31 protein-coding genes are annotated in these 42,016 nt (G+C 55.5%); 8 read left to right on the forward strand and 23 right to left on the reverse strand.

Annotated elements, in window-relative coordinates; translation table 11 throughout:
- Window positions 1–260 precede the first annotated feature (260 nt).
- Window positions 261–1,235, reverse strand: coding sequence for a LysR substrate-binding domain-containing protein (locus ACR0EL_RS20230; protein WP_480501821.1), 975 nt, complete (start codon window positions 1,233–1,235; stop codon window positions 261–263).
- Between the two features lie 198 nt (window positions 1,236–1,433).
- On the opposite strand from ACR0EL_RS20230, the gene ACR0EL_RS20235 reads away from it, so the two are divergent.
- The 6 genes from ACR0EL_RS20235 to ACR0EL_RS20260 all read left to right on the forward strand — a co-directional run bounded on the left by ACR0EL_RS20235 (window position 1,434) and on the right by ACR0EL_RS20260 (window position 8,773).
- Window positions 1,434–2,384, forward strand: a complete 951-nt coding sequence (locus ACR0EL_RS20235; protein WP_353009280.1) for an ABC transporter substrate-binding protein — start codon at window positions 1,434–1,436, stop codon at window positions 2,382–2,384.
- Between the two features lie 85 nt (window positions 2,385–2,469).
- Entirely contained in the window at window positions 2,470–3,498 is a 1,029-nt protein-coding gene (locus ACR0EL_RS20240) for a quaternary amine ABC transporter ATP-binding protein (protein ID WP_480501823.1), read from the forward strand.
- Window positions 3,498–5,480: an ABC transporter permease gene (locus ACR0EL_RS20245; protein WP_480501825.1), complete on the forward strand. Its 1,983-nt coding sequence runs from the start codon at window positions 3,498–3,500 to the stop codon at window positions 5,478–5,480. The genes ACR0EL_RS20240 and ACR0EL_RS20245 overlap by 1 nt, the downstream gene beginning before the upstream one ends.
- Window position 5,481: 1 nt before the next feature.
- Window positions 5,482–5,853, forward strand: a complete 372-nt coding sequence (locus ACR0EL_RS20250; protein ID WP_480501827.1) for a cupin domain-containing protein — start codon at window positions 5,482–5,484, stop codon at window positions 5,851–5,853.
- Window positions 5,850–8,249 carry a trimethylamine N-oxide demethylase gene (locus ACR0EL_RS20255; protein WP_480501828.1) on the forward strand — a complete coding sequence of 800 codons (2,400 nt, stop codon included), beginning with the start codon at window positions 5,850–5,852 and terminating at the stop codon, window positions 8,247–8,249. The genes ACR0EL_RS20250 and ACR0EL_RS20255 overlap by 4 nt, the downstream gene beginning before the upstream one ends.
- Before the next feature lie 32 nt (window positions 8,250–8,281).
- On the forward strand, window positions 8,282–8,773 hold the full coding sequence (locus ACR0EL_RS20260) for a hypothetical protein (protein WP_480501829.1): 492 nt from the start codon (window positions 8,282–8,284) through the stop codon (window positions 8,771–8,773).
- 411 nt (window positions 8,774–9,184) lie between these two features.
- Here the strand turns inward: ACR0EL_RS20260 and ACR0EL_RS20265 are convergent, their stop codons facing one another.
- The 8 genes from ACR0EL_RS20265 to ACR0EL_RS20300 are packed head-to-tail and all read right to left on the reverse strand — an operon-like array spanning window position 9,185 to window position 19,263.
- Window positions 9,185–10,489, reverse strand: a complete 1,305-nt coding sequence (locus tag ACR0EL_RS20265) for an aminotransferase (RefSeq protein ID WP_480501862.1) — start codon at window positions 10,487–10,489, stop codon at window positions 9,185–9,187.
- A 52-nt stretch (window positions 10,490–10,541) separates the two neighbouring features.
- Complete coding sequence (locus ACR0EL_RS20270) at window positions 10,542–12,104, reverse strand: trimethylamine methyltransferase family protein (protein WP_480501831.1); 1,563 nt, start codon at window positions 12,102–12,104, stop codon at window positions 10,542–10,544.
- Entirely contained in the window at window positions 12,097–13,329 is a 1,233-nt protein-coding gene (locus ACR0EL_RS20275; RefSeq protein WP_480501832.1) for an aromatic ring-hydroxylating oxygenase subunit alpha, read from the reverse strand. The genes ACR0EL_RS20270 and ACR0EL_RS20275 overlap by 8 nt, the downstream gene beginning before the upstream one ends.
- A complete protein-coding gene (locus ACR0EL_RS20280) occupies window positions 13,326–15,389 on the reverse strand; it encodes an FAD-dependent oxidoreductase (protein ID WP_480501834.1) in 2,064 nt (687 codons plus the stop codon). Before ACR0EL_RS20280 ends, ACR0EL_RS20275 begins: the two co-directional genes overlap by 4 nt.
- 60 nt (window positions 15,390–15,449) lie before the next feature.
- Window positions 15,450–16,511, reverse strand: a complete 1,062-nt coding sequence (locus ACR0EL_RS20285) for an ABC transporter substrate-binding protein (RefSeq protein WP_353009300.1) — start codon at window positions 16,509–16,511, stop codon at window positions 15,450–15,452.
- 15 nt (window positions 16,512–16,526) lie between these two features.
- Complete coding sequence (locus ACR0EL_RS20290; RefSeq protein WP_480501836.1) at window positions 16,527–17,624, reverse strand: ABC transporter ATP-binding protein; 1,098 nt, start codon at window positions 17,622–17,624, stop codon at window positions 16,527–16,529.
- The gene (locus ACR0EL_RS20295; RefSeq protein WP_353009306.1) at window positions 17,621–18,409 is read right to left on the reverse strand and encodes an ABC transporter permease; all 789 of its coding nucleotides are present in this window, start codon (window positions 18,407–18,409) and stop codon (window positions 17,621–17,623) included. The genes ACR0EL_RS20290 and ACR0EL_RS20295 overlap by 4 nt, the downstream gene beginning before the upstream one ends.
- A complete protein-coding gene (locus tag ACR0EL_RS20300; protein ID WP_480501838.1) occupies window positions 18,406–19,263 on the reverse strand; it encodes an ABC transporter permease in 858 nt (285 codons plus the stop codon). The genes ACR0EL_RS20295 and ACR0EL_RS20300 overlap by 4 nt, the downstream gene beginning before the upstream one ends.
- A gap of 121 nt (window positions 19,264–19,384) precedes the next feature.
- Here ACR0EL_RS20300 and ACR0EL_RS20305 point away from each other — a divergent pair, with 121 nt between their 5' ends.
- Entirely contained in the window at window positions 19,385–20,038 is a 654-nt protein-coding gene (locus tag ACR0EL_RS20305) for a TetR family transcriptional regulator C-terminal domain-containing protein (RefSeq protein ID WP_480501840.1), read from the forward strand.
- A gap of 377 nt (window positions 20,039–20,415) precedes the next feature.
- Here the strand turns inward: ACR0EL_RS20305 and ACR0EL_RS20310 are convergent, their stop codons facing one another.
- The 3 genes from ACR0EL_RS20310 to ACR0EL_RS20320 form a co-directional block, all read right to left on the reverse strand.
- The gene (locus ACR0EL_RS20310; protein ID WP_480501841.1) at window positions 20,416–21,618 is read right to left on the reverse strand and encodes a helix-turn-helix transcriptional regulator; all 1,203 of its coding nucleotides are present in this window, start codon (window positions 21,616–21,618) and stop codon (window positions 20,416–20,418) included.
- A gap of 78 nt (window positions 21,619–21,696) precedes the next feature.
- Window positions 21,697–23,568 carry a serine hydrolase gene (locus ACR0EL_RS20315; protein WP_480501842.1) on the reverse strand — a complete coding sequence of 624 codons (1,872 nt, stop codon included), beginning with the start codon at window positions 23,566–23,568 and terminating at the stop codon, window positions 21,697–21,699.
- Window positions 23,569–24,123: 555 nt separating this feature from the next.
- On the reverse strand, window positions 24,124–25,110 hold the full coding sequence (locus ACR0EL_RS20320; protein ID WP_480501844.1) for an aldo/keto reductase: 987 nt from the start codon (window positions 25,108–25,110) through the stop codon (window positions 24,124–24,126).
- A gap of 81 nt (window positions 25,111–25,191) precedes the next feature.
- Here ACR0EL_RS20320 and ACR0EL_RS20325 point away from each other — a divergent pair, with 81 nt between their 5' ends.
- Entirely contained in the window at window positions 25,192–26,019 is an 828-nt protein-coding gene (locus tag ACR0EL_RS20325; protein WP_480501846.1) for a LysR family transcriptional regulator, read from the forward strand.
- A 20-nt stretch (window positions 26,020–26,039) separates the two neighbouring features.
- Here the strand turns inward: ACR0EL_RS20325 and ACR0EL_RS20330 are convergent, their stop codons facing one another.
- From ACR0EL_RS20330 to ACR0EL_RS20380, 11 genes are all read right to left on the reverse strand, one after another.
- Entirely contained in the window at window positions 26,040–27,407 is a 1,368-nt protein-coding gene (locus tag ACR0EL_RS20330; RefSeq protein ID WP_480501847.1) for a dipeptidase, read from the reverse strand.
- 108 nt (window positions 27,408–27,515) lie between these two features.
- Window positions 27,516–28,538: a glutathione S-transferase C-terminal domain-containing protein gene (locus ACR0EL_RS20335; protein ID WP_480501848.1), complete on the reverse strand. Its 1,023-nt coding sequence runs from the start codon at window positions 28,536–28,538 to the stop codon at window positions 27,516–27,518.
- Between the two features lie 10 nt (window positions 28,539–28,548).
- Complete coding sequence (locus ACR0EL_RS20340) at window positions 28,549–29,115, reverse strand: hemerythrin domain-containing protein (protein WP_480501849.1); 567 nt, start codon at window positions 29,113–29,115, stop codon at window positions 28,549–28,551.
- 911 nt (window positions 29,116–30,026) lie between these two features.
- Complete coding sequence (locus ACR0EL_RS20345) at window positions 30,027–32,687, reverse strand: molybdopterin-dependent oxidoreductase (protein WP_480501851.1); 2,661 nt, start codon at window positions 32,685–32,687, stop codon at window positions 30,027–30,029.
- Window positions 32,687–33,019: a nitrite reductase small subunit NirD gene (gene nirD / locus ACR0EL_RS20350; protein ID WP_480501852.1), complete on the reverse strand. Its 333-nt coding sequence runs from the start codon at window positions 33,017–33,019 to the stop codon at window positions 32,687–32,689. Before nirD ends, ACR0EL_RS20345 begins: the two co-directional genes overlap by 1 nt.
- Window positions 33,016–35,451 carry a nitrite reductase large subunit NirB gene (nirB, locus tag ACR0EL_RS20355; protein ID WP_480501854.1) on the reverse strand — a complete coding sequence of 812 codons (2,436 nt, stop codon included), beginning with the start codon at window positions 35,449–35,451 and terminating at the stop codon, window positions 33,016–33,018. Before nirB ends, nirD begins: the two co-directional genes overlap by 4 nt.
- 4 nt (window positions 35,452–35,455) lie before the next feature.
- Entirely contained in the window at window positions 35,456–37,135 is a 1,680-nt protein-coding gene (locus ACR0EL_RS20360; protein WP_480501855.1) for an ABC transporter ATP-binding protein, read from the reverse strand.
- A 5-nt stretch (window positions 37,136–37,140) separates the two neighbouring features.
- A complete protein-coding gene (locus ACR0EL_RS20365; protein ID WP_480501856.1) occupies window positions 37,141–38,223 on the reverse strand; it encodes an ABC transporter permease in 1,083 nt (360 codons plus the stop codon).
- 74 nt (window positions 38,224–38,297) lie between these two features.
- Entirely contained in the window at window positions 38,298–39,662 is a 1,365-nt protein-coding gene (locus ACR0EL_RS20370) for a CmpA/NrtA family ABC transporter substrate-binding protein (RefSeq protein WP_480501857.1), read from the reverse strand.
- A 271-nt stretch (window positions 39,663–39,933) separates the two neighbouring features.
- Window positions 39,934–41,103 carry an ABC transporter substrate-binding protein gene (locus tag ACR0EL_RS20375; protein WP_480501859.1) on the reverse strand — a complete coding sequence of 390 codons (1,170 nt, stop codon included), beginning with the start codon at window positions 41,101–41,103 and terminating at the stop codon, window positions 39,934–39,936.
- Window positions 41,100–41,684: an ANTAR domain-containing response regulator gene (locus tag ACR0EL_RS20380; protein ID WP_480501861.1), complete on the reverse strand. Its 585-nt coding sequence runs from the start codon at window positions 41,682–41,684 to the stop codon at window positions 41,100–41,102. Before ACR0EL_RS20380 ends, ACR0EL_RS20375 begins: the two co-directional genes overlap by 4 nt.
- Window positions 41,685–42,016 lie beyond the last annotated feature (332 nt).

The following is a 42,016-nucleotide window of genomic DNA, read 5'->3' on the forward strand; positions in this document are numbered from 1 at the left end:
GCTGGAAATGCCCAGCTTCGCACCAATTTCCTGAATCGGCTTCTTCCTCGCCTCGCGGGCAATCTCAATGTCGGATTTGTAACTCATTGGGTTTTAGACTCCCTGCAAAAGTAGGCCGAACGAATTCAGACCGGTCCACTTGTACGACCGGGACGGAATCGGTTACTTTCTTTAGGGTAAATAAATATTCCCTTTGGTCAACCTCTGAGTTACAGAGACCTTGACAGAACGATCATCTATCGCGCGATGGCACCTGCGGATCACGCGTAGCGCTTGCGCCCTGCGCTGAGCCCTAACAACCAATCCTCGACGATGCGGCGTTCCGGGAATGCTTTTTGCGATGGGCTCTTCAGAAGGTAATATCCCGACTGCGTTCGCACCGATACGTCGTGGATTGGCCTGACCAACGCACCACTTTCGAGCAGCGGGTCAACAAGATGAGCCCAACCCAAAGCGACCCCCAACCCATCGACCGCTGCTTGTATCGAGAGAGGATAGGTGTTGAAGGCCACAGCGCGTTCCATCAAGGAAGTGGAGATTCCATTGCCGGTAAGCCAGGTATGCCATGTCATCCATTCCGCATGGCTGCTGGTCACTTCAATCAGATCCAACTCCGGCAGCGCGGACAGGACTGCCGCCTTCGGATTACTTTTGAGATATTCAGGGCTACACACCGGGAAAACGGTTTCTCCGAACAAAAGCTGAGCATCATATCCCGGCCAATCTCCATCTCCACGCAATATCGTCAGATCCATCGAATCAGACAAGCACTCTGCGTCGCTGTCCGAAGACACCAGCGAAATACGGATGCGCCCATTGGATTTGTTGAATTTACGTAGCTGCGGCATCAACCAGAGCGACGCGACAGAGTTGGTCGCAGAGATCGAAACCGTGTTGGCCTGATGTTTGGCCAACATATCACGGCTTACGTCTCGTATCAGATCCAGCGACTTTTCAACGGTCGCCAACAATATGGCACCTTGCTGCGTCAACGAGACCGACCGATGGCCTCTAACAAACAACGGCACATCATAGTGTTGTTCCAACAGACGCACCTTGCGGCTGATTGCCGTTTCCGAAATGTTGAGCACCTTACTGGCCTGCGCAAAGCTCTGGGCCTTGGCAGCCGCTTCAAAAGCCAAAAGGTAGTCGAGCGGCGGAAGGACTTTCCCGGAAACTGGTGCTTTCTTTGGCATCTGGCGGCGGATTCCCGATCTAAAGCTGATTGCAATCAAAGACCATTTGCTTTCGTCGGCTGAAAACGATCAGGCAACTGACTGTTAAGATAATGAAAACCGGGATTAGCCTCAAGATTTTATGGGCAACGCCTCTCAAATTTCTGTTCTGCATCTCGCGCAAATTTAGGCAGAATACGCAAATTCGGGGCCGGAAGAGCCCTCAATCCAAAATTGAACGTCACTCAGGGAGCAAACATGAAACTTTCAAACCTACTTTCTGCTGCAACCTTGGCAGCGGTAGCGGGCACCGGTGCGATCGCAGAAGACAGCAGCGATCCGATCGTCATCCCAATTCACAACTGGTCCAGCCAGATCGTGATGTCTTACGTGGTCGGCCAGTTGTTCGAAGAGATCGGCGATAATGTCGAATACGTCACGACCGACAGTCAGGCGGTCTACGAGTCGGTGCGTCTGGGCGACGTCACGCTTGAGATGGAAGTCTGGGAAGGCGCATTTGGTGCATCCTTCCGCGCGGCTCTGGAAAAGGGCGGTCTGCATGATGCCGGCGATCATGATGCCGTCACCCGCGAGGACTGGTGGTATCCGATGTGGACCAAAGAGTCCTGCCCCGGCCTGCCGGACTGGAAAGCCTTGAACGATTGTGCGCATCTGTTCGCGACAGCGGAAACCGGCGATAAAGGCCGATATCTGGACGGTCCGGTTGACTGGTTGAAGCATGGTAAAGAACGTGCCGAAGCACTTGATCTTAACTTCACCGTAATCAACGCAGGTTCGGCTGCAGCACTATGGGCCGAGATCGGCGCCGCAGAAGCGGACAAGAAGCCGGTTCTGGTATTCAACTGGACACCCAACTTTGCCGAAGCTGTCTGGCCCGGTGAGTTTGTCGAGTTTCCAGCCTGGGAAGATGGATGCGATAAGGACCCATCCAAAGGTCCGAACCCCGATGCGCTGTATGATTGTGGTAACCCAGCAACCGGTTATCTGAAAAAGGCCGCATGGGATGGTATGAAAGACAAATGGCCTGCTGCCTATTGCGTATTGACTGAAATTTCCTTCACCAATCCGCAGATCGCTGAGATGGCCAAGCTGGTCGATACAGACGAGCTGGAACCGGAAGAGGCTGCCACCGAATGGCTGGATGCTAACCGCGCTGTTGTTGACCCCTGGATCGGCGCCTGCAGCTGATACTCCGGTCATACGCAACGAAACCGGCGCGGCCTTGCTGATCTCAGTGAAGCAAGGCCGCGCTTAACAAGAAAGAAAGGCAGCCATGTCCGCCACAGCGCCTGTAATCTCAGCCAAAAATGTTTGGAAACTATTTGGGCCTTCGCCCGAGAGCTATCTAAAGTCCATGTCGGCTGGCCGTAGCTTCGACGAGATTCGTGCGGACGGCTACATCGCTGGGGTCAAAGACGTCTCGATCGAGGTTGGCCGGGGCGAAATGCTGGTCATCATGGGACTGTCCGGGTCAGGCAAATCAACTCTTGTGCGATGCTTTTCGCGTCTGCACGACATAACTGGCGGCACGATCAAGGTTGACGGTCAGGATATCATGGGCCTGAGCGAGCGTGACCTGATCGAATTGCGACGCAACAAGATGGGCATGGTATTCCAGTCCTTTGGCCTGCTGCCGCACCGTACGGTCTTAGATAACGTGGCCTTCCCGCTGGAAATGCGTGGTCAGGATCGCCATGACCGACGCGAGCGGGCTTTGGAAGTTATCAAGCTGGTCGGCCTTGAGGGTCGTGAAGAATATTTCCCGCGCGAACTCAGCGGCGGGCAACAGCAACGGGTCGGCATCGCACGGTCCTTGGCGATTGAGCCGGACATTTGGTTTCTGGATGAACCGTTCTCGGCCCTTGATCCATTAATCCGGCGCGAAATGCAGGATGAATTCCTTCGACTGCAAGAGATGCTGGGTAAGACTATTGTCTTTATCACTCACGATTTCGACGAAGCGCTGCGCCTCGCAGATCGGATTGCAATCATGCGCAATGGCGCGGTTGAACAATGTGATACACCCGATCAGATCGTCATGAACCCCGCCACCGAATACGTGGCGAAATTTACCGAAGACATCGACAAGGCCCGTGTCGTGCACGCAAAAGGGCTGGCAAAACCCATTAATGGACATGCTTTGGAAGGCACACCTGTCAATGGCGGCTCGACCATCCACGAATTGGCGCGGGTTCTGGTCAACGACAACCGCATCCTTCTGCCGGTTGCCGATGAAAAGGGTGTTGTCACTGGTGTTCTAGAACGCGACGCCGCGTTGAATGTCCTGCTTGGAACCGAATGATGGCGACGCTGTCCACTGATCTTCTCGAAACCTCGGATAAGCCGTCGGGGCGGACCCGCGTGCTTACGGCATTGCTGGTCGTGGCCTTTGCGCTGATCCTCGCCAAGGCCGCCGGTGTTTTGCCCGAATGGCTGAACCGCATACCCGAAGCGGCCATCCCACCCACCGCGCAGGTTCTGGATGCGATCTTCAACTTCATCCAGAACGACCTTGGCCTGATCTATGTGACTCGCTTCATTGCCGAAGGCCCGCTGGAATTTTTGTTGGACACATCTGCCAACCTTTTGGAAGGCAAGCGTCGCTGGCCCAACCTGGGACCGATCCCATGGTCTGCGATTGCCGCGGTTGCCGCTGTCGTCGGTTATGCCGTCGGGGGATGGAAATTGGCAGCCCTTGGTGCGGGTACCTTTGTCTGGACGGCGGCGATCGGACAGTGGAAAATCGCCATGCAAACCATGTCCGTGATTGTAGTCGCGGCACCCTTGGCGTTCCTGTTGGGTCTGGTTCTGGGTATCGCCGCGTGGAAATATGGCTGGTTCGAGCGGATGCTGAAACCCATCTTGTCCATATTGCAGACCCTGCCCTTCTTTACCTATCTGTTGCCAGCCGTGATCTTCTTCAAGGTCGGGCCAACAGCCGGGGCTGTAGCAACGATTACGTTCGCCATCCCGCCGATGATCCTAATGACAACACTGGGACTTAAAAAGGTCAGTCCCGAAGTGATCGAAGCGGGTCAGATGTCTGGCTGCACCCGCTGGCAGATGCTGCGCCACGTCTATGTTCCGGCGGCACGCACCGAGATTCTGGTCGGCGTCAATCAGGTGATCATGCTGTGTCTGGCAATGGTGGTTCTGACAGCGTTCATCGGTATGCCCGGACTTGGCGCCAAGCTGTTGGCAATGATGGGCAGCTTCAAACTGGGCCGTTCCTTCGAGATCGGAGTTACCATCGTTCTTCTGGCCGTAACGCTGGACCGAATGTCCAAGGCTTGGGTGGTCAAGCAACCGGTTCACTTTGAACGCGGCACCCCCTGGTGGAAGCGGCACCAGATCTCGCTGGTCGCACTGGGTTTATTCATCGGGTTTATCCTGCTCTCGCAGGTCTTCCCGATCCTTGCCGAAGTTGGCCGCAAGCAGCACCTGAGCCAAGGCAAGGAAATTGACGTGGTAATCAAGTCGTTTCTGGCGATTGATGCCATCAAGGGAACGACTGAATGGTTGCGCTGGTTCCTGAACGTCAAGGTTCTGATCCCGTTCCGGGACACGTTGCTGGCGATCCCCACCCCCGCCTTCATCCTGCTGGTCGTAGCCTTTGCCTATTGGGTCGGCGGACGCCGCCCGGGTATCTATGCTGCGGTGTTCTTTACCATCATCGCATTCTCGGGCTGGTGGGACCGGTCAGTGATCACTCTGTATACAGTGATGTCGGCCGTTGCACTCGCAACCTTGATCGGCATACCACTTGGCGTGATTGCCGCCCGATCCACCCGCTGGTCCAAGAGCATCCTTCTGGCTTGCGACACCGCGCAGACCTTCCCAAGCTTCATCTACCTGATCCCTGCGATCATGTTGTTCGGCGTCAATGATGTGGCTGTCGTGTTCTCAATTCTGATCTTCGCCGCAGTGCCATTGATCCGATACACCATTATTGGCCTCAGCAGCGTCCCTCCGGAAATGACAGAAGCAGCAGATATGTCCGGGTCCACGCGGCGTCAAAAGCTGATGTCGGTTCAATTCCCGCTGGCGCTGCCAACAATGGCTGTCGGATTCAATCAGGCGATTATGTTTGCGTTCTTCATGGTCATTATCGCGGCCTTCATCGGCACACAGGACCTTGGACAGGAATTGCAACGCACGTTGGCAGGGACCGAATTGGGCAAGAACTTTGTTCTTGGCCTGAATGTGTCGCTGATGGCGCTGACCTTTGACATGGCTATTAGCAGCTGGGCGGAACAACGCAAAAAGCGGTTGGGGCTCGATTGAGATGGAACCGCTTCAGAACAGACGTAGTGTTGCCCGTTTCGACGATACAGGATTTATCCGGATGCGGATGGACGGCCTGCCAGACGAGCAGGTTTGGTGGAAGAACGTCAGCTTTGATGAGGAAACCGGGCAAGGCAGCTATCTTATGAAGATGGCGCCGGGCACACGCTCGAACCCCCACATCCATCACGGACCAGAAGAGTTCTTTGTCCTCGAGGGCGATCTGACCGATCACGATGGGTTTTGCTATCGCAGCGGGGATTTCGTCAGCCTTGCCGCAGGATCCAGCCATTGCTCGCACACTGAAACGGGCTGTCTTTTGGTGGTGACGCACCGCGGTGCGACGGAATCCATTCAGGAAGGTGCATTATGAATGTGAAGCCGGTTTTCGAAGTCCCATTCGAACGCAGCGGGGTTCTGGCCCCTGGCCTTCCGATCCTGCCCCACGGGACAGAGCGCCACCCGGTTCCCGGCATGGGGTCGCGCGCAGTTCCGGTGTCCAAAGGCGATACCATCACGTTGCTGGATCGCGATGGCATGCAACCGGTCGAAATGGTCTTTTTTGCCCCTGATCGGAGTTCCGACGCAGCCATGCTGGGCGCGCAGGGGCATGGGCGGCCCCAAGGGTTGATTGCAACGCTGGCAAATGGCTCCGCTTCAGGGAAAAAGGTACTGCGAGCTCTGGAAATCGCCGGATTCGATGTCGGAAAAGGTGACGCAATTCGCGCTTTCACAGATGGGTCTCGCCCCGGCGACATGGCGCATTTCGTGGCGGAAAACGATGGCCTTTTGATCGTCGCCGCACCCGGCAAGGCGATGCGCCCTGAGGACAACAATCCGCCCACGGATATCATCTTGTATATCCAACGCTCTGCACCCGGATTGGAAAAGCCCGATGTAGGCCCGCCTGATCCGCTGGCTGATCCTTTGAAGGACATCAACATTCAGCCCGGCAATGCCAAGTCCTATGAGGTCAAAGCAGGAGAATTCATACAGATCGTGGATATCCGCGGGCGCGAGTGTTCTGATTTCCAGGCCTTCAGCCGCCGTGCACTGGATCAAGGGATCGAGCGCGAGATCGACCCGACCACAACCCGCAGTCTGATGGGCAGCTTATATCCTCAACCGGGGATATTCTCGAAATACTGGTCGGTCGATCAAGAACCTTTGGTCGAAATCGTACAGGACACCTGCGGACGGCATGACACGTTCGGCCTCGCCTGTACCGCGCGGTATTACGAAGACCTTGGCTATCCCGGTCACGTGAATTGTTCGGACAATATCAACAAGGATCTGGATCAGTATGGCATCAAGCCTCGTGGTGGCTGGCCGGCGATTAATTTCTTTTTTAACACAATGCTGGACGAGACCAACGCCATCGGTATGGACGATCCGTGGTCACGGCCTGGCGATTTTGTCCTGTTGCGTGCACTGACCGATCTGGTCTGCGTCAGCACTGGATGTCCCTGCGACATCGATCCGGCGAATGGCTGGAACCCAACCGATATTCAGGTGCGAACCTACAAGGCGACCGAGGATTTCAAGCGATCCTACGGCTACAGAAAATCTGCGGAGGCGGATGTGGAAGAAACCAAAAAAACCGCGTTTCACGACTGCTTTGCACGGCACACGCGTGATTTCATCGAATACAACGGTTATTGGCTACCCAATACAATGACCAATCACGGTGCGATTGCTGAATACTGGGCCTGTCGGGACAAGGTCGCAGTCATGGACCTGAGCCCCCTGCGGAAATACGAGGTTGTCGGACCTGACGCCGAAGAACTGTTGCAGCTTTGTGTGACTCGCAACATGAAAAAGCTGAGCGTTGGTCAGGTCGTCTACACAGCCATGTGCTATGAACACGGCGGGATGATCGACGACGGCACCGTCTATCGTTTGGGCGAAACAAACTTCCGCTGGATTGGCGGGAATGACACCAGCGGATTGTGGCTGCAGGAACAGGCACTCAAACGCAATATGAATGTCTGGGTGCGCAATTCGACAGACCAATTACACAACATCGCGGTACAGGGGCGGCACAGCCGCGACATTCTTTCCAAGATATTCTGGACGCCGCCTCAGCAACCGACAATCGAAGAACTGCCATGGTTCCGGCTTACCGTCGCACGTGTGGGCGATGTGCAGGGGACGTCAGTGGTTATTTCCCGGACGGGTTATTCCGGCGAACTTGGATACGAAATCTTCTGCCACCCCAAAGATGCCGTCGAAGTCTTTGATCGCGTCTGGGAAGTCGGTCAGGAACACGGCATCGCACCGCTCGGGCTTGCGGCGCTCGACATGTTGCGGATCGAAGGTGGATTGATCTTTGCCGGGTCGGAATTCGATGATCAGACGGACCCGTTTGAAGCAGGCATCGGCTTTACGGTGCCACTGAAGTCAAAAACCGACGATTTCATCGGACGGGCGGCAATCGAAGAGCGCAAAGCACACCCGCACCGTAAATTGGTCGGTTTCGAAGTCGAAGGGGGCACGGTCCCCTCGCCCGGCGATTGCGTGCGCGTTGGAAAGGCGCAGGTTGGCGAGATTACAAGCGCAATGAAATCACCCGTTCTTGGCAAGGTCATCGCATTGGGCCGGGTTTCAGTTACCCACGCCACCATTGGGGCAGACATTGAAATCGGACAGTTGGACGGGCAGCAAAAGCGATTGAAAGCTAGGATCGTTCCATTCCCGCATTTTGATCCGGCAAAAGATCGCGTGAAAGGGATATACGCAGAAGCGTTGGTTCCGGACGCTGCAGAGTAGCCACAAGTAAGGTGACGATATTCGAATTCATCATGTACAATCGTCGCCAAGCCTCAAGAATGCACTCGTCGTTCGGCTATGGAATTGTGCCCAAAACGGGCATTTTCAGACCGCTGCTCCGTCAAATCAACTTGTTCGCATTACTGGCGTTGTATTCGATACCCGTTTTGGCGGACGAATGTGATCGGATTACTATGCTGGAAAGCTACGAAACGTCTGCAGTCGCACCCGATGGCGCAATCTGCGAAACCTTTGTGGGCTTGGCCGGCGCCAAGGGCATTTCATGCTTTTGGTCATTTTCGTATCGAAGCGACAGCGCTGAGCTATTTTTTCGCGACGCTTGGCAGGAAGTTTTACGCTGTCGCGAAGGTATCAGCCCATCAAATTCCGACACTGTGAATCACCCTGACAGCTACTACTTGCGGGAACTGATCACAGAGCGAGGTACATACCGCGTGTCAAAGAAGGACAAGAGCCAGAAAAACCAAACTTTAGTTATAATGGGTTTTGTAAACCACGAATAAGAAGCCCTTGCGTCTCGCCACCGTCGCGATGGCGAACAAATCAGCTAGGATCATCTGGGCTATTCTGACAAACAAAAGGAGTACCGGCAGACAGTCGCTTGATCCTGTCCAGAGATGCAAGACGCTTGACGTGAAGATGCAAAACGAAATCACCCAAGAGTGAGGGCACTCGGACCAAGATCGTGGCTCTCAGAGGTCGTTTAGCCGATAGGAGCCATACTTGCGGAACTCATCAGGGTTATCGGCAACAGCTTCACAAACAGGCCGGACACACGACTGTGCTAACAGACCAGCGCAATCATAGAAATCTCTTGCAACGCAAGAGCCATCCACACACGACCTTGGGTAGAGTCTTCGTTTGCTGCCGTGGCATCCCGATCTACAGAGATTCACAACAGTTTTGCGTCCTCTTCACTGTTCACTGCTTCCGCCAAGCCACGTTCTTGTCGCTTCAAGCCCTTCGCGCAAAACAGAAAACATCTTCTTAATTTCACTTTCGCTAATGATAAGGGGCGGTGAAAGAACACACATATTGATAACAGGCCGAACTAATAACCCACGTTTTTGGCATTCTATATCGATCTGGCCACCAATCTCGTAATCGCGCCCCAGCTCGCTCTGAGGATCACCATCGACTGAGCACTGAATGCAACCCATTAAACCCATCCCACGCACGTCGGCAACGATGTCGATTTGCCGCAACTGCTGCAGCTGATCCTGAAAAGTCGGAGCGACCTTTCGAACGTGTTCGAGAAGTTTTTCCCGCTCAATAATCTCAAGGCTCTTCAAACCCGCAGCCGCGCTAACCGGGTGACCAGAATAGGTATAGCCATTTGAAAAGGTAGCATCTTTTCCTGCAACGTCTGCGATCAATCGGTCCGAGATAATCGCGGCACCCATTGGCGCGTACCCAGATGTCATTCCTTTGGCACAGGTGATTATGTCTGGTTGAATGCCGAAAACAGCCTCTGACGAAAACCAATGCCCCAATCGCCCGAAAGCTGTGACCACTTCGTCGGAAATGTACAGAACATCATACTTCTTGCAGATGTTCAGGCAGCTTTCGTGATACCCTATGGGCGGCACGATCACGCCGCCAGAGGCAAGAACCGGTTCGGCAATAAAAGCAGCAACATTTTCTGGACCAAGCGCCAAAATGGCGTTTTCAAGATCGGAAACTTTCTCTTTCAGAAAGCTCTCATCGCTTTGACCGGTCGCACGATAAAGCGGATTCACGTCTGGCAAGAAATGTGCGAGGTCATCGGCCTTGTCGAGCCAAAGCCTGTCACGTTCTTTTCCGCTGACGCTGGCCGCCAGATAGGTGCTGCCATGATAGGCTTTTTGCCTTGAAATAATCCTCTTTTTCTCGGGCCGACCCAAGAGGTTGTTTCGAAAATGGACAAATCGGATTGCCGTATCCACCGCAGTGGAACCGCCGGTGGTAAAAAAGACATTGTTCAAATCGCCCGGCGCACGTTTGGCGATTTCGCGTGCGAACCGCGCAGCAGTCGAGTTGGCGTTGTTGAAGGGCGAGAAATAGGCAAGGTTCCGCGCTTGCTCGGCCATGGCCTCGGCCATCTCCTCTCGTCCATACCCGATCTGGGTGCACCACATGCCTCCCGGTCCGTCGATCAAGCGTTCGCCTTTTTCATTCACCACATGGATGCCGCTGGCACCTTCGATAAATGTCCGGTCGTTTTCGCGCAAAGTTGCCATCCCTTCCCACGGGTGCAGGAAGTGATCATTGTCCCATTGCTTGGCGTTAGAATTATCCACGGCGGGCCATGCTTTCTGCGCTCATCACAATTGGGAATTCTTCGCGCACCTGAGCGTCCGAGGCGCCAAAGTAGTTGGGGAAATGGGTGTCGAGAATGGAATTAGCCTTGTCACGGGCACGGTCCATCAGATCAGTTTTTCCTTCGTTTTCCCATGTATCTGTACGCTCACGATCCATAAGCCGCGGGTAGACAAATTCAGTGTTCATATAGTTCAGCGTGTGTGGGTTTCCGAGGAAGTGACCAGGATCAATGGCGCATTGGTGGATCACATCCACCGCCATAGTTTCATCTGTGACCTCTATCCCGCGCAACGATCGCAGGATCATACCGCCCGCTTCGTCATCGATAACCATGCTTTCAAAACTGCATCCCATCAGGCTGCCAATCATGCCCCCGAATTCGCAAAGGCGATTGGCACCGGCATGAGCGGCTAGCGCGAAGGTCAGCGCCTTTTCCAACCCGTATTGCGCGTCGGGTATTTTGGCATCGGTCATGCCTGCGCCAACAGATGTGGGAAGGCCATAGAAATTACCCATCTGAATAGCTGCCGCCCCGATCAGGGCCTGCTCTCCGCTGCCGCCGGTGAACGATCCGCTGCGCAAATCAGTGATGAAGGGCCAAGCGGCAAAGCAGACCGGACAGCCCGGCGTGATGAGGTTTACAATGGCAACACAAGCCAACGTTTCGGCCACGGTTTGCACCAGTGTTCCCGCAAGCGTCGCGGGAGCTGTGGCCCCGGCTTGAGGAGGCACAGCCAAATCGACAGTCAGGCCAAGTTTGGCGGTGTCAATCAGGATTTCCATATTTTCCTTGCCGATCCGCAGGGGCGAAACCATGGGACAGCCGCCAAAAATGACGCTTGGTTTTTTCATGAAAGCCCCTTCACCCCCGTGGGCCAAATCAAACATGCGGATGGCATGCGGGATATGACTGCGGTCGCGAAAAGTAAGGCAAGCAGGTTTTTGGCTACCGGCGAGCATTGCATATATTGTGTTCATATCGTGGGCGAAATCATCGGTCACATCGGTAGCCAAAACTGTGTCGCCCAGCATATGGATGTTGTCCAAACGGTCCACCAGACGGGTGAAATCATAAACATCGCGCAGGACCGAAGGGCGATAGGACTTGGTCTCGGAATCGAAGGTTGTGACCGCGGTTCCAGAGTTGGCGAAGTAAACGCTCTCTGCCGAACAATGCATGTCGTCTTTGCCTTCACGCTCTCCGCGGGCATAGACGTAAAATTCCTTGGCAGCACCAGCCAGGATGTCGTCCATCAGGGCGCGCGGGAAGCATAGCCGATTGAGGTCATTCATCACCGCGCCCTTGGGCAGCACCAGATCAAGCAGTTCCGGGAAATGGTCGGTGACGCCGGTGTTTTCCAGAACGGTCAGGGCCGCTTGATGGATGTTCTCCATATCTGATTGGGTCAACGGCTTATAGCGTCCGCCACTTAGGCCCCCACGTACGGCCTCATTGCCCGTGGTCGCCTGTTGAACCTTTATGCGTGCGGCGCGTCCACCGCCACCGCGACGGCGTGATTTTGCCTCAGCCATGACCGGCCATCCTTTGTTCTGGTTCCGGGCTGATCATGGTGAAATAGAAGTCATAAAAATCCTGGATCGATGTTTCCATTTCACCCAAAGGACCGGGTTGGAAGTATTGAGAGTTTACGCCCGACTGGTTGTGCCGAATGATACGTTCGTCATCCAAAGATGTGACATGCCAAAGCCAGGTCAGGTCTTCTTTGTTGTAGTCCTGGCCTTCTTCGGCGTCAGCGCGAACCAGCCAGACCACCTGAATGTCAGTTTCCTGCAGGCCACGTGGAATGAAGCGGTAGCCGACCATGTGATCCGAATAAATCAGGAACCAATTTAGTGGACCAATATCAAAGTCAGTTGCGCCACCGTCGAAGCCTTTCAACGTTCCAAGCAATGGCGCAAGCGCCTCGCCCGATTTGCTGCCGGTTTTGTAGCCTGGATAAAGCGGATAGCGCCGATAGTACGCGCTGGTAAATGGGGTCGGCGCAGCGTCGCCGACAAGCGCCAATTCATCAGGTGACAGCCCAATTTCCACAGCCCTTGCCTTTAGCGGTTCGATCAAGCCAACCATGTCTTGCGGCGATTTCAGACTATGGGAACGAGAATACTCTTTGTGCGCTGGCCCGCAGTGGTAGCACTCAAGATAGTTTTCCACCGCTAGTTTCCAATTCGCTGGAACGGGAAATGACGCCGTATGCGCTACTTTCAGATCGTCAAAGCCATAGGGCTCGACGAGTGGCAAAAGTTGGTTAAGGACAGGATCAAGCGATGGCGTGTTTGCATCGGCACAGACAAAAATCAGACCCTTGAAGACACTCACCTGAACAGGAAAGAGCCCGAATTTGGACGGGTCAAAGTGTTCCCCCATGTTGTGACCTGCACGAAGTTTTCCCGATAGCTCATATGTCCAGGCGTGGTAGGGGCAAACAAGAACACGGGCGTTGCCGGACTGTTCGGTGCAAACGCGAGATCCCCGATGGCGACAGACGTTCAAATGAGCGCGAACTTCGCCTTCGCGGTCGCGAACAACGATAATGCTCTCCGGGCCATAGTCGAACAGGAAGTAGTCACCGGGGTTTGGGATTTGGCTGACATGCCCTGCCCAAAGCCAGTTGCGGTTCCAGACCTGGACGATGTCATAATTATAGATGTCTTGCGAGGTATAGAAACCGCGCGGTAAGGCGTGGCCGTACTGGTGCGAGGCTATCAACGCATCCAACTCAAACGGTCGGCTGTTCATCTCGTTTCCTCCAAATCGATTATCTCGCGGCGAAACCAATCCTTGTCCACTTCTGCCTTGGGGCGTTCAAAATCGCGAGCGGCGCGGTGGCCCGCGAAGACCGCGTCAACGATCAATCCCGGAGACGCGGCATCGCCAATAAGTTCGAGGGTTTTGAATCCAATCCCGCGCAGGCTGTCATACAGCGCCGTCTCACGCTGGCGCTCGGTAACCAGAACGGTCGAGGCACACGGAATATCCGTTTCGCGACCGGTAAAGGCACAACCGATGCGCGCCATCTCACCTTCAGCCGCCGTCAGCACCTGATTGCAGCGAATGTCGATGCCAAGCTCGATCAGACGGGCCTGAATGCGCGGCTGCTCCAAAGTATTGACGGCGTAAGCTGAGATCAAACTCTCCGGCGTGACAAAGACCACTTGGTATCCGGCGGTCGCCAGTTTTTCGGCGATCACCCCTGCCAGATAGATGTGGTCATCATCATAGATCATCACCGGGCCATCCGGAGGCAGAACGCCGTTCATGATGTCATCAGGCGTCAGCACCTTAGCACCCGGCGTGATCGTGGGCAGGCGGCGCTGCGTATTGCGACCCACTCCATCGGCACGCCAGTGGCTGCCGGTGGCCACAAAGACATGCTCGATTCCAAGCTCTGCCACTTGTTCAGCGTCAAGCCTGCTGTCGGTGAACAACTGCACGTAGGCGCGTTGTTTCAGATCGTTCAGGCGATAATCGACGACGCGGGACCAAGCTGCGAGGCCGGGAAGTTTGCATTCCTTTGTAACCCTCCCACCCAATTCACCCGAGGCTTCAGCCAAAGTCACCTGATATCCACGCCTTGCCAATTGCATCGCGCATTCAAGACCGGCAGGACCACCGCCGATGACCAAAGTATCCGCGTCGCTCTTTTTCGGCGCGATGATCTCGGGGTGCCAACCGCGGCGCCATTCCTCACCCATTGTCGGGTTTTGGGTGCAGCGGATCGGAATACCCAGATTGTCGGATGAGACGCAGATATTACAGCCGATGCATTCGCGGATTTCGTCGATCCTGCCTTCTGCAATTTTCTTCGGAATGAACGGGTCCGCGATGGAAGGTCGCGCAGCTCCGATCAGGTCGACAATTCCCTTTTTAACCATCGACAGCATCATATCGGGGGACGTCAGGCGACCGACACCCACCACGGGTTTCCGTGTGACCTGTTTGACGTGGGACAGAAACGCGTTCTGATAGCCATCTTCCGGCTGAAAACGGGTCGTGGCACTGTCATTCGACCAATCGGCCACATTCACATCCCATAGGTCAGGAAGATCCGCCAAAAGTTCGACCACGGCGCGGCCTTCTTCTGCCGCCTGCATGCCGTTGGCACCCATCATCTCATCAATGGCAAAGCGGAATGCCACAGCGCAGCTGTCACCCACAGCTTCGTGGGTGTCTTCCAGAAGCTCGCGGGTTAGACGCACACGGTTTTCAAGTGACCCACCATATTCGTCACTCCGCTGGTTCATATGCGGCAGCATGAAATGTTGCGCCAATGTCATGTTGTGTCCGGCATAAACGTAAACGATGTCAAATCCGGCTTCTTTTGCACGCAAGGCGGCGTCGCGGTGCCAGCGGCGAAATTCCCGAATATCGGACTTATCCATGGCCTGCGCCTGCTTAGGATGCGTCGTGTCGACGGACATCTCGGAAGGTGCAAGAACCGGAGCGCGGGTCAGCAGGTTTTGCGCATGATTTCCATTGTGTACCAGTTGGATGGCCGCCAGCGCACCATGCGCGTGTACCGCATCCGTCATCAACCGCAACGCGGGCACATCGCGCCCGTCCCATAACCGTCCCTCAGCATAAGGAGACAAGTCTGAGGTTGGGTGGATCTCAGTTTCCTGATTTGAAACCACCGCCCACCCGCCTTCGGCCTTCATCCCGCGAACGGCAGCATCCGCCCGTGGACGGAGGTGCCCCAACCCGGTGCAATGGGGCACCTGATAGAAGCGGTTCCTGGCTGTCACCGGACCGATCTGGATCGGTTCCAAGAGCAAAGCATATGCGTTCGCGTTCGACATAAACACGCGTTTTCCTGTATTTGGGATCCGCAGCCGAATGGCCCCGGAAATGTGGTTGTATTAGAAGCCGGCTTTGATCCGCTCGAACTCCGCCAGCATTTTTGCTTCAAGCTCAGGATTCACCGCATCAAAGAACAAGCTGCCTTCGAAAAAGCTTTTGGGATCAGAGAAGCCATAGGTTTCAATGCTGGTCTGATCGGCGATTTCGAACGCCTTGGCGTTAGAATGCGGGTAACCCCAATTGTCGATGATGTACTGGCCACTGGCAGGATCAGTGAGTGCATTCAACAGATCATAAACCTGATCGACCGGTGTTGTAGAAGACTTCAGATGCACATAGCCGCAAGCCCAGGTCGCGATACCTTTGTCAACGTCTCGCATCATTGCCGCAGGCACTTCGTTCCAGATCAGGTTCAGCTCGGACTGGTTCCAGGCCCAACCCATTTCGATCTCACCACTGGTCATAGCTTGATCAAACTGACCCGCATCGGACCAGTAAAAGCGCATGTTCGGGTGGATCGAGCGCAGGAAGTCAGACGCTTCCTTGAACTGCTCATCGCTCAGGTTGGTGTAATCGTCAGCATTTCCGGTAGCCAACGCCGCCAATGCATATGCAGATGATGCGGCATCCGGGATGGCGATCTTGCCCGCATAGGCCGGATCAGCCAGCAGTTGCAGCGAGATGTCATCGCCTGAGATTTTGTCGGTGCGATAGATAAGGCCAGTATTCCCCCACTCGAACGGCAACATGTAAAGTTGGCCGTCCAGGACGATGGCGTCCACTTCCTTGATCTCGGGCAGCACATCGGCCCAATTGGTCAGCTTGCTTTCGTCCAGCGGCTGTATCAGATCGGCCGCGACCCATTTCCTGACCGCGTCGGAACAAGGATGTGCCAGATCAGCCGTGAAACCCGAGCTTAGTTTCGTAAAGGCTTCCTCCTGACTCCCGAAATAGGAATAGCTTGGCGCCTCATTCCCGTATTTTTCCATGTAGCTGGCGAAGAAGCCCGGGTCTTCATACCCCGACCAGTCAAACACCGTCAGATCGGCGCCACCGGCACTGGCGCTTCCTGTACTTATTGCCGTCGCACATGCGAAGGCCGCAATTCCCTGAAGTTTCATATTATCCTCCCTTTTTTATTCTATGTTTGTACCAAGATCGATCACGCTGGCGCTCTGAAGCCCCAGCCAGACCGCGTCGCCGCGATTGAAATCAACCGTGTGAAAATAGTTCGGAACCGAGACCGAGATCGGCTTGTCGGTCCCCGCAACCTGTATGTGGTAGTGAATGTTTTCACCGTAGAAGGCGACATTGCTGACTGTGCCCTGAACAGTTGATGGGTAGTCCTCGGGTTTTTCAGTGGTGATTTCCAATTGTTCGGGCCGAATGCCGATGTTCATATCTCGGGCGCTGGTCGCGACGTTAGGGTTCCTTTCAATCTCCATTTGGCCAAAGGCCTTGGCGTCGATTGAAAGCGTATCGCCATTTTCTGCCAGCAACTGTGCTGGCAAGATGTTCATCTCACCGATGAAACTGGCAACCTGTTGATCGCAGGGGCGGGCATAAAGCGTGGTTGGTGTATCCACCTGCTTGAGCCGCCCATTGAACATCACACCGATGCGGTCGGACATGGTCATCGCCTCATATTGGTCGTGTGTGACCATCACAAAGGTGATACCAAGCGATTGCTGCAGGTTACGCATTTCAAACTGCATCTGCTCACGCAGCTTCTTGTCGAGGGCTGACAAGGGCTCATCCAGCAACAACACTTTAGGTCGCATGATCAGCGCACGGGCGAGCGCCACCCTTTGCCGCTGCCCGCCCGACAATTCACTTGCGCCGCGATCCTGAAGACCGCCCAACTCGACCATTTCCAAGGCTTCCGCGACGCGCTGGTCGATCTCCGTCTTTGATGCCTTGCCCCGTAATCCATAGGCCACGTTGTTCCCGACGTTCAGGTGCGGGAAGATGGCGTAGCTCTGAAAGACCATGTTCGTTGGACGGTTGTTGGCAGGCACACCTTCCATGTCCTGACCGTCGATCAGCACGGTGCCCTTGGTCGGTTCCTGGAAACCCGCGATCATCCGCAATACCGTGGTTTTGCCGCATCCCGATGGGCCGAGAAGCGAGAAAAACTCGCCCTCTTTGAGGTCGAGATTGATACCGCTAGCCGCCAAGAACGTGCCATAGCGTTTCTCGACGCCCCTGAGTTCTATGATATTTCTGACTGTCATCGGACCTCTGATGCGGATGAGCGGCGGCGGAAATACTCGGCCAGCACCAAAAGCAGGACCGATGTAAGCAGCAGGATAGAGCCCAGCGCCAGCACGTTTGGAAGCTTGGCGGGGAAACGGATCTGGCTCCAGATATAGACCGGCAGGGTTGGCTGGTTGCCGGACAGGAAAAAGGCCAGGACGAACTCATCGAAGCTGACCGTAAAAGTGACCAGCATGCTGGCTACGATACCGGGGGAAACGACCGGCAGCGTCACGCGGCGGAAGGTTTCGAACACGCCGACGCCCAGATCGTAAGATGCCTCTTCCAGCGAGGCATCAAAGTCATCAAATGCAGACTTCAGGATCGAGACGGAAAATGGCAGCGCAAGAAACGTATGACCCAGAACGACGGTCAGCAAAGACGGCTTGAGACCAATGAACAGAAACAAAACCAGCATTGAAGAAGCCACGATAATGCCAGGTATAACCAAAGGCAGCATCACCAGACCCTCTGCGGCACGCTGACCGCGAAACCGGTACCGAACAAAGGCGCGGGCGGCGAACAATCCCATGGTGGTAGATAAAAGTGCGACGACGGTGCCGACACCAAGCGAATTCCAAAGGGCCTGGATCAATGTATCCTGCTCGCCCAGCTTCCTATACCAGTCCAGCGTCCAGCCCTTGATCGGAAAAGCGACGATTGTGCCGCTGTTGAATGAAAACAAGGGCAGAAAAAGAACCGGCAGGTACAGAAATACCAGATACAGGAAAGCATAGGCCGTAAGGGTCGAGGGACGTCTCATCTGATCCGCCTCCCTAGCCGAGTCGCGGTAATCACAAACACTATGGCGACAAAACCGACTGACAGCATCGCGATCAGCGACAGTGTGGCGCCGAGTGGCCAGTTATTGGCAGCCCCGAACTGCACCTGAATAAGGTTGGCGATCATCTTCCCGTCCGACCCGCCGACCAGTGCCGGCGTTACATAATCGCCTACGGTCGGGATGAAGATGATCAGGCAAGCAGCAATGATCCCTGGGATGGTCAGCGGCAGCGTCACCCGCATAAAGCGTTGAAAAGAGCTGCTGCCGAGGTCTGTGGCGGCTTCCAGCAGGCTTGGATCGATTTTCTGCAATGAAACATAGATCGGCAGGATCGCAAATGGCGCCCAGGCATGAGCAAGCGTCAGCACGACTGCAAATTCATTGTAGAGCAAGAAATCGAGCGGTTCGTCGATCAGACCAAGCATCAGCAGTGCAGAATTCATCACCCCGTTGAACCCAAGGATGAGCTTCCAAGCAAACACGCGCAGGAGATAGCTGGACCAGAACGGAATAGTGATGAGCAGAAGCCAGATGGTCTTTTTCCGTGCCTTCATCGCAATGAAGTAGGCGATAGGATAAGCCAGTGCGACGGTTACGACAGTGACCGCCCCTGCAATCCAGATCGACCTGAGCATCAAGTGTCGAACCAGCGGGTCGGTAAACGCTTCGCGATAGTTTTTCAGCGTCGGCGTCTTGTCGAGCGTTACGTAGGTTTGCGTCCAGAATGAATAGGCGATCAGGATCAACAATGGCGCCGCCACCAGAAAGCCCACGTAAGCCGTGGCTGGTGCGCTGAGGGTATAGCCCCGGGACGCTTCGCTACGAAAGATCACCCAACCTCCCTTCTCGGTTTTCACGAGTCACTAATGGACGATCGTCCATTAAATGTTGCGCCAGAACAGCCTTTCGTGTCAATCTCTCTGTGACCTGCACATATGAGAAGATCTCAAACCAATGGAATCATTTGATAAAGTGAAAGACCCTAAGGGAAGAAAGCGTAGTTCGAAACGCGATCCTGAGGCCAACAAGCAGCTTCTGATCAAGGCAACTTTGGACACTATCGCGGATATTGGAGTTACCGATACCTCGGTCAGCCGCATCTGCGAGCGTTCTGGATTGTCACGCGGAATGATCCATTTGCATTTCGGGGGAAAGGACAATTTGTTGACGGCAGCAGCCCAGCATTTCAGTGCCCAATACTATGCCGAGATGGACAGATTGACCGATCTGGGCTCGGATGCATCGCCCGAAGACCGCGTGATGGCTGTGATCGAGGCGGATCTGTCCGAAGCTCTGCTCAATCCAAGAAGTACAAAAATCTGGCATGCATTCCGAGGCATCGCGAGCTCGCACGCTGGCATCGCTCGTTACAGCAGCACTCAGGATCAAAAACTTGTCGAGACTTTGCGGCTCGCGTTCAAGGAGATAGCGCAAGAAAACAAGCGTGACTCAAACTTGGTGGAGGATGCCACCGCCGGAACGTTGGCTTTGCTGGAAGGTATGTGGGTCAACTACCTAACAGATATGCAGGGCTTTTCACGACGACGTTCTGTTGATCTTGTCAGACGGTTCTTGTGCGGACTTTTCCCCGGAAAATTCAAATTGTAAGATTTTGGAACGCTCAGATTTGACACAGAAAACAGAAACTTCTCGGGACACTGATGCAGACTTTTGACTATCGATATGCTTGGGCTTTGCGCGTGAGTGGCTTTCGGTCGCAATTCTTCGAAAGCGGGGTCGTTTGCGATACGCGGCGAAATGAAACTCTGAGGACTTTCGGCAAAGTCGGCATTTGTGTTCAGCGCGTCGGATTCTACGATAAAATGTAAAGGGCCCGATGCTGCGCGTTCAATGAAGGTCAGCTTGACGAGACCAAGCGCCAAACGCTTGCTAGACAAAATTTAAGATGGGCGCGAAGCCGTCCTCAGCCCATTTGCGCAATAAAGCCCTTCAAAAACCTATTGATGCCCACCAACGACAAAGCTCTATACTGCAGTGCGGTATTGCGATGGTGTCATCCCGATCTCTCGTTTGAAAGCTGAATAGAAGGATGAGCGAGAGTTGAATCCGACGTCATAAGTTATGGCTAGAATCGTGTCGTCGGTGCTGCGTAGCCTGTCGGCGGCGTCACGAACCCGCCATCCATTCACATAGTCAAAGAAACGCAGACCAATTTTCTCATTCAAAGCCTGTGAAGCGTAGTGAGTCGTCACGCCGATCTTGTCAGCGAGGTCCCAAAGCGAAAGATCAGGCTCAAGGTAGAGCTTCTTGTCCTGCATCAGCGCTTCTATCTTTGCCGCAATCCTATCAAGGCGATCATCACTTAAACCCGACTTGCCGTATTTTCTGAACTGCAAGGGTTTCGATCCGCTGATCGGTGCGGTTGCTTTTGGCGGAACAAGTCCCGGTCGTTGCCGCGTACCCCACAAAGCGATGCTCCACATCAAAGCAAAGCGGACGATAATTGCGGCTGCAAGTGAATCAAGCATGGCCACGCCCGGAAAGGACAGTTGTAGTTCCGTGGCAATGATTCCCAGTAAATTGAATATCCAAAATATGAAGACTGCCGCCGCGAGCCACCAGGCCCAAGCCAATTCGCGGCCCTCTGTACTGGCAAACAACTCCTTCAATCGGCTTCTATACTGCCTCAGTCTTCGGAGGATCAAAAAAGCGTAGATCGGAACAAGCGCATAGAAGAGTACCGTCGCGCCATACAGCCCAAGAAGTGCGATAGTTTGCCATATCACCAAATCCTTCGCACCAGGTCTTAGGCCGGCTTGCAGTGAGGGAGGCAAAAGCAAGATGTAGGCATAGACGATACAGGCAAATCCGATGGGTAGTATGTGCCAAACACGCCGCACAGGGACCGTTTTCTGTGTGGTATCTTTGGTCAGGCGATAGACATAAAGCCACAATAGATACGGCTGCACCATTGTCAGCGGGATCTCAGCCAGTTCAAGCGCGATCATCGCGGGCCCCGGGCGGTCAGTTGGAAACAGAACAGAAACGGGAAGTGCCAACAGCTCGGCCGCGCTGGCCATGAAAAACATGGCAAGTGGTAGCCGACTGTAACGGTCGCGGTCGGGCAACAGAAGAACGTTGCTGCAAAACAGTGACAAAACCAAAAATCCAACAGCCGCAGTTAGACGCAGTGTCTCTAGATCGAAATGTGTCGGTACAAGGTCCATAAACAAAGGTCATTTATTGTGCAGAGTCAGGGTGCAACCAACACTGATCGGTTGCGCCCTGTGTCCTAGAGTTTTTGTTCAGAACAGGAAACAGTCTTCTGTCAATGGATCGCAAGAGGTTCCAAAAATCATAACCTCCGCGTCGCCATAGCTGATTGTTGTGAAGGTGCCATGCGTTTCTATTTCAAGATCGTCAAAGGCAATCCCGGTTTGAGAAAAGTCGAGCAGGTCTTCTTCTGCGTTGAAGCCGAAGATGCGATCCTGACCGGAATTTTCCTGGAAGACAAACGTGTCTGCTCCGTCGCCACCCCACATCAAATCACGCCCCGCGCCGCCGTTCAGTATGTCGTCGCCTTCACCACCGCGAATGATGTCATCGCCATCTCCGCCGAACAACCTGTCGTCACCTTGACCGCCACGAACGTGATCGCGCCCGTCACCCCCGTGAATTGTGTCATCGCCGAGATCACCGCGCAGAAAGTCGTTTCCGTCGCCACCGGAAATTCTGTCATCACCATCGCGCCCTCGGATAAAGTCGCGCCCGTCACCTCCGTCGATCTTGTCGTCGCCATAGCCACCGCGCAGATGATCATTTCCGCCGCCACCAATCAGTTGGTTGTCGCTATAGGCTGCATCTGGTGCTTGGCGCAGAACGTCAATGAAATCGCGGCCATCTGTGCCGATCGACAGGGTCGAGCCGTCCGAAAAGGTGAAGCGACCGGTATCCAGATCACCCAGTCGGCCTTCAAAGGTCAGGCTGGCGTTGCCCAAGTCCAGCACGGTTTCCGGTCCGCCCAGCGCATCTTCATCTTCTGTCAGCGAAATCTCGGCAGCTGTACCTGCGATGGTAAAGCTTTCGTCCGACGGATCGAAACTTGCCCAGGAGTCGTCGTTGTAAATTGCGGAAAACGCCGCGACCAGCAATTCTGTAGGCTCCGCGTTCGAATGGGTGGTCGCGATGGAGAAGATTGTACCGGATTCGACATGCAAGAACGTGGCTGTGTTGGTACCCAAGGTACCGCCCGCAAATCCAATGAACTGTTGCCCATAGGCGATGCCTGACGACAGACCAAGGCTTTCTCCATCCAGACTTGGGGTGCCATCTCCTGCACGGAAGTCCAGCATCTCTTCCAGTTGATCGGGTGGCAGCAGCGTACGAGAGACCAGCAACGCGTCCATGAAGCGGATCATGTCTGAAGTGGTCGATACAACACCGCCAGACGCGCCAAAGTCTATGGGCACATCTGTGACGTCCAAGATATCGCCGGGGAAAAGTTCCGCATAGGATCGCAGCATACCGTCTGTTTGACCTTCAGATCGCATTGAGCTGTCATCCATGCCAGCAGCCGAGAAAATCCGGTCGGACATCACTTCTGCAAAACTATCGCCAGTCTTTTCTTCGATCAGCTTTTGAAGAAGCAGGTAGTTCGTATTTGAATACCCATAGGCTTCGCCCGGCGCAAAGTCAGCGGGTTGTTTTGCAACAAGCGCCAACATGCCGTCGGGCCCAAATGGTTGTGTGGGATTGGCCAAGAGTTGTTCGATGAATGCCGGTAAGTCACCCTGACCTGGGATCGTGTCGAAATCGGGGATACCGGACCGATTTGCCAGCAATTCGCGCACGGTGACTTCACCAATGTTGGGAATGTCTTCTAGGTCAGAGATGTCCATCTGCTCTGCCAAAGGCGCGTCAAAATCGATAATACCTTCCCCGACCAGTTGTTGCACGATCACTGACGTCATCATCTTGGTCTGCGATCCAACTTCAAATGTGTTGTCAGTACTGGCAGCCTCATCTCCATTGAGTTCAGTCGTTCCGTTTGCGTTGCGGATCGACAATCCGCCGCGCGCAATTTCAAGAAGCACTGCAGGCGCTGGGTGAGCGTTGGCAAAGTCTTCCAGCGCGGCTTTAGGTCCCGAGCTAAGGGCATCGGGGTCAAATAGAGACATAAGGTCAATCCTTGTTGATGTCAGATCAAAGACGGACCCATCAGCCCGCTAGACATCACTTGTTTGTTTCGATTGTTTGATGCGTCCGGATTGATCGGGACGGACAGAAAATCTGTTCAGAACAGTCGCTGACTCTGGTCATGCACACCTATGAGATGGGCACTTCGGAGTTACATCGAACCCACATGATGTATGCAGCCACCGCGCCGACCACGAACCGAAGCATTTACCCGAAGGAACTCAATCGAAGTCGATTACAGAAAGCAGGACGGACACAAAACGAAGAAGAGCCACACCGCTTTGGCAGATCAATTATTCTGCGCAAAACAGCACGACTGAAACAGTCCCGTTACCGAAGCGCGGACCCTAGCGGTTGATATCTAGTTGGGCCACAGACACCTTTGTTGCGATTTCCTGGTTTCTGTATAAGTCCCAACATAGGTCTTCGAGCGGACGGCCCGTAGCAGATCTTGAACAAAAAACTGAGATGCTGCGTTGGCAACCCACATTGCCGAAGTTCGCGGCGCGTGCAGAGTTTTGAAACAGTTCTTGGAGCTACTTGGGGCGGTCTGGCTCGTTAGTGTTGCGCGCAATCAAGCTTTCTATTTCTTTCATTGCTGCAACCGGCAAGGCACCGAAGGTCAGTGCTCCCAAAATACCCTCAATTTGTTCTTCTGTCCGAGCGCCTGGAATCGGTACGTATGCTTCAGATTGGCCCCATATCCACCCAAGAGCCCCCTGCACAAGCGTTCGGCCATTTGTGGTCAGTAATTCGCGAACCGCATCGAGCTGTCGCATGAAATCTGGGTTTACCCGGCCATCCGTATAGTACTCCATCCAGCTTTCGCCGGATGCGCGGACATCATCCGATGCCATAACGGTATTCCGATTGTATTTCCCTGTAAGTAGCCCCATCGCAAGGGGTGAGCGGATAAGGGACAACAATCCCTCCTCATGGACAATCTGTTGCATGCGGGGGGCATCGAAGAAGACGTTCATCACGTATTCAACCGCCTTGAAACCATCCCTGGACGAGGCTGCCAGGGCGTTTTGGGAATAGTCAGTGCTCCAACCGTAGGCGCGTAGTTTCCCGGCATCTTTTAGCCGGTCCAGTTCGTCAAACACAGCCTCGGCCTGGTCAATCGGCATATCGTTCAAATGCAACAGCAAGAGATCGATCCGATCCCGTTCCAGCCGCGACAGGCACCCATCTACAGCAGGGCCAACCTGATCCGGGGTGAAGGGGTCAAATGAAATCTGCCTGCTCGCTTCATCGATCCCAACCCCGATCTTTGTGACAATCAGAGCATCTGGTTGATGCTTTAGCGCTTTGCCCAACAAACGTTCCGAATGCCCAGCGCCATAGGCGGCAGCGGTGTCAAAAAGTGTGATCCCACCGTCCAGTGCCGCGTGGATCGTACGAATAGAGGCACCGTCGTCCGATCGAGTGTAACCCAACGACTGCTCACCACAGTACATTTTGCCACCAATCGGCCAGCACCCCATGCCAAGGGGTGAGATTTCGGTTTCGAGAAAGTTCATCTGTGGATCTCCTAGCTGATCCTTCAGAAAAAACGCCATCACAATCTTTTCATCAACAACACAGAATGTAATCTTCATTTCATGTATGAAAGTAACTTTGACTGGGACAACCTGCGGCTTTTCCTTGCGGTTGCCAGAGCGGGCGGGCTTGGGCCAGCAGCTGAACAGACCGGCAAGAGCGCACCCACCTTGGGCCGGCGCATGGTCGAGCTTGAGCGCGACCTGGGAAGCGAGCTGTTTCATCGCAAACCGCGAGGGTATGACTTGACCGAAGACGGGCAAACGCTGTTGAAACAGGTAGAAAGCATCGAGGCGCGCGTCCTACCTGTCACCGAAAGCAGCCTTGCTACCGCGCCACCATTGGTCAAAATTTCGTCCGGGACCTGGGTGACAAGGATATTGATCGGCGCTGTTGGAAGACTTACGGGGTCAATGCCGGTTCGATTGCGTTTCATCTCGTCAGAAGACCTACTGAACATCGGGCACAGGGAAGCCGCGATTGGTATTCGAAACCACCGACCAGAAGAGATCGGCTTGGCCGGTCGCAAAATCGGGCGGGTTCGGTTTGCGGTCTATGCTGCGGAAGAAGGCATTTCGACCTGGGTGCGCGTCATGTCCAAAACACCCTCGGCCAGATGGGTGAGAGAACATTCGCAAGAGGACGACGCCATCGAAGTTACAGCGCCACAAAATGCGCTTGAGCTTGCAAATGCAGGTCTTGCCCGGGCGGTTCTGCCAACTTTCATTGGAAACACGCAGCCGGGCCTGAAACCAGTGTCACCTTTGATTGACGATCTGGAACATGATCAATGGCTCGTCACGCATCATGAAGATCGGTTTCTTGCTGAGGTACGGCATGTCATAGATCGCACCTATGCAGTGATGTCGGAAGCGTGTGAAAACGGTTGAACCGGTGTGGGCTGTTCGCACTATTCGCCCAACCGTTCCATCAACCGGGCGTAAGCCGTTTGGCCACGTCTGAAGGTTGGCAGACGGAAGAACTCGTCAGGGGCGTGTTGGTTTTCATCCTCATGTCCAAAGGCAAACATGACAGCATGCAGACCCAGCTCGTCCAGTAAGGTCGACATCACAGGGATCGATCCGCCAACGCGGGTTTTGTAAGCGGGTTTGCCATAAACCTCTTCGAGAACCTGACCCGCGATGGCAGTTGCGTTGTGGCCGGCCGGTACAAGAAACGGATCCGCGCGCCCGGGGTTGCGCGATACCTCAGCAGTGACACCCGGCGGGCAATGAGCCTCAACATGGGCCGAGATCAGATCAAATATCTTTTCGGGGTTCTGATTGGCGACCAAACGACACGTGATCTTGGCCGAAGCAACCGCGGGCAAAACGGTCTTTGTGCCTTCCCCTTGCCAACCACTGGTCAACCCGTTGACCTCAAGCGTTGGGCGAGCCCACAGATTTTCACGTGTTGAATATCCCGGCTCACCCAAGGTCGCTGGCGCTCCGGTCTGGGCCAGATAGGCCGCCTCGTCCCAAGGAACCCGCGCAATTGCCGCGCGGTCTTCGTCTGTCAGCTCGACGACATCGTCGTAGAAACCATTCACCGTGATGCGACCATCGGTCGATTTCATACTGGCAAGCAACTGGGCCAGCGCCATCGCTGGGTTTGCGACACCGCCGCCATGCATACCGGAATGCAAATCGGATTTCGCGCCCTGAACCGAGATCTCAAGCGAAGTGAGCCCTTTCAGACCAAGGACCAGTTGCGGCGTCTCGGTATCCCACTGACTGCCATCGGCAGAAAAGATCATATCTGCCTGAAGCCGGTCGAGATTTGCCTCGATAAAGGGCGGCAGGTCAGGGGACCCGATCTCTTCCTGACCTTCAAAGAAAAACCGCACATTGACTGGCAGTTTCCCGGTTTCCGCCAGCAAAGCCTCAGCCGCAAGGATCGGGATGAACATGGCACCTTTGTCGTCGGTCGCCCCACGCCCGTAGATCCGATCTCCGTGGATCGTCGGTTCGAACGGAGGTGAGGACCAGAGCTCAAATGGTTCGGCTGGTTGCACGTCAAAATGGCCATAGATCAGAATCGTAGGCGCATCAGGCCCGGCGTGCAGCCAATCGGCACAGACCACCGGATGACCGGCAGTCTCCATCATCTGAACGTTTTCCATTCCCGCCGCAACCAACCGATCAACCACCCACTGCCCGGCCTTTCGAACATCGCCCGCGTTTTCGGGTTTGGCTGAAACCGATGGAATACGAATGAAGTCGCACAGCTCTTCAACAAAGCGCGATTGGTGTGTGTCGAGATAGTCGGTCCAGCTCATTCCATGCCCTCTCTGATGCTGGCGCCTAACTTACGAAACTGGACGTGGCCCGCAAGCCTGCGGAAATCAGTGCATCCTGACCCCAATGTACAGCCAAACTGACGACGCCTACGGCACTGCGAGATCAGGGCGTAGATAGGCCTCAGGGTAAGACATTGGTTTAGATGGCCCACGGGGAACAACGCCATTCCAACTGCGCCCGAAATATCCCTGGCGGCAATGCACAAGGGATCCGGAGTTGGCAACTCCAGGCAGTGCATACACACGGCATAGCCAACGCCATAAATACGGATAATCCAATATCCGCGCTCCGTTAAGCTTCATCCGCACATAGTAGACAGGATCATGGCGATAAAGCGTGGGGAACAGGCGCAGATCGGCCTCTGAGAAGTGAATGCCCGTTAAAAAGGGCCTGCCATCAGAAAGGAGCTGCTCCAATTGATCAAGTGCCTCGAAATAGGCGTCAAATGCTGCGGCATAGATCGTTTGGTCAGATGAAAACCCGGCCTTGTAGGCGCCGTTATTGATTGCCGTGTAGATCAAGTCATTCAAGTTATGGATGTGTTGGCGCAGTGCTTCGTCGTCCGGGTAAAGCCTCACGCGCCTTTTTGCTGGGATGGTGCCGCCAAGGGCCTCTGCACAGACATCCAACATGCGGATAATTTCGGCGCTTTCGTTGCTCACGATTTGGCCTGATTTCTTATCATAAAGGATCGGAAGGGATTGCTCTTCGGAGCCTTCGGCACGGTAAATATCCTTGGCAAGGCGCAGTCCTCTGCCAGTTCCGGTCTCTCCGGTGCACTCCGGCAAGGTCTCGCCTGTGAGCGAGGCAATGCGGTCAGGCGCGAACTCCCACAGGTTCGGTCCTTCTGGATCGTCTTCACCAGTGCGGTTGGGAAAGGCCACATCCATCGTGACACTGTCCTGCAACCCCAGAACACTGCGCGCCAAGGTCACGCGATGACACCATGGACAATTCAGCGCCACGAACAGGTGATACCGGTGGGCTTCTGCAGGAAACTCAGGATCACCAATGGCATGACGAAAGCCGCTGACGCCGCGCACAAATTCACCTCGTGCGCGGCGCTCAGCGATGGCAGTCTGGTCTTCTTCAGTTGATGTGTCGGTCATGACGTCAGCATCATCCTCTGAGTCTGTGATGCAAGATAACTGGTACGGCCAATTCTTCCTCATCACTCAAATGGCGTTCCAGAAACGCTTTGATCGTTTTGCTTGTCGCATGGAGCTGCCCGGCCTCATCATAGGCTTGGGCCTCATCCAGAGCAGACAGTTTGATCACACGGTTCGCAGTACGGGTGAAATCATCCAACACCTTGTCTAGATCCGCGTGATCCTGTTCCAGAAGCTCAAGCCCCGCATCAAATCGCGGGTCTGCAGCCGACAATTCAGGGAAATAGCTGCGATCTTCCCAGCCGTGATGACCATGCAGGCTCCCGACCAGATTGCCGCCATAGTAGGACAGCCGACCAGCATAATCGTCCAACCCCATATCGTTGTTCAACACATCTTCCGAATCCAATCGAATACGTTCCGCCAGGCGGCGGAACATCTGGTGTGCCCCGAGCCAATGCCTGGTTTTTTCCTTGAACCCAGGGTGCGCATCCCAGCTGTCGCGGGGGTATTTTTCCAAGAGAAACCGCATCTCTTTCGGCATATCGTCTTGGCGGATGGTGTATGTATCGAGCATCGGTCGTCTCCTTTCGTGACATAGGTGGGAATTCGGATCAGTCTCACCAGTAGCGCAAAACGCACAGTGACTATGCGTCAGCGAACCCCGCAAAGTGCATGCTGCCTTGATCAGCGATCACGTATCTAAGTTGGGGATGTCACGTTGCGTGAAGTCAGACAGGCTGTCTTTGCCGCCAACGCCAGCGTAGACCTGCCTAAATCGAGCACTGGCACCAGAGTTTCGTGCGAACCGTTCCGTACCGAACTGCAGTAAAAACACTGGTTTGCAATGCACTCTCGGGCGCATGCTTCGCCGTGGACCATTCAGATAAAAAGTGCGGGGCGAAAAACGCGCCCCGCACCAGTCTCTAACGACCGCCCGCTTTCCCGGGCATGTTCATCCGCTTGGCCGCTCGCCGTGGCATTTTCTTGCGCAGGTCACGCGGCAGTTTGGCTTTGGCCTTCACGGGCCTCGCAGATTTCAGTGTGTCCTCCACAGCAGGAAGGGTTCCCTCGCGGGTAATTTTTGGTGGCTTGAAGGGCATATTGCACCTCATGACAAAAAGAAGCTTAAGTCGCGCAGATGCACGACTACCAATGCCCAAAAGGGGCTATCGTCGTGTGTCCATTGTCAGAGTCCTCCGCAGGAGTGTTTCGGTGCGCATTCTGCCATTTCGGGTCAGTGCGCGGCGGGATCAGAAAGTATGCTGGTCCATTGTTAGAATCTCCTTTGCGAATGTTGTGATCGTCTCAGACCACAAGGTATCTGTCAAACCTGTTCAACGAATAGCGACATTCGTCGCCTTGCTGCCGAGCGCGGCCCTGAACTGCTGTTGGCCGATCGATATCATTGCTATTGCGCGTGACGTCAGAGAAGAAATTTGCTGCTCAAACGAAACAGACAGCAATCCTGTAACGAGAATCTTGAGACTACCCCAATTGTACTTGCGGGCATTTCTTCGGCTTGTTGCGGATCAATTTCGAATGCGCCTTGACCAAGTCAGCCAACTCTGGCCGACATGAACCGCAGTTCGTTCCCGCACTAAGGGCATCTCCGATATCGTCCACATTGATCAAACGCTTGTCATGAATGGCGCGGATAATGGTTTTTAGTCCAACCTCGAAACACGAACAGACGATTGGGCCACAATCCTCAGAATCAACAGATGACTGGCCCGACAGAATCTGCTGAGGCGCAACCTCGGGCAAAGTTGCCAAATAGTCTCGCATCAGGGTGATAGGTCGGCGCGAGACAAAGAGTACTGCCAGAATGCGCTGACCTTTTGACAGCGCAATTCTGTAAGATCCGCGTTTGGGATCTTCTACCGAAGTCACCATCGCATCCGGCAAACCAAACCAATCGCGAGCAGTTCTTTCCCAGTCGTCTATGAGCTGTTTCCCTGCCAACTCTATCCTGTAGCCGTTGGTTGTCTTGGCAGTCGCCCAATACTCTGCGTCAGGGGACGCTGCATTAGCTGAAACGGCGAAACCGTACCATGCGGCACTCATAAGTCGAACAGATACCGCTGTTGACTTACTCTCCGGTTGCCCTGAAATCGGGTCCGTAACACTTGGAATAATTGCGTTAACACGGGCTGCTGAGGCCGTTTCGCCGGTCCAGTGAATGGGCGAAAACACTTTGCCAGGTGCGATAGTTTCCGTGATGCGAAGCCGAAATATGCCGCTTCCGACTGAACTGCTAACCTCGACCAAATCGGCGGGACCAAGCCCCAGTTGATCAACGTCCTTCGGGTTCATTTCCAAATAGGGCTCTGCTAGGTGGGCCGATAAGCGAGGCGACAAACCGGATCGGGTCATGGTGTGCCACTGATCCCGATTTCTCCCTGTGTTCAACAGGAAAGGGTAGCGTTCTGATGGCTCTGCCTTGGGCGTACGATGGATGACGGGCACAAACCGCGCCTTGCCATCAGGATGAAAAAATTGCCCGTCACCGAAGAAGCGACCGTTAGCTTTCCGCGATGCCGTGGGCCACCGTGTCGGGCACATCGCATCATAATCTTCGTCGTTGATGTCCGAAAACCCGGCAATCTCAAAGTCCTTGCCAAATGAGACGGCAAGCGAGGACATGTTCGCGTATTCTCGAAAGATTTGCGCCGGAGATTCATAATTGAAAGCCTCTGTCCAGCCCATGCGGCGACCCACATCAGCCAAGATATCCCAATCAGCGCGCGCCTGTCCCGGAGGGGTCAGAACAGCACGTTGCCTGCTGATCGTGCGGTCAGAGTTGGTTACTGTGCCGCTTTTTTCGCCCCATCCCGCAGCTGGCAGCAAAACATCTGCGATGCGCGCAGTGTCTGTCTGGGCCGTCAGGTCACTCACAACGGTGAAGGGGCAGTTTTTGATCGCCGCCTTGACTCGATCGGCGTCCGGCATCGTAACCGCTGGATTGGTGTGGATGATCCAAAGTGCCTTGATCCGCCCATCTTCAACGGCGCGAAACATGTCAACAGCTTTGAGACCGTGCTTCTGCGGCATCTTGGGTGCGTTCCAGAATTTCTGGACGGCTGCGCGGTGGGCATCGTTTTCGATATCCAAATGGCAGGCCAGCATATTGGCTAGGCCACCAACCTCTCGACCACCCATGGCATTTGGCTGACCGGTTACCGAAAACGGCCCCATTCCTGGTCGTCCGATCCGACCAGTGGCCAGATGGCAATTCAGGATCGCGTTGACCTTGTCGGTTCCGCTAGAGGATTGGTTGACGCCTTGACTGAAGATCGTGACAACGCGCTCGATGCCAATCCACAGATCGCAAAAGGCTTCAATCTCATCTGAGGTAAGCCCCGTCTCGTCAGGATCGTCAAGCTGTGCCAGCTCGAGGGCTTCCGAGAATCCAACGCTGCGATCCAGAAAATCTGCGGCCACGTGCCCTGTCTGGTGAACTCTGCTCAGCAGGCGGTTGAACAGCGCGACGTCGCTGCCAGGTTGCAACGCCAGATGTAGATCGGCTTGATCGCAGCTTGCGGTTCGACGTGGGTCAATTACCACGATCTTTGTGCCACGCTTCCGCCGTGCGGCAATGACGCGCTGATAAAGAACAGGATGGCACCAAGCGAGGTTAGAACCAACCAGGACAACCAGATCAGCCTCATCCAGATCCTCATAGGTTCCAGGCACCGTGTCGGTGCCGAAAGCGCGTTTGTGACCAGCCACAGTTGAAGCCATACAAAGCCTCGAGTTGGTGTCGATATTCGCCGACCCAATGAAACCCTTCATCAACTTGTTGGCGACATAGTAGTCTTCGGTCAGCAACTGCCCCGAGACGTAGTATGCGACACTGTCGGAACCATGTTCGGCAATCGTTGACGAAAACCGATCTGCAACCAATTGCAGCGCATCGTGCCATTCTACATTCTGTCCAAACACACGCGGGGCCAACAGGCGGTTGTCCAAACCAACAGTTTCCCCCAATGACAAACCCTTTGAACACAGGCGACCGAAGTTCGCTGGATGGTTGGGATCGCCTTCGACGGTCAACCCCCCCGCACCATCCGGCCGAAGCAGAACGCCGCAGCCGACACCGCAATACGCGCAGGTCGAGCGAACTTCTGGCAAGCCGGTGCCGTCCATCAGGCTGCGCTCCGACGGGTCACCGCACTGTCATCCAAGAGGATTCGACCGTCTTCGATACGCACCGAATACGTTGCAATCCGCCCATCATCTGTGCCCTGGGCTTCGCCAGTGTTCAGGTCGAAAACCCAGTTGTGCAGGGGACACGTCACAGATTGCCCATGCACGATGCCATCGGACAATGGCCCGCCTTTGTGGGGGCAGCTGTTGGTGGCGGCGAAGACCTCGGCCTCGGCGGTGCGGAAGACCGCGATGCAGCCGATATGCGTCTTTACCAAACGCGCGCCACGCAGGGGGATGTCTTCGATATGTCCGATGTCGATCCAGCTCATTCCGCGGCCTCCAGTGTGAAATCTGCGATCGGCGCATAGGTCTGCGCCTTTTCCTTGACGTGTTCCGCCCACGGGTCCTTGCGGTAGATGCTTTGGGACAGTTCGAACCGTTCGACCAGAGCGGCACGGTTCTCCCGGTCCTCCACGACCTTAGCCTTGACCCAGTCCATGCCGACTTTTCCCAGCCATTTATACAAGCGGTCCAGATACTTGCCGCCCTCGCGATAGGCCTGGGTGACGGCCATCACGACCTCGATCGCTTCGTCTTCGGTTGGGACCTGACAGAGTAATTCAGTCTCTTTGACGTCCATACCGGCGGCTCCCCCTATGCTGATCTGGTACCCTGAATCCACGCAGACCACACCGATATCCTTGCAGGTCGCCTCGGCGCAGTTGCGCGGGCAACCCGACACCGCCAGTTTCAGCTTGTGCGGGGTCCACGACCCCCACAGGATTTTCTCAAGCTTGATACCCAGACCCGTGCTGTCCTGCGTGCCAAACCGGCAATGATCGGTGCCGACGCAGGTTTTAACCGTCCGCAGGCCTTTGGAATAGGCGTGGCCAGAGACCAGACCGGCCTGGTTCAGATCCGACCAGATGGCGGGTAGGTCCTCTCCTTTCACGCCGAGAAGGTCGATACGCTGACCGCCTGTAACCTTCACCGTCGGCACATCGTATTTGTCTGCCGCATCCGCAATGGCGCGCAATTCTTCGGGGTTGGTGATGCCACCCCACATGCGCGGCACGACGCTGAACGTGCCGTCCTTCTGGATATTGGCGTGTTTGCGTTCGTTGACGAAGCGGCTTTGCGGGTCGTCCTGATATTCCAGCGGCCAGTCGGCCAACAGGTAGTAGTTTGTTGCCGGGCGACAGACATGGCAGCCATTCGGCGTTGTCCAGCCCAGCTCCTGCCAGACGGCGGCCTGGCTCTTCAACTCCTGCCCTTTGATCAGTCGTCGCACATCCTCGTGGGTCAGGTCAGTGCAGCCGCAGATCGGTTGCGCCGCTGGCACTTGGAATTCATCACCCAGAGTGACCTGCAAAACTTGCTCAACCAGCCCCGTGCATGTCCCGCACGAGGCGCTGGCCTTGGTGCTTGCACGCACGGCGCCCAGATCGCTGGCACCCGCGTTGATCGCTTCGACAATGTCACCTTTGCATACGCCGTTGCAGCCGCAAATCTCCGCCTCAGGCGGCAATGCTGCAACGGCTGAAAGAGGGTCCGCGGTATCGCCCCCCTGATAGGCAAGCCCAAAGATCAGCGTCTCGCGCATGTCTTCAATGCTGGTGCGGTCCTTGATCAGGCCAAAGAACCAGCTGCCATCAGCGGTGTCGCCATACATGACGGCGCCAACCAGACGATCCTCTTCGATCACGAGGCGCTTGTAGACCCCGCGCGAGGGGTCGCGGAACACGATATCCTCGCGCCCCGGGCCATCGGCGAAATCCCCCGCGCTGAACAAGTCGCAACCGGTGACTTTCAGTTTGGTTGAGAGGGTTTTCTGCGCAAATGCAGCCTCTTCCTCCAACAACGCCTGCGCTGCGACCTTCGCCTGATCATAGAGCGGCGCGACAAGGCCAAAAACCGCCCCGTCATGTTCCACGCATTCGCCCACGGCGTAGACATCCGGGTCCGAGGTCAGCATCTGGTCATCCACATGGATTCCGCGCCCGGTGGCCAGACCAGCCTCTTGCGCCAGCGCCGTGTTCGGACGGATACCCACGGCCATGACCAGCAGATCACAGGGCAATTCGGTCCCGTCGTCCAGAAGCAGCGCGCGGACTTTGCCATCTTCCCCGAGGATTTCTTTCGAGTTCGCCTGCAGGCAAATCTTGATGCCTTTGTCTTCCAGCGATTTCTTCAGTAAATAACCCGCGGCTTCGTCCAACTGCCGCTCCATCAGGTGGCCCATGATATGTACGACGGTGACGTCAACTCCATGCGCTGCCATACCCGCTGCTGCCTCTAGGCCCAACAAACCACCGCCGATGACGACAACCTTGTTGCCCGAACCCATGCCCATCATCCGCTGGGTGTCTTCCAGATCGCGATAAGCGATCACGCCGTCCAGATCATGACCGGGCAGAGGTATGATGAACGGATTTGACCCTGTCGCAACAATCAGCTTGTCGTAGGGCACATGTCCGTTGACGCCCTCGACCACCTTCATCTCGCGGTCGATCTTGACCACCTGCTCGCCAAAGCGGCAGGTGATGCCGCGCTCGGCATACCAGGCGTCGTCATGGGTGACGATCTCTTCATAGGTTTTCTCGCCCGACAGAACCGGGCTAAGCATGATGCGGTTGTAGTTCCCGCGCGGCTCGGCGTTGAACAGGGTGATGTCGAACGCATCCGGCGCGGCGTCGGTCAGGTGTTCCAGCACCCGGCCCGAGGCCATACCTGCGCCAATGACAACAAGTCTTTGCTTCATGGGTTCACTCCGCTGCAATCGCCTTGGGGGCGGGTGTTTTGGGCTTGGCGCCGTGTTCGTATTCTTCGAGGAAATCGAGGACCTCCTGCCGGTAGGCGTAGTAATCCGGGTGCTCCAGCAGCGCTTTACGCGTCCTCGGGCGCGGCAGGTCGACCTTGGTGATCTTGCCGATCGTCGCCTGCGGGCCGTTGGTCATCATCACCACACGATCGGCCAGAAGGATCGCCTCATCCACGTCATGGGTCACACAGATCGCGGTGACCTTGGTGCGGGACCAGACCTCCATCAAGACTTCCTGCAATTCCCAGCGTGTGAGGCTGTCGAGCATCCCAAAGGGCTCATCCAGCAACAGCAGTTTGGGAGACAGGGCAAAGGCGCGGGCGATGCCGACGCGTTGCTTCATGCCGTTCGAGAGATCAGAGGCAGATTTGTCCATAGCATCGGCCAGACCGACGCGTTCCAGATAGTACTCCACCACGTCCTGCCGCTCGGCCATGCTGGCCTTGGGATAGACCTTGTCGACGCCAATCGCGACGTTTTCCTTGGCGGACAGCCATGGGAACAGATTGGGCGATTGGAACACCACCGCGCGTTCCGGGTCAGCCCCTTCGACGTGACGACCGTCCAGTTTGATCGCGCCTTTCGAGATGTCGTTCAGCCCAGCTGCCATAGTCAGAACCGTAGACTTTCCGCAGCCCGAGTGCCCGATCAGTGAGATGAACTCACCCTTGTCGATCTTTAGGTCGAAATCCTCGACCACGGTCAGGGGGCCTTTGGGCGTAGGATAAACCTTGTGCAACTGCGAGAAGTCGAGGAAACGGTTCTCGATCATCCCCTTTTGCGCCTCGGCCACCGCCGTTGGAACCCCGTGGATCGGGGTAACATCCGGCAGGATTCGAGAGCCTTCGACCTTGGCTTCGATCCCCACATCCATCAGGTATTTGGTGACGTCGGCACGGAGGCGTTTGAAGGTCTCATCGTTGTTCATTGCACCCCGGTCGCGCGGTCTCGGGATCGACACGCGGAACTCCTGCCCCAGCGTACCATCCGGGTTCAACGCAATGATACGGTCAGCCAGAATGATCGCCTCGTCGACATCGTTGGTGATGAGTACACAGGTCTTTTTGTCGGCCTCCCAGATATGTTCGATCTCATCTGCCAGATTGGCGCGGGTCAGCGCGTCAAGCGCCGACAAAGGCTCATCCAGCAGCAGAACTTCGGGGTTCATCGATAAGGCGCGCGCCACGTTGACCCTCTGGCGCATCCCGCCCGACAGTTCCGCCGGGCGGCGCGTAGCAGCATGGCTGAGGCCTACCATTTTCACATAATGTGCGACTTTCTCGGCTTTCTCGGCCTTGCTGAGGCCGGGGAAGACCGTATCCACCGCCAGCCCCACATTGCCGCTGACCGTCAGCCATGGCATCAGCGAGTAGTTCTGGAAGATCACGCCACGCTCAGGGCCGGGCCCCTTGATCGGAGTACCTTTGAACGTGACCTCGCCCTTGGTTGGCGTATCCAGACCGGCCATCAGGTTGATCAGGGTCGTCTTGCCAGTGCCCGAGAAGCCGAGGATCACCAGAAACTCACCCTCTTGCACGTCAAGGTCGATACCTTTCAGCACATCAGTGCGTGCGGTGCCTTCACCGAAGGATTTCGAGGCGTTCTTGAAGCTCAGAATGCTCATCTCGATCACCGGTTGTTCGTGAAGGTAAACAGGGATTGCAGCGCATACATCACTCGGTCCAGCAGGAAACCGATGATGCCGATGGTGAAGACCGCAACCATGATCTTGGCCAAGGAACTGGAGGAGCCGTTCTGGAACTCATCCCAAACAAACTTGCCCAGACCGGGGTTCTGCGCCAGCATTTCTGCCGCGATCAGAACCATCCAGCCAACACCCAGAGACAGACGTAGACCGGTGAAGATCAGCGGCAGTGCAGAGGGCAAAACCAGTTTGGTGATCTTGGTATAGGTGTTCATTTTCAACACCTTGGAGACGTTCACCAGGTCCTTGTCGATGGAGGCTACGCCCAGAGAAGTGTTGATAAGCGTGGGCCACAGCGAACACAAGGTGACGGTGATGGCCGAGATCAGGAAGGATTTCGCGAACCAGCCGTCATTGGTGACATAAACGGCCGAGACGATCATGGTTACAATCGGCAACCAGGCCAGGGGTGACACTGGTTTGAATATCTGGATCAACGGGTTCAGCGCGGCATTTGCGGTCGGGGACAGGCCCGCCGCGATACCAAGTGGGACCGCGATGACAGTGGCGATCAGAAACCCAAAGAACACAGTTTTGATCGAAGTCCAGATTTGCTGGTAATAGGTCGGAGCACCTGTGAATGCGACCTCTTTCACTTTCTCCGGCTGGCCGGCGTCAATGAATTTCTGATTGCGCTTCTCGACCATAGCCTCGAACTTCGCGCGTTTGGCCGCTTTGGCCTTGGCATCCTCGTTCAGGCTGACCATTTCCTCCCAAACCTGCGCCGGCCCCGGAACCGCGCCGAGAGAAGTCTGCACCTTGGGGGCCAAAGTTCCCCACAGCAACAAGAAGGCACAGATCGATAACAGCGGCACGATCAGCAACCGCCAGATCTCGGTCATCTGAGCGCGCGGGTTATCTCCGGCAGCGGCCTTCAGAACGGGAGTGGCCCAGCTGAGGCCCAGCACCTGGAACCATTTGTCGGCGGCGTTGATGCGGGTGAACAGGCGGGTGCGGCGCGCCTCTCGGGCGGCGTCTGCGTTGAATTCGGGATCGACCGTTGTCATCTGTTGTGTCCTTGCGATGGCGGGGCACTTTAGGGGTTCGCGCCCGACGAGGGCCGGGCGCGGCGTTTAAGGAACTAGCCTTGCACGTCGGAGCCGACGATCTTCTGCTCACCCTTCAGACCGATGGACAGGCTTTCGAGATAGGCATTGGGGGTACGGCCGTCATAGGCGATGCCGTCGATGATATCCTCGGACGGGGTCGGCGCTTTGTAGCCGTCACTCTCCCAAGGGAAGTCGGCCTCGTTCGCCAGCCCTTCTTCTACCAGCAGCCGCGCGGCTTCCAGGTAGATCTCGGGCTTGTAGACCGACTTGGCGACCTCGTCATACCAGCTGTCCGATTTAGCTTCCGGAATCTGACCCCAGCGGCGCATTTGCGTCAGGTACCAGATGGCGTCTGAGTAGAACGGGTAAGTCGCATTGTAGCGGAAGAACACGTTGAAATCCGGAACCTCGCGCTTGTCGCCCTTTTCATATTCAAACGTGCCGGTCATCGAGTTGGCGATCACGTCATAGTCCGCGCCTACGTATTCTGCACGGCTGAGGATTTCGACGGCCTCGGGTCGGTTTGCGTTGTCGTTTTCATCCAGCCACTGCGCGGCACGGATCAGGGCTTTGGTCACGGCCAGAGTGGTGTTCGGATACTCTTCGGCGAACTCGGCTGTGATGCCAAAGACCTTCTCTGGGTTGTTCTTCCAAAGTTCATAGTCGGTGATGACCGGAACGCCGATACCCTTGAACACGGCCTGCTGGTTCCAAGGCTCGCCCACGCAATAGCCGTAGATCGTACCGGCCTCCAAAGTGGCGGGCATCTGCGGCGGAGGTGTCACCGACAGGAAAACATCAGCACCAATCTGACCGGTCACGTTTTCAGGGCTGTAATAGCCCGGATGCAGACCACCGGCGGCCAGCCAATAGCGCAGCTCGTAGTTATGGGTCGAAACCGGAAAGACCATGCCCATGTTGAAGGGCTTGCCTTCGGATTTGTACTTTTCGACGACTGGGGCCAGAGCTTCGGCGCTGATCGGATGCTGGGGACGGCCGTCGTCCATCACCGGGATGTTTGGCTTCATCTCTTCCCAAATCTCGTTGGAGACGGTGATGCCGTTGCCGTTCAGATCCATTGAGAATGGCGTGATGATATGGGCTTCGGTCCCATAGCCGATGGTCGCGGCCAAAGGCTGTCCGGCCAACATATGTGCACCGTCCAACTGCCCGTCGATCACGCCATCCAACAGGACTTTCCAGTTCGCTTGTGCTTCCAACGTCACGAACAGGCCTTCGTCCAGAAAGTACCCATTCTCATAGGCGACAGCCAGCGGCGCCATGTCGGTCAGTTTGATAAAGCCAAAGGTCAGCTCGTCTTTTTCCAGTTCCAATTCGGCTAGTGCTGGAGACACAAGCGCCGTCGTCGCGGCGAGGCCCAAAAGAAGCTTTTTCATCTCGATCCCTTTCGGTTCAGCCCAACCCCTTGGGCAAACAAAAAAAGCCGCCGACACAGTCCGCCGGGAGGAGGTGGCGGATGGTCGAGCGGCTTTGCTCTTTTAAGGTGCCCTGGATTATGGGCGAATTCCGTCGGTAGGCGTCGTTGCCTTCCGATGCCCCGATTTAGTCAGTCGCGCAGCAGGACGTCATCAGTTTTCGGCGTTTTCACTCTGAAAATTCTGCAATGCAGCAAAAAGAGATGCTGCGGCGCAAAAAATTTGTGCAAACTTACCCCGCAGGCTCGAAAATGCGCCGATCGAAAAAGACATTCCGAGACAGAATCAGGCTTCCATTGGCAGAGGCAACCGCCGTCGACTCGGGCAGTGCCCCCTCCAGTTTCTCTGACGCGCCGGGGGTTTCAACGCCCAGCCCCTGCAACTCGCGACGATAAAGATCACTGCGAAAGACCTTGGCGGCTTGTCGTTCCGCAGTCCCGGCGTCCAGCCCGTTTCTTTGCGCCAATTGATGCGCGACCCATTTCGCCTGACTACGCCATGGGAAGGTGGCAGCGCCGTCAAAGAACTCGACAAACCCATCCACATGGCGTTGCTCGCCGCGGGCCGAGATCGTGAATTCGCCCATCAATGCACGGTCAATCAGTTCTGGTGAGACATTGAGGTAGGTTTTGCGCGATAGCATCTCGGACGCGGTTGTTCGGCTGTCCGTATTGGAAAGCCAGCGTCCCGCGCGCCAAACGGCCCGCATGAGGCTGCCAAGCACATGCGGCTCGGTCTCGGCCCAGTCGTTTCTGACTGCCAATACCTTTTCAGGTGCGCAGGTCCAGATCGCCTTACCGGGCAGTAGCAGTGCGCCGACATTATCATCTACGGCGAATGAGCCCCAAGGCTCGCCCACGCAGAAGGCATCGATCTCGCCTCCCGCAAGCGCCTGCGCCATCAGCGGTGGCGGGACGGTGCGGATTTCGACTTGTTTCGAGGCCAGTTCAGTTCCCGCAACCCAATAGCGCAGCAATTCGACATGCATTGAAAACGGGAAGGGCACGCCGAACACCAGAACGTCACCCGCCGCCTTTGCCAGTGCAGCCCCAGCCGCGGTGGCATCGGAGAAATCGAAGCCATAGCCCTGATCAGTCAAGCGCTCAGCCAGTTGCGTTCCAACACCAATTACGTTGCCATTCAAGGAAAGGACAGACACTGCGGATAGCGGTGTCGCAATGCCACCAAGACCCAAAGCCATCGCTACGGGGACAGGCGATAGCAGATGTGCCGCATCCACATGTCCAAAAGCCAGCATGTCACGCAGAGAGGACCATGACGGGGCCGGACGCAGATCCAGCGAGATGCCTTCAGCATGGTCGAACCCCATCTCGCGCGCAACGATCAACGGGGCGGCGTCGACAAGCGGCATATACGCGACGGGCAGTGTCACAGTTCTCATGACAACAACCCCGAAGCAGTCACCAAGGCTTCGGCCACATCGGCGACACGGCGGTTTTGGTTCATCGCGGTTTTTCGCAGTAACGCATAGGCTTCCTCTTCCGAGATGCTCTTGGCTTTCATCAGCAAGCCCTTTGCTCGGTCAATCACTTTGCGCTCTTCCAACGCACGGCGGGTTTCCGCCAGCTCGGTCCGCATCTGGCGCAGTACCTGAAACCGGGCGATTGCGGTATCGATCACAGGTTTGATCCGTTCGGCGCGCAAACCATCGACCACATAGGCCGATACTCCGGCCTCAACGGCGGCTTTCGCTAACCCGCCCGCCGCACCGGAGACGAACATAGCCACGGGACGCTCCAACGGGCCCGAAGCAACGGTCAGTTCTTCCAGCATATCGCGCGAGGGATTGTCGATATCGATCAGGACAATGTCTGGACTATGCATTGCAATTTTGCGTGCCAAGCCAGAGACGCTGCCGATCACAGAAACATCGACGTCTCCAGCCTCTTTCAAGGCATCTACAATTGCAAAAGCACGTTCTTGATTTTGCTCGACGACAACGACAGTCAGGTGTTGTTTCATGCAGACTCAACTGAGCTCAAGCCTCAGTGATCGCAATTCCAAGGTTGTCAAATACCTCATTGGGCCAACGGTTCGCCCAAATTATCATCTGTTTTTTGCATTTAGCGGAATGTCTGCACAGATTTTCTACATACCATCAGAGAAATCTGCCTTGCGCGCCGCCGTGGCGCATTCGATTTAGGTGAACCGTCTACCGCGCAAGATCGCCATCGACAAAAGTGGGGCCAACACGGCCGACAGCTAGGTTCAGGACTCGTTGTTGTTTCATGGCCAGAATATGACAGTGGCGGCGAGAGCGATGGCGGAGAGGAATACCTTTGGGCACCTGTCAT

This window comes from Ruegeria sp. AH12, assembly GCF_056541465.1.

What these genes read in the sequence shown, in the direction of transcription:
- ACR0EL_RS20265 (WP_480501862.1), bottom strand. Translation starts at nt 10,489, where the DNA reads ATGGCAACTTTGCGCGAAAACGACCGGACATTTATCGAAGGTGCCAGC.
- ACR0EL_RS20310 (WP_480501841.1), bottom strand. Translation starts at nt 21,618, where the DNA reads ATGGACCTTGTACCGACACATTTCGATCTAGAGACACTGCGTCTAACT.
- ACR0EL_RS20315 (WP_480501842.1), bottom strand. Translation starts at nt 23,568, where the DNA reads ATGTCTCTATTTGACCCCGATGCCCTTAGCTCGGGACCTAAAGCCGCG.
- ACR0EL_RS20345 (WP_480501851.1), bottom strand. Translation starts at nt 32,687, where the DNA reads ATGGACGGCACCGGCTTGCCAGAAGTTCGCTCGACCTGCGCGTATTGC.
- ACR0EL_RS20235 (WP_353009280.1), top strand. Translation starts at nt 1,434, where the DNA reads ATGAAACTTTCAAACCTACTTTCTGCTGCAACCTTGGCAGCGGTAGCG.
- ACR0EL_RS20250 (WP_480501827.1), top strand. Translation starts at nt 5,482, where the DNA reads ATGGAACCGCTTCAGAACAGACGTAGTGTTGCCCGTTTCGACGATACA.
- ACR0EL_RS20280 (WP_480501834.1), bottom strand. Translation starts at nt 15,389, where the DNA reads ATGTCGAACGCGAACGCATATGCTTTGCTCTTGGAACCGATCCAGATC.
- ACR0EL_RS20260 (WP_480501829.1), top strand. Translation starts at nt 8,282, where the DNA reads ATGTACAATCGTCGCCAAGCCTCAAGAATGCACTCGTCGTTCGGCTAT.
- ACR0EL_RS20255 (WP_480501828.1), top strand. Translation starts at nt 5,850, where the DNA reads ATGAATGTGAAGCCGGTTTTCGAAGTCCCATTCGAACGCAGCGGGGTT.
- ACR0EL_RS20270 (WP_480501831.1), bottom strand. Translation starts at nt 12,104, where the DNA reads ATGGCTGAGGCAAAATCACGCCGTCGCGGTGGCGGTGGACGCGCCGCA.
- ACR0EL_RS20240 (WP_480501823.1), top strand. Translation starts at nt 2,470, where the DNA reads ATGTCCGCCACAGCGCCTGTAATCTCAGCCAAAAATGTTTGGAAACTA.
- ACR0EL_RS20335 (WP_480501848.1), bottom strand. Translation starts at nt 28,538, where the DNA reads ATGACCGACACATCAACTGAAGAAGACCAGACTGCCATCGCTGAGCGC.
- ACR0EL_RS20275 (WP_480501832.1), bottom strand. Translation starts at nt 13,329, where the DNA reads ATGAACAGCCGACCGTTTGAGTTGGATGCGTTGATAGCCTCGCACCAG.
- ACR0EL_RS20360 (WP_480501855.1), bottom strand. Translation starts at nt 37,135, where the DNA reads ATGAGCATTCTGAGCTTCAAGAACGCCTCGAAATCCTTCGGTGAAGGC.
- ACR0EL_RS20245 (WP_480501825.1), top strand. Translation starts at nt 3,498, where the DNA reads ATGGCGACGCTGTCCACTGATCTTCTCGAAACCTCGGATAAGCCGTCG.
- ACR0EL_RS20290 (WP_480501836.1), bottom strand. Translation starts at nt 17,624, where the DNA reads ATGACAGTCAGAAATATCATAGAACTCAGGGGCGTCGAGAAACGCTAT.
- ACR0EL_RS20295 (WP_353009306.1), bottom strand. Translation starts at nt 18,409, where the DNA reads ATGAGACGTCCCTCGACCCTTACGGCCTATGCTTTCCTGTATCTGGTA.
- ACR0EL_RS20320 (WP_480501844.1), bottom strand. Translation starts at nt 25,110, where the DNA reads ATGAACTTTCTCGAAACCGAAATCTCACCCCTTGGCATGGGGTGCTGG.
- ACR0EL_RS20370 (WP_480501857.1), bottom strand. Translation starts at nt 39,662, where the DNA reads ATGAAAAAGCTTCTTTTGGGCCTCGCCGCGACGACGGCGCTTGTGTCT.
- ACR0EL_RS20375 (WP_480501859.1), bottom strand. Translation starts at nt 41,103, where the DNA reads ATGAGAACTGTGACACTGCCCGTCGCGTATATGCCGCTTGTCGACGCC.
- ACR0EL_RS20365 (WP_480501856.1), bottom strand. Translation starts at nt 38,223, where the DNA reads ATGACAACGGTCGATCCCGAATTCAACGCAGACGCCGCCCGAGAGGCG.
- ACR0EL_RS20330 (WP_480501847.1), bottom strand. Translation starts at nt 27,407, where the DNA reads ATGAGCTGGACCGACTATCTCGACACACACCAATCGCGCTTTGTTGAA.
- nirD (WP_480501852.1), bottom strand. Translation starts at nt 33,019, where the DNA reads ATGAGCTGGATCGACATCGGACATATCGAAGACATCCCCCTGCGTGGC.
- ACR0EL_RS20285 (WP_353009300.1), bottom strand. Translation starts at nt 16,511, where the DNA reads ATGAAACTTCAGGGAATTGCGGCCTTCGCATGTGCGACGGCAATAAGT.
- ACR0EL_RS20380 (WP_480501861.1), bottom strand. Translation starts at nt 41,684, where the DNA reads ATGAAACAACACCTGACTGTCGTTGTCGTCGAGCAAAATCAAGAACGT.
- ACR0EL_RS20305 (WP_480501840.1), top strand. Translation starts at nt 19,385, where the DNA reads ATGGAATCATTTGATAAAGTGAAAGACCCTAAGGGAAGAAAGCGTAGT.
- nirB (WP_480501854.1), bottom strand. Translation starts at nt 35,451, where the DNA reads ATGAAGCAAAGACTTGTTGTCATTGGCGCAGGTATGGCCTCGGGCCGG.
- ACR0EL_RS20340 (WP_480501849.1), bottom strand. Translation starts at nt 29,115, where the DNA reads ATGCTCGATACATACACCATCCGCCAAGACGATATGCCGAAAGAGATG.
- ACR0EL_RS20325 (WP_480501846.1), top strand. Translation starts at nt 25,192, where the DNA reads ATGTATGAAAGTAACTTTGACTGGGACAACCTGCGGCTTTTCCTTGCG.